The sequence below is a fragment of the Zhihengliuella salsuginis genome (genome assembly GCF_014651715.1).
Classification (GTDB): Bacteria; Actinomycetota; Actinomycetes; order Actinomycetales; family Micrococcaceae; genus Zhihengliuella; species Zhihengliuella salsuginis.
Window position 1 is genome coordinate 112,120 of record NZ_BMXK01000004.1, and the last position, 56,457, is coordinate 168,576.

General features: G+C 70.7%; 51 protein-coding genes (1 of these 51 only partly in view). 18 read left to right on the forward strand and 33 right to left on the reverse strand.

The window, feature by feature from the left end; genetic code table 11:
• The 4 genes from IE069_RS05455 to IE069_RS05470 all read right to left on the reverse strand — a co-directional run.
• Positions 1-683 carry the beginning of a BCCT family transporter gene (locus IE069_RS05455; protein WP_189349111.1) on the reverse strand. The gene continues 850 nt to the left of window position 1, outside the view, so only the first 683 of its 1,533 coding nucleotides appear in the window; it begins with the start codon at positions 681-683; its stop codon lies off the left edge, out of view.
• Between the two features lie 99 nt (positions 684-782).
• Entirely contained in the window at positions 783-1,319 is a 537-nt protein-coding gene (locus IE069_RS05460) for a dihydrofolate reductase family protein (RefSeq protein ID WP_189349112.1), read from the reverse strand.
• A gap of 88 nt (positions 1,320-1,407) precedes the next feature.
• The gene (locus IE069_RS05465; RefSeq protein ID WP_189349113.1) at positions 1,408-2,070 is read right to left on the reverse strand and encodes a YdeI/OmpD-associated family protein; all 663 of its coding nucleotides are present in this window, start codon (positions 2,068-2,070) and stop codon (positions 1,408-1,410) included.
• 87 nt (positions 2,071-2,157) lie between these two features.
• Entirely contained in the window at positions 2,158-2,811 is a 654-nt protein-coding gene (locus tag IE069_RS05470; RefSeq protein WP_189349114.1) for a hypothetical protein, read from the reverse strand.
• A gap of 97 nt (positions 2,812-2,908) precedes the next feature.
• On the opposite strand from IE069_RS05470, the gene IE069_RS05475 reads away from it, so the two are divergent.
• Positions 2,909-3,514, forward strand: coding sequence for a TetR/AcrR family transcriptional regulator (locus IE069_RS05475; RefSeq protein ID WP_189349115.1), 606 nt, complete (start codon positions 2,909-2,911; stop codon positions 3,512-3,514).
• A 113-nt stretch (positions 3,515-3,627) separates the two neighbouring features.
• On the opposite strand, the gene IE069_RS05480 is transcribed toward IE069_RS05475, so the two are convergent.
• The gene (locus tag IE069_RS05480; RefSeq protein ID WP_189349116.1) at positions 3,628-4,614 is read right to left on the reverse strand and encodes a helix-turn-helix transcriptional regulator; all 987 of its coding nucleotides are present in this window, start codon (positions 4,612-4,614) and stop codon (positions 3,628-3,630) included.
• A 111-nt stretch (positions 4,615-4,725) separates the two neighbouring features.
• Here IE069_RS05480 and IE069_RS05485 point away from each other — a divergent pair, with 111 nt between their 5' ends.
• Positions 4,726-5,136, forward strand: a complete 411-nt coding sequence (locus tag IE069_RS05485) for a VOC family protein (protein ID WP_189349117.1) — start codon at positions 4,726-4,728, stop codon at positions 5,134-5,136.
• Between the two features lie 126 nt (positions 5,137-5,262).
• On the opposite strand, the gene IE069_RS05490 is transcribed toward IE069_RS05485, so the two are convergent.
• Genes IE069_RS05490 through ychF form a run of 3 tightly spaced genes read right to left on the reverse strand, consistent with a single transcriptional unit; the run spans position 5,263 to position 7,423 of the window.
• Complete coding sequence (locus IE069_RS05490; RefSeq protein WP_189349118.1) at positions 5,263-5,703, reverse strand: HEPN domain-containing protein; 441 nt, start codon at positions 5,701-5,703, stop codon at positions 5,263-5,265.
• Positions 5,696-6,289 carry a winged helix-turn-helix transcriptional regulator gene (locus IE069_RS05495; RefSeq protein WP_189349119.1) on the reverse strand — a complete coding sequence of 198 codons (594 nt, stop codon included), beginning with the start codon at positions 6,287-6,289 and terminating at the stop codon, positions 5,696-5,698. Before IE069_RS05495 ends, IE069_RS05490 begins: the two co-directional genes overlap by 8 nt.
• 48 nt (positions 6,290-6,337) lie before the next feature.
• A complete protein-coding gene (ychF, locus tag IE069_RS05500; protein WP_189349120.1) occupies positions 6,338-7,423 on the reverse strand; it encodes a redox-regulated ATPase YchF in 1,086 nt (361 codons plus the stop codon).
• 117 nt (positions 7,424-7,540) lie between these two features.
• Between ychF and IE069_RS05505 the strand changes: the two genes are divergently transcribed.
• The 5 genes from IE069_RS05505 (at position 7,541) to IE069_RS05525 (ending at position 12,262) form a co-directional block, all read left to right on the forward strand.
• A complete protein-coding gene (locus IE069_RS05505; RefSeq protein ID WP_189349121.1) occupies positions 7,541-8,770 on the forward strand; it encodes a DNA recombination protein RmuC in 1,230 nt (409 codons plus the stop codon).
• 68 nt (positions 8,771-8,838) lie between these two features.
• Positions 8,839-9,759 (forward strand): ABC transporter ATP-binding protein, encoded by a 921-nt coding sequence (locus tag IE069_RS05510; RefSeq protein ID WP_189349122.1) that lies wholly within the window; start codon positions 8,839-8,841, stop codon positions 9,757-9,759.
• Positions 9,756-10,517 carry an ABC transporter permease gene (locus IE069_RS05515; RefSeq protein ID WP_189349123.1) on the forward strand — a complete coding sequence of 254 codons (762 nt, stop codon included), beginning with the start codon at positions 9,756-9,758 and terminating at the stop codon, positions 10,515-10,517. Before IE069_RS05510 ends, IE069_RS05515 begins: the two co-directional genes overlap by 4 nt.
• Positions 10,518-10,571: 54 nt before the next feature.
• Positions 10,572-11,651 carry a sensor histidine kinase gene (locus IE069_RS05520; RefSeq protein ID WP_189349124.1) on the forward strand — a complete coding sequence of 360 codons (1,080 nt, stop codon included), beginning with the start codon at positions 10,572-10,574 and terminating at the stop codon, positions 11,649-11,651.
• A complete protein-coding gene (locus IE069_RS05525; RefSeq protein ID WP_189349125.1) occupies positions 11,648-12,262 on the forward strand; it encodes a response regulator transcription factor in 615 nt (204 codons plus the stop codon). The genes IE069_RS05520 and IE069_RS05525 overlap by 4 nt, the downstream gene beginning before the upstream one ends.
• A gap of 9 nt (positions 12,263-12,271) precedes the next feature.
• Here the strand turns inward: IE069_RS05525 and IE069_RS05530 are convergent, their stop codons facing one another.
• Complete coding sequence (locus IE069_RS05530; RefSeq protein WP_189349126.1) at positions 12,272-13,885, reverse strand: SLC13 family permease; 1,614 nt, start codon at positions 13,883-13,885, stop codon at positions 12,272-12,274.
• A gap of 128 nt (positions 13,886-14,013) precedes the next feature.
• The gene (locus tag IE069_RS05535; protein ID WP_189349127.1) at positions 14,014-15,111 is read right to left on the reverse strand and encodes a 4-hydroxy-3-methylbut-2-enyl diphosphate reductase; all 1,098 of its coding nucleotides are present in this window, start codon (positions 15,109-15,111) and stop codon (positions 14,014-14,016) included.
• Between the two features lie 144 nt (positions 15,112-15,255).
• Between IE069_RS05535 and xseA the strand changes: the two genes are divergently transcribed.
• Together xseA and IE069_RS05545 are read left to right on the forward strand one after the other, a co-directional pair.
• A complete protein-coding gene (gene xseA, locus IE069_RS05540) occupies positions 15,256-16,566 on the forward strand; it encodes an exodeoxyribonuclease VII large subunit (protein WP_189349262.1) in 1,311 nt (436 codons plus the stop codon).
• Entirely contained in the window at positions 16,559-16,804 is a 246-nt protein-coding gene (locus tag IE069_RS05545) for an exodeoxyribonuclease VII small subunit (RefSeq protein ID WP_189349128.1), read from the forward strand. The genes xseA and IE069_RS05545 overlap by 8 nt, the downstream gene beginning before the upstream one ends.
• A 26-nt stretch (positions 16,805-16,830) precedes the next feature.
• Here the strand turns inward: IE069_RS05545 and IE069_RS05550 are convergent, their stop codons facing one another.
• The 5 genes from IE069_RS05550 to IE069_RS05570 all read right to left on the reverse strand — a co-directional run bounded on the left by IE069_RS05550 (position 16,831) and on the right by IE069_RS05570 (position 21,838).
• Positions 16,831-17,643, reverse strand: coding sequence for a PPK2 family polyphosphate kinase (locus IE069_RS05550; RefSeq protein WP_189349263.1), 813 nt, complete (start codon positions 17,641-17,643; stop codon positions 16,831-16,833).
• Between the two features lie 132 nt (positions 17,644-17,775).
• Positions 17,776-19,026 carry a pyridoxal phosphate-dependent aminotransferase gene (locus tag IE069_RS05555; protein ID WP_308425375.1) on the reverse strand — a complete coding sequence of 417 codons (1,251 nt, stop codon included), beginning with the start codon at positions 19,024-19,026 and terminating at the stop codon, positions 17,776-17,778.
• Between the two features lie 18 nt (positions 19,027-19,044).
• On the reverse strand, positions 19,045-20,070 hold the full coding sequence (locus tag IE069_RS05560) for an ABC transporter substrate-binding protein (protein WP_189349129.1): 1,026 nt from the start codon (positions 20,068-20,070) through the stop codon (positions 19,045-19,047).
• The gene (locus IE069_RS05565; RefSeq protein WP_189349130.1) at positions 20,067-20,540 is read right to left on the reverse strand and encodes an NUDIX hydrolase; all 474 of its coding nucleotides are present in this window, start codon (positions 20,538-20,540) and stop codon (positions 20,067-20,069) included. Before IE069_RS05565 ends, IE069_RS05560 begins: the two co-directional genes overlap by 4 nt.
• Positions 20,541-20,581: 41 nt before the next feature.
• The gene (locus IE069_RS05570) at positions 20,582-21,838 is read right to left on the reverse strand and encodes an MFS transporter (RefSeq protein ID WP_189349131.1); all 1,257 of its coding nucleotides are present in this window, start codon (positions 21,836-21,838) and stop codon (positions 20,582-20,584) included.
• A 134-nt stretch (positions 21,839-21,972) separates the two neighbouring features.
• Between IE069_RS05570 and IE069_RS05575 the strand changes: the two genes are divergently transcribed.
• The 4 genes from IE069_RS05575 to IE069_RS05590 are packed head-to-tail and all read left to right on the forward strand — an operon-like array spanning position 21,973 to position 26,492.
• Positions 21,973-22,458, forward strand: a complete 486-nt coding sequence (locus tag IE069_RS05575; protein WP_189349132.1) for an Lrp/AsnC family transcriptional regulator — start codon at positions 21,973-21,975, stop codon at positions 22,456-22,458.
• 56 nt (positions 22,459-22,514) lie between these two features.
• A complete protein-coding gene (locus IE069_RS05580) occupies positions 22,515-24,356 on the forward strand; it encodes a tetratricopeptide repeat protein (protein WP_189349133.1) in 1,842 nt (613 codons plus the stop codon).
• A complete protein-coding gene (locus tag IE069_RS05585) occupies positions 24,353-25,804 on the forward strand; it encodes a sensor histidine kinase (protein ID WP_189349134.1) in 1,452 nt (483 codons plus the stop codon). Before IE069_RS05580 ends, IE069_RS05585 begins: the two co-directional genes overlap by 4 nt.
• A gap of 13 nt (positions 25,805-25,817) precedes the next feature.
• Positions 25,818-26,492: a response regulator transcription factor gene (locus tag IE069_RS05590; RefSeq protein ID WP_189349135.1), complete on the forward strand. Its 675-nt coding sequence runs from the start codon at positions 25,818-25,820 to the stop codon at positions 26,490-26,492.
• On the opposite strand, the gene IE069_RS05595 is transcribed toward IE069_RS05590, so the two are convergent.
• From IE069_RS05595 to IE069_RS05610, 4 genes are all read right to left on the reverse strand, one after another.
• Positions 26,489-26,992 carry a hypothetical protein gene (locus IE069_RS05595; RefSeq protein WP_189349136.1) on the reverse strand — a complete coding sequence of 168 codons (504 nt, stop codon included), beginning with the start codon at positions 26,990-26,992 and terminating at the stop codon, positions 26,489-26,491. The genes IE069_RS05590 and IE069_RS05595 overlap by 4 nt on opposite strands.
• Before the next feature lie 115 nt (positions 26,993-27,107).
• On the reverse strand, positions 27,108-28,376 hold the full coding sequence (locus tag IE069_RS05600; protein WP_189349137.1) for an aminoglycoside phosphotransferase family protein: 1,269 nt from the start codon (positions 28,374-28,376) through the stop codon (positions 27,108-27,110).
• Between the two features lie 34 nt (positions 28,377-28,410).
• Positions 28,411-29,145, reverse strand: a complete 735-nt coding sequence (locus IE069_RS05605; protein ID WP_189349138.1) for a hypothetical protein — start codon at positions 29,143-29,145, stop codon at positions 28,411-28,413.
• Between the two features lie 233 nt (positions 29,146-29,378).
• Complete coding sequence (locus IE069_RS05610) at positions 29,379-29,993, reverse strand: GNAT family N-acetyltransferase (protein WP_189349139.1); 615 nt, start codon at positions 29,991-29,993, stop codon at positions 29,379-29,381.
• A 41-nt stretch (positions 29,994-30,034) separates the two neighbouring features.
• Here IE069_RS05610 and IE069_RS05615 point away from each other — a divergent pair, with 41 nt between their 5' ends.
• From IE069_RS05615 to IE069_RS05625, 3 genes are all read left to right on the forward strand, one after another.
• Entirely contained in the window at positions 30,035-30,658 is a 624-nt protein-coding gene (locus IE069_RS05615; protein WP_189349140.1) for a 5-formyltetrahydrofolate cyclo-ligase, read from the forward strand.
• 42 nt (positions 30,659-30,700) lie between these two features.
• Positions 30,701-30,922 (forward strand): FmdB family zinc ribbon protein, encoded by a 222-nt coding sequence (locus IE069_RS05620; RefSeq protein ID WP_189349141.1) that lies wholly within the window; start codon positions 30,701-30,703, stop codon positions 30,920-30,922.
• A 94-nt stretch (positions 30,923-31,016) separates the two neighbouring features.
• Entirely contained in the window at positions 31,017-31,748 is a 732-nt protein-coding gene (locus IE069_RS05625) for an RcpC/CpaB family pilus assembly protein (RefSeq protein ID WP_189349142.1), read from the forward strand.
• A 2-nt stretch (positions 31,749-31,750) separates the two neighbouring features.
• Here IE069_RS05625 and IE069_RS05630 read toward each other — a convergent pair whose 3' ends face one another.
• The 11 genes from IE069_RS05630 to chvE all read right to left on the reverse strand — a co-directional run bounded on the left by IE069_RS05630 (position 31,751) and on the right by chvE (position 51,304).
• Positions 31,751-35,605 carry a DUF4011 domain-containing protein gene (locus IE069_RS05630; RefSeq protein WP_229790971.1) on the reverse strand — a complete coding sequence of 1,285 codons (3,855 nt, stop codon included), beginning with the start codon at positions 35,603-35,605 and terminating at the stop codon, positions 31,751-31,753.
• A gap of 198 nt (positions 35,606-35,803) precedes the next feature.
• Positions 35,804-37,390, reverse strand: coding sequence for a glutamine-hydrolyzing GMP synthase (gene guaA, locus IE069_RS05635; protein ID WP_189349144.1), 1,587 nt, complete (start codon positions 37,388-37,390; stop codon positions 35,804-35,806).
• 50 nt (positions 37,391-37,440) lie between these two features.
• Positions 37,441-38,802: an SURF1 family cytochrome oxidase biogenesis protein gene (locus IE069_RS15725; RefSeq protein WP_189349145.1), complete on the reverse strand. Its 1,362-nt coding sequence runs from the start codon at positions 38,800-38,802 to the stop codon at positions 37,441-37,443.
• 136 nt (positions 38,803-38,938) lie between these two features.
• Complete coding sequence (locus tag IE069_RS05645; protein ID WP_189349146.1) at positions 38,939-40,708, reverse strand: glycerol-3-phosphate dehydrogenase/oxidase; 1,770 nt, start codon at positions 40,706-40,708, stop codon at positions 38,939-38,941.
• A gap of 5 nt (positions 40,709-40,713) precedes the next feature.
• Positions 40,714-41,859 (reverse strand): GuaB3 family IMP dehydrogenase-related protein, encoded by a 1,146-nt coding sequence (locus IE069_RS05650; RefSeq protein ID WP_189349147.1) that lies wholly within the window; start codon positions 41,857-41,859, stop codon positions 40,714-40,716.
• 102 nt (positions 41,860-41,961) lie between these two features.
• Positions 41,962-43,224 (reverse strand): BtrH N-terminal domain-containing protein, encoded by a 1,263-nt coding sequence (locus IE069_RS05655; protein WP_189349148.1) that lies wholly within the window; start codon positions 43,222-43,224, stop codon positions 41,962-41,964.
• A 136-nt stretch (positions 43,225-43,360) separates the two neighbouring features.
• Positions 43,361-44,866, reverse strand: a complete 1,506-nt coding sequence (gene guaB / locus IE069_RS05660) for an IMP dehydrogenase (RefSeq protein WP_189349149.1) — start codon at positions 44,864-44,866, stop codon at positions 43,361-43,363.
• A 126-nt stretch (positions 44,867-44,992) separates the two neighbouring features.
• On the reverse strand, positions 44,993-47,098 hold the full coding sequence (locus IE069_RS05665) for an acyltransferase family protein (protein ID WP_189349150.1): 2,106 nt from the start codon (positions 47,096-47,098) through the stop codon (positions 44,993-44,995).
• Between the two features lie 209 nt (positions 47,099-47,307).
• Positions 47,308-48,489 carry a multiple monosaccharide ABC transporter permease gene (gene mmsB, locus IE069_RS05670; RefSeq protein WP_189349151.1) on the reverse strand — a complete coding sequence of 394 codons (1,182 nt, stop codon included), beginning with the start codon at positions 48,487-48,489 and terminating at the stop codon, positions 47,308-47,310.
• Entirely contained in the window at positions 48,489-50,024 is a 1,536-nt protein-coding gene (mmsA, locus tag IE069_RS05675) for a multiple monosaccharide ABC transporter ATP-binding protein (protein WP_189349152.1), read from the reverse strand. Before mmsA ends, mmsB begins: the two co-directional genes overlap by 1 nt.
• Before the next feature lie 122 nt (positions 50,025-50,146).
• Positions 50,147-51,304: a multiple monosaccharide ABC transporter substrate-binding protein gene (gene chvE, locus IE069_RS05680; protein WP_189349153.1), complete on the reverse strand. Its 1,158-nt coding sequence runs from the start codon at positions 51,302-51,304 to the stop codon at positions 50,147-50,149.
• A gap of 370 nt (positions 51,305-51,674) precedes the next feature.
• On the opposite strand from chvE, the gene IE069_RS05685 reads away from it, so the two are divergent.
• Positions 51,675-51,965 carry a hypothetical protein gene (locus IE069_RS05685; protein WP_189349154.1) on the forward strand — a complete coding sequence of 97 codons (291 nt, stop codon included), beginning with the start codon at positions 51,675-51,677 and terminating at the stop codon, positions 51,963-51,965.
• Positions 51,965-52,291 (forward strand): type II toxin-antitoxin system PemK/MazF family toxin, encoded by a 327-nt coding sequence (locus IE069_RS05690; protein ID WP_189349155.1) that lies wholly within the window; start codon positions 51,965-51,967, stop codon positions 52,289-52,291. Before IE069_RS05685 ends, IE069_RS05690 begins: the two co-directional genes overlap by 1 nt.
• Positions 52,292-52,380: 89 nt before the next feature.
• Here the strand turns inward: IE069_RS05690 and araA are convergent, their stop codons facing one another.
• The 3 genes from araA to IE069_RS05705 are packed head-to-tail and all read right to left on the reverse strand — an operon-like array spanning position 52,381 to position 56,312.
• Entirely contained in the window at positions 52,381-53,901 is a 1,521-nt protein-coding gene (araA, locus tag IE069_RS05695; protein WP_229790972.1) for an L-arabinose isomerase, read from the reverse strand.
• A gap of 31 nt (positions 53,902-53,932) precedes the next feature.
• Entirely contained in the window at positions 53,933-54,649 is a 717-nt protein-coding gene (locus IE069_RS05700) for an L-ribulose-5-phosphate 4-epimerase (RefSeq protein ID WP_189349157.1), read from the reverse strand.
• A gap of 34 nt (positions 54,650-54,683) precedes the next feature.
• On the reverse strand, positions 54,684-56,312 hold the full coding sequence (locus tag IE069_RS05705) for a xylulokinase (protein ID WP_189349158.1): 1,629 nt from the start codon (positions 56,310-56,312) through the stop codon (positions 54,684-54,686).
• Positions 56,313-56,457 lie beyond the last annotated feature (145 nt).

Here is a 56,457-nt window from a genome sequence, read left to right on the forward strand (position 1 = left end):
CCGAACCGGTCGGCGAGGCCGGCGTTGAGTTCACCCGTGCCGAGCCCGAGCGAAGTTGCGACGCCGAACAGGATGGCGAGCACGGCGAAGGTGTCGATCAGACTGCCGACCCAGCCGTCGACGAGGCGCCCGAGCAGCGGGCGCAGCGCGGCGCTCACGAGCATGCTGCCGCCCCGGTTGAAGCACGCGTAGCCGATCGCGATCGCGACGACGGCGTAGATCGCCCAGGCGTGCGGGCCCCAGAACAGGTACGAGTACCGCATTCCCGCGCGGGCGGCCTCCGCAGAAGCGGGAGCGGTCTCGCCGTACGGCGGGTCGGCGAGATGGATGAGTGGCTCTGCGGTACCCCAGAACAGGAAGCTGAGCCCGACGCCGGCGCTCATGAGCATCGCGATCCAGGAGATGGCGCCGAACTCGGGTTTCGCGTCGGGGCCGCCGAGCCGTTTTCGCCCGACCGGGGCCAGCGCGAGCACGACGACGAACACGAGCAGCAGGGACACCGTCACCGGATAGACGGGGCCGAAGGTCCCGACGACGACCTCGCGGGTCGCGTCGAGGGAGTCCGTGAGCGCGCCCGGGAAGATCAGGCCGAACGCGACGAACGCGACCGACAGCATCATCGAGGCGTAGAACACCAGTCCGAGGCGTCCCCGGACTTCCGGACCTGACGCTGGCGCGTTCATGTTGCCCGAGTCTATTACCGCGACGTGCGCCTGCCCAGAGCTTCACGGGACCCGCGGCAAGCCCCCGCACCTGGCCTCAGTTGCGGTGTCGAGGAGGCGTCACGTGTTCTTCAACGGCCCGACGACGTCGTACCGGGCGACGATGAAGTCCCCGTTGCGATCGCACTCCTGCAGCGCCAGATCGAAGGCCCCGCCGAACAACCGCCTCCCCGAGCCGAGCGTGACGGGCGCGATCGAGACCAGCACCTCGTCCAGCATTCCGGCTGCCGCGAACTCGGCCGCGAGGTCGCCGCCGCCCATCACCCACACGTCGCGGTCCCCGGCCGCGGCTTCGATCGCCTTCTTGTGATCGGCAGGAGCCCCGGCGAGGAATGAGACGTGCTCGTTCGCCGGTTCCAGGTCGCGGTGGGTGAACACGAAGGTGGGCATCTCCGGCAGCCACGAGCGTTCGTGCTCCAGAATCCACTCGTAGGTGGTCGACCCCATGACCTGCGCGCCCACGCCGGCGATGAACGCTGTTGCGTTCCCTGGTCCGTCGTCGTCGATGTGCTGCTTGAAAAGCCAGGCCAGGGAGTCGTTGTCGTCGGCCAGGAAGCCGTCCAGCGTGGTGGCGGTGTAGTAGCGGTAGCGGGTCATGCGTTGCCTCCAGAATCGTTGCGGTACCCCATGATCTGGCTGAGACCGGGTAAACGGGTGAAAGTGGCGTTCCCGGCGTCCAGTGCGCTCATCGCTCCTCGGACGCGGCCGCCGCGGCGCGGGCGAGCCAGGCCGGGGTGCGCCCCGGGCGCTGGGGCGGGATGAGTTCGCCTGCCTTGCAGCACGCGACGAGCTGGTGCGCGCGTCGCTCGCGCGTGGTCTGCTGTTTCGCGGACATGATCCAGTGGCGGACGGCCTTGCGGTATCCGGGCGTCGCCTGGGCGAGGAACGCCAGTGCACCGGGCGCGGCGTCGACGATCGCCTGCAGATCGGCGGTGAGCTCGGCCTCGGGGTTCTCGTGGGAGTAGGTCCCCGACCGGGCTGCGGTGCGGCGCTCGAACGCCGCGACGCCCGCCGGGTGCATCCGACCTTCCGCCATCAGCCGCTCGACATGCGCGATGTTCACCTTCGACCACGTGCTGCCCGGTTTGCGCGGCGACCACCGCTGGCGGCGCGAGTCTGCATCGATTTTCTGCGAGACGGAGTCGATCCATCCGAAGCACAACGCCTCGGGGACCGCGTCCTTCCACGTGAGCCCGCGATCCTCGACGTGTGCGAGCTTGAGCCCCATCCACAACTCGCCCTCGGAGTCATGATGGCGCTCCAGCCAGACGCGGAACTCGGCGCCGTCGCGGAAGAAGATCGCGGGACGCTCCGCCGTGCCGCCCGGGGTGCCGGGATCGTTGGACATGCGTTCAGTCTACGAGGTCCGTGCCGACGTGTGGAGCCGGTCCGAGGCCGCCTTCCTCCTCGGTCGACGCGGCAGCACTCCACCGGGTCATCGCGGACCATCGCCGGTATCCCGCACACGACGCCCCAGCGCGATGCCGATCCAGATGAAGAACAGGCTCCACCCGGTCAGTGCCAGGTAGGCGGGGTCGCCCCGGCCGGCGATCAGCGCGGGCGTGACGACGAAGATCATGAACAGGCCGGAGAGGATCACCGACCACCGGCTGATGCCGGGCAGCAGGCGACGGCGGATGATCGCCACCCCGCCGACAACGGACGCCACGGCGAGCAGCATCGATCCTGCCCCGTAGCCGTTCTCCAGGTTGATCGCCGCAGCGGCCTCCGTCGACGTGCCCCAGAGCGTGGCCGAGATGCCCTCGCAGACCGCGACGACGAGAAAGCCCACCGCCACAGCTCCCATCGACCACGTCACGACACGACCGCCTGGCAGCCGGGCAAGTCCGACGAAACCGTAGGCCGTCAGCGCGTGCGCGACCAAGAGGACCACGGCGACCCCGACGTGGACGCCCCGTGGGAAGGGGTGGCCCCAGAGCGTGTCGGCGATCGCCGGCGGATAGGCGAAGGTGAGCAGGCCGACCGGCACCGAGAGCACTCCGCTGAGGACCAGGGAAAAGGCGGGCGCGAGCCCGGCCGGACGCGAACGACGGCCTGACGGGACGTCGAGTGGATCAGTGAGAGACATGGTCTTCTCCTTTTCACTAGAGCCTCCACTAGAGTGATACTCTAGAGCGTTCCACTAGTGGGACACTCTAGTCAACAGCCATCGTAGGATGAAACAGATGACGAGCACCCGCGACCAACGCGCGAAAGAGACCCGGCGACGCATGACGGCGGCCGCATGCAGGCTGTTCAGTGAGCGCGGGTACGCCGCGACGACGATGGACGCCGTTGCCAAGGAGGCCGGCGTCGCCGTCCAGACGACCTATTTCACCTTCCGCAACAAGGCGTCGCTGTTGCAGGCGGCGTTCGAGCACGCCGTACTCGGGCCCGACGAGGTCCCACCGCACCTGAGCGACTGGTACCGGAATGCCAGATCAGCACCGGACGTGGAGACCGCGGTCCGCATCTTCGTTGACGGCAACTTCGCAATCCTGCAACGCGCCGCACCCCTGTCCTGGGTGATGAGCGCCGACAAGGACGGGCGGGCGACCGCGGATTACAACGAGGGGCTCCGCCGCGACGGGTTCCGGGAGCACATCGAGGCCTTTGCCGCCAAGCACCCCCTGCGCGATGGCCTCTCCCCCGAGCACGCACTGGACCTGCTGCTGGTTCTCGTCGGACCGCATCAGTTCCAGCTGTTCATCGGCGACTATGGCTGGGGCCTCGACGAGTACCGCAACTGGGTGGTGGCCGTCGTCCTTCGGGAGCTCTTCGCGATCGGATGAGCCGACTGGGCGGCGGCTCGGACCCCGGAACGGACGCCCCCGGGCTCACTCATGGAGACCGGCGAACGGGCACAGCTGGAACTTCCTCACTCGAGAGGAATGGCAAAGACAGATCATCGGGCGTCGCCGGCCGCGTGAAGCATCCTCGTCGCGGTGTCCCTCACCCGGTTTCGAAGTTCCTCGGGGCGATCGATCACCACTTCGCAGTCGAGTGCCGCGATGACGGATGGCAACCAATCGAGGCTCTCAGCATGAATCTCGGTCCGATGCCAGGCCGGGGTATCGTCGCGTCCGCGGGCCACCGCGCCATCCAGTCGTTCGAGTCGAGCCACACTGCGCGGTAGCTTCGCTCGGATGCGTTCCTCGGTCTCGCGAATGCGCAGAACGACCTGCCATCGATAGTCCGCATCGACGAAGTGGTCGAGGAGACGACCTGCCGCATCGGTTTGCTGCGGGGCCACGAAGGATCCAGGCATGGACCGGGCCGTTCGAATCCGGTCCACCCGGAACGTGCGCTCCTCCTGCTTGTCCGTGTCGAATGCGATGAGATACCACCGTTCCGAGTGCGCGACCAGACCGTAGGGGTGGACCGTGCGCCGCGTCGCGACGCCTTTGCCACTGAGGTAGCGCAGGTCGAGGACGCGCGAACGGTTGACGGCTTCCGCCAGGGTCAACATCACGGCAGGGTCGGGGGCGGCTCCCCCGCTCTGGGCCGTATGCGTCATCACGCCGAGCAGCGTGTCGATCCGCTTCGCATCAGTAGCCGGCAATGCCCGTTTGATCTTGGACAAGGCGGTCTGCGCGGCAATCTCCGGTTCACGGTCTGCTGCCTGCGCACGGGAGAGTCCGAGAAAGACCGTGACCGCTTCCTCACTGCTGAACATGAGCGGGAGCACGCGCTGGCCGGGAGCGAGCTGGTACCCGCCGTAGCGCCCACGCAGGGTCTCGACGGGGACTCCCAGATCGGACAGCCGCGCCACATCTCTGCGAACCGTCCGTTCGTCGACATCGAGGCGCTCCGCCAGCTCGGCAACCGTGCGCTGCTGCGCGGACTGCAGCAGATCGAGCAGCTGCAACGCTCGCGCGGTTGTATCGGCCATGACTCCATCATGGCTCAAATACCGGGCAGTTTCTGCCCGGTATAGCCAGTAGCGTCACGTCAGTGGCCAGGTTCAAGGGCCCATTCACGTTCACACCAGAAGGAGACAACAATGCAGTTTGCAGCCACCCGCATCATCACCGACGACGTCGACGGGCTCGTCGCATTCTACGAAGCGGCCACCGGAATCACCGCTGACCGCCTTCACCCGATGTTCGCCGAGCTTCGTACACCATCCGGCATGCTGGCCATCGCGAGCACTGCCACGGTGCCGTTGCTCGGAGACAACGCGGCCGAGGCCCGCGCAAATCGCAGCATCGCCTTGGACTTCCTCGTCGACGACGTCGACGCGACCTACGACACTCTTCAAGGTGTCGTCGACGTGTTCGTCAATGAGCCGACGGATATGCCATGGGGCAACCGTTCGCTCCTCGTCAGGGATCCGGACGGCAACCTGATCAACTTCTTCACGCCTGCCACCGAGGCAGCCCAGGCCCGATTCGCGAACGAGGCCCAAGATTAAAACTTGGAGTACAGGTGCACCCGATGGCGACAGAGCAAACCTCTGGCGAAGAGGAACCGGCACGCTGCAGACAAGCTCTAATTCCACGTTGAAGCGGAGCTCCACCGAATTACGGTGCTGACGAAGTCACATTCGACGTCGCATATAAGCCGCGCAGGCGGCTGCGATCGCGCACGCTGCATCGATGGCCTCTGTGACATCCTGAGCCGTCGCCGTCGGACGATCGAGATCCGGATACTCAGTGGCGTTGCGCACCTGCCGCATCCAATCGAATTCCTCGAGCGATGGATCGCCGACGAACACCGCCGCGGCGACCCCCGTGTTCCGGTGAGCACCGCCTACCGGGCGCACGCGCAATCCCTCGATGGCGAGAACGGCTGTGAGCGCCTTCCGTGCACCGTCATACGCAGCGGTGAACGCCATCCCCTGGTCGTCCGTCTCGGCCAGCATTTTCGCGGTGGAGACGTGACGCTCCGCCGTCTGCACGACGGCGAGCGCGTGCTCAAGGTTCGGTTCAACGCGCTCCAGGCGACGATTCGCCAGCATCTGCTCGATCACGTCAGACATGCACGTCACCGGTCAACACATCGACGATCGGGCGCGATCTGATCGTGGAGATGAAAGGCGACGGCTCGTCGGATTCCCATTCGTGAGGCCCGAGCCGGGTCACGTTCACGGGTATATCGAGCCGCTCGCCCGCCTCGGTCGCGATCACCGACAGGGTCCGGCGAGGCACGGTTCCGACGACGAGCAGATCAATATCGTTCGGAAACGCCCCACTCTCCCCCGCACGGCGCGCGGCCCACGAACCATAGATGAACACGTGGGCCGCACCGTCAACGTCGTCGAAGAGCTCGCGCAGTACGGGGACGGGACCGTACGTGGCCGCAATCAGATCGCGCATGAGAGCGAACAACGGGTGCTCCTCGTTCGCGCGCACGAGTCGATTGCGCCCCTGGTGGCGATCGCGAAGCACATCACTCTCGATCAACCGGCCGACCTCGCGATGGACGACGGGCCCGCTCACGCCTGTGCGGCGCCCCACCTCAGACAGTGAGAATTCGCGGTCGGGGTGTCCCAGCAGTTCTGCAAGGATCGACCCGACCGCATCGGAACGCACGAATGGCGTCAGTTGCGGGGCGATAGTCTTCACAGAACAGAAAGATATCTTCCAGTTATAGGAAGAGTCAAGAAGTCTCGCTCAGACGTTGAAGCGGAACTCCACCACGTCGCCGTCCTTCATGACGTAGTCCTTGCCCTCGATGCGCGCCTTGCCGGCGGACTTCGCCGCCGCCGTCGAGCCGGCCTCGACGAGGTCGTCGAAGCCGATGACCTCCGCCTTGATGAAGCCGCGCTGGAAGTCGGTGTGGATGACACCCGCGGCCTGCGGGGCCGTGTCGCCGCGGTGGATCGTCCACGCGCGGGTCTCCTTCGGGCCGGCGGTCAGGTAGGTCTGCAGGCCCAGCGTGTCGAAGCCGACGCGGGCGAGCTTGCCCAGGCCGGACTCCTCGTAGCCGGCGTCCTCCAGCATCTCGGCGGCCTCTTCCTCGGTCAGCTCGGCCAGCTCGGACTCGAACTGCGCATCCAGGAAGATCGCCTCGGCCGGGGCGACGAGGGCGGAGAGCTTCGCCTGCATCTCCTCATCGGCCAGGCCGGCTTCGTCGGTGTTGAAGACGTAGATGAAGGGCTTGGTGGTCATCAGCTGCAGCGGGGCCAGCTCGTCGAGGTCGATCTTCGCGGCGGCGGCGCCGGCGAAGAGGGTCGTGCCCTCCTCGAGGACCTTCTGCGCTTCCTTGACGGTCGCGATGAAGGACGCCTCGATCTTCTTGGCGCGCAGCTCCTTGTCGAGGCGCGGCAGCTGGTTCTCGATCGTCTGCAGATCGGCCAGGATCAGCTCCGTGGCGATCGTCTCGATGTCCGAGGCCGGGTTGATCTCGCCGTCGACGTGGACCACGTCGCTGTCCTCGAACACGCGCGTGACCTGGCAGATCGCGTCGGCCTCGCGGATGTTGGCGAGGAACTTGTTGCCCAGGCCCTCACCCTCGGAGGCACCCTTGACGATGCCGGCGATGTCCACGAAGGACACGGTCGCGGGCAGGATCTTGTCCGAGGAGAAGATCCCGGCCAGGACCTTCAGACGCGGATCCGGCAGCGGGACGACACCCACGTTCGGTTCGATCGTTGCGAACGGGTAGTTCGCCGCCAGGATCTGGGCGCGGGTGAGTGCATTGAACATGGTGGACTTGCCGACGTTGGGCAGTCCGACGATTCCGATAGTAAGAGCCACGGGAGTCGAGTCTACCCGCCGTGGTCCCACATCGCAGATTCATGGTCTCCGTCCTGCCGGCGGGCGCGGCCGGCGGACCATTCCTATTCTGCGAGTGCTCCGTGCGAGAGTCGTCCCATGACTGCATTGAGCTTCGTTGTGGCCCTGTTGGCCTTCGTGATCGGCGCCGCCGCGGGCGCGGGCGCCCTCTGGTGGTGGGCCGTGCGCGGGCGCACGGTTGCGGACATCACCGCGTACGACGACGTCGCGTCCCGTCTGGGTGCCACGCAGACGGAGCTGGCGGCCGTCCGGGCCGAGCGCGACTCCCTGCAGGACCGCCTCGTCGACGAGCGCCAGCGCTCGACCGAGGACCGCACCGTGTTGCAGATGATGGCACCGCTGGCGGACCAGCTGCGCCAGGTCCAGCACCAGGTCACGACCCTGGAGCGGGACCGCGTGGAGCAGTTCGGCCAGCTCAGCCAGCAGCTCTCCGTGGCCGCCGAGCAGGACGCGGCGCTGCTGCGGACCACGTCGTCGCTCGCGGGAGCCCTGAACAACAATGCGGTGCGCGGCACGTGGGGCGAGACGCAGCTGCGCCGCGTCGTCGAATCGGCCGGGATGATCAACCGCGTCGACTTCAGCGAGCAGGTGACGTCGGGTTCGGGAGCAGCGCCCCGCCTGCGCCCGGACATGGTGGTCCACCTGCCGGCCGGCAAGTCGATAGCCGTGGACTCCAAGGTGCCGCTGGCCGCCTATCTGGAGGCCCAGTCTCTCGGCGACGCCGACTCCCCTGCCGACCGGGAGCAGCTGCAGGCCCGGCAGCGCGAACTCATGCGCGCGCACTCGAAGGCCCTGCGCAGCCACGTCGACGCCCTGGCGAAGAAGGAGTACTGGGAGGGCCTGCCCGGCAGCCCGGAACTGGTGGTCTGCTTCCTGCCGGCCGAATCGTTCCTGGCCGCCGCGTTGGAGGCGGACCCGGGCCTGCTCGACGACGCGTTCGCCAAGAACGTCGCGCTCGCCTCCCCCAGCACGCTGCTCTCGATTCTCAAGGGGCTCGCCTACGCCTGGCGGCAGGAGCTGCTGACCGAGAACGCCCGGGCGCTCTTCGACGAATCGCGCGAGCTCTACAAGCGGCTCGGCACGCTCGGCGGACACATCAACGACCTCGGCAAGTCGCTGAAGACGTCGGTCGAACGCTACAACTCGTTCATCGGCACGCTCGAGTCGCGGGTCCTGCCGTCGACGCGGCGCATCCAGGACCTGGACCCGGGACTCGCCCAGAGCGCCGCGGCCGAGTCGCCTTCCACCGTCGAGGCGACGCCCCGCGTCCTGAGCGCCGCCGAGCTGATCCCCGCCGAGCGCCCATGACAATCGTCATGGCCACTTCGTGACCGAGGGCCCGTGGCCGCCGGAGCGGACCGTCCTAGCCTGAAGGCATGGATACACAACCAGTCCTCAGGCTCGAAGGGATCCGCCGGTCCTTCCCCGACGGCGCCGGCGGACGCACCGCCGCCGTCGACGGCGTCGACCTCACGGTCTCCCCCGGCGAGGTCGTCGCCCTGCTCGGCCCGAACGGTGCCGGCAAGACGACCCTGATCGACATCGTCCTCGGCCTCGTCGCGGCCGAGGACGGATTCGTCGAGGTCCTCGGCACGACGTCCCGCCGCGCGGTCACCTCGGGCCGGATCTCGGCGCTCCTGCAGACCGGCGGTCTCCTGCCGGACCTCAGCGTGCGCGAGACCGTGAAGATGATCGCCTCCCTCCACCGGAATCCCCGGGATACCGACGAGGTGCTGGCCGCCGCCGGGGCCGCCGGATTCGCCTCGAGGAGGGTCTCCCGCTGCTCGGGCGGCGAACAGCAGCGCCTCCGGTTCGCCCTCGCCCTCTTGACCCGCCCCGAAGTCCTCATCCTCGACGAGCCGACCACCGGCATGGACGTCAACGCCCGCCACGACTTCTGGCGGAACATGAGCTCACTGGCCGACGAGGGCGCAACCATCGTCTTCGCGACGCACTACCTCGAGGAAGCCGAGCGGTTCGCGCGGCGGACAGTCCTCATGGACGCCGGCCGTGTGCTCGCCGACGGGCCGACCGCCGACATCCGGCGCCGTGCCGGCGCCGCCCGAGTGACCGTGACCTGGGCGCCGAGCGACGCCGAGCTCGCGGCACTGGACCACGTGCTCGGCGTGGAGCGCCACGGTGCCCGCATCGAACTGCGCACCGACGACGCCGACGCGCTCGCCCGCGAACTCCTCACCCGGACCGGCGCCCACGGCATCGAAGTCGCCTCCGCGAGTCTGGACGAGGCGTTCCGGTACCTGACGGCACCTTCGGACGAGAAGGAGGTGGCGGCATGAGCATCGCCACCTACGTCGTCATGGACTTCTGGCGCAACCTGAGGAACCTGGGCAACAGCTTCTTCGTGATCGTGCTGCCCACCGTCCTCTTCCTCTTCTTCGGCTCCTCGATGGAGTGGTCCACGATCCGGGTGGGCGACGGAAACATCAGCGCCTGGACCATGATCTCGATCGCCTGCTACGGGGCCGCCATGGCGGCGACGTCCCTCGCCGGCTCCGCCGCCGTCGAACTCCAGCAGGGCTGGGGCCGGCAGCTGGCGCTGACCGCCCTGCCGCACAGCGGGTTCGTGGCGGCCAAGACGATCGTCGCCCTCTGCTTCGCCGTGCTCCCGGTCCTCACCCTCAACGTCACCGGCGTCTTCACCGTCACCGACATGCCGCTCGGCACCTGGCTCGCCACTGCGGGCCTGACCGTCGTCGGGGTCCTCCCGTTCGCGCTCTACGGGCTCGCCATCGGCATGGCCTTCCGCTCCGACGCCGCCGTCGGCACCGCCACCGGGCTGCTGGTGATCTTCAGCTTCCTCGGCAACGCCTTCACGCCCCTCGACGGCTTCCTGCTCGACCTCGGGCGATTCACGCCGCTCTACGGCGTCGTCGCCCTGGCCCGCTATCCGCTCACCGGCGGCGACCAGATCTCGATGAACGGCATCGCCGGCAACGATCCGCTGTGGGCCGTCCTCGCGAACGTGGTCGCGTGGACCGCCGTCTTCGGCGCCGCCTGCCTGATGCTGCAGCGCCGCCGGACCAGGAGGCAGTAGAGAACCATGAACACACGCCACGAAGAATTCACGCCGGCTGGCAGAATGAGGGGCATGGACTCCGACGACCAGCCGAAACGCTCCCTCGCCGGGCTGTTCTATGCGGGCGTCTGGCTGGTCTTCCTCGGATTCCCGCTCTCCTCCGCGATCGTCGGGCCCTCCGGCCCGCTGTGGACGGGCGTCGCGATCGGCGCGACCGCCGCCTTCGTCGCCGTCTACCTCTGGCTGTTCTGGACGCTCTCCGCTCCGGGCGACCCGGTGGCGCACCAGGGCCGCAGAGTGGTCTGGGGCGTCGTGGCCCTGTCCGCGCTCGCGGCCCTCGCCGCTCCGGGCGCCGGGGCATGGGTCAGCGCCTACACCCCGTTCATCGCCGCGGCCCTGATCTTCAGCCTCCCGCTCGTCCCGGGCATCGCTGCGGGCACGCTGGTCTGGCTGATCCCCAGCGCGGCCGCCGCGCAGTTCTCCGGCACGCTCTGGACCCTGCTCGGCCCCGGCTTCGGCGTCGCCGTGATCGTCTTCGCCCGCCTCATGGAGCACAACGAGCGCCGGGCGCAGGAGGCCCAGCACCACCTCCGCATCGCCTCCGAGCGGGAGGAGATCGCCCGCGATGTCCACGACGTCCTGGGCCACACCCTGACCGTCCTGTCCATCAAGGCCCAGCTGGCGCGCAAGCTTCTCGACCGGGATCTCGACCGCGCCCGCACCGAACTCGACGCCATCGACGAGCTGGCCCGCGAATCCCTGACGCAGATCCGCTCCACGGTCACCCGGCTGCGGACCCCGTCGCTCGCCGACGAACTCGAGTCGGCCCGGACCGCCCTGCGCGCCGCCGGCATCACGCCCGACATCGACGCGGACCCGCAGCTGCGCGACGGATCCGACCTCTTCGCCTGGGCCGTCCGCGAAGGCGTCACCAACGCGGTGCGCCACTCGTCGGCGACCACGTGCCGCATCGAGGCCACCGCGACCCGGCTCACGATCTCCGACGACGGGGCCGGCTGCGGCGGCTCCGGTCCCGGCAACGGCCTGACCGGCCTGCGCGAGCGCGCCCGCGACGCCGGCGCGCGCCTGGACGTGCGCCCCACCCATCCGGACAGCCCGCGACCCGGAACCACCCTGGAGGTGACGCGTTGACTCGGACCATCCGGGTGCTCCTCGCCGACGACCAGGACCTGGTCCGCGGCGGGCTCGCCGCCCTGCTCGCGCTGGAAGACGACCTCGACGTCGTCGCACAGGTGGGCCGCGGGGACGAGGTCCTGGCCGCGGTCCGCGAGCATCGGCCGGACGTCGCCCTGATCGACATCGAGATGCCCGGCGCCGACGGCATCGACGTCACCCGTCAGATCACGTCGGCGCTGCTCGGGTGCCGGTGCCTGATCGTGACGACGTTCGGCCGGCCCGGCTACCTGCGGCGGGCCATGGACGCCGGGGCGTCGGGGTTCGTGGTGAAGGACACGCCCTCCGACCGGCTCGCGCAGATGGTCCGGCAGGTCGCCGCAGGCCAGCACGTGCTCGACCCCCAGCTCGCCGCCGACTCGCTCGCCGGCGGGATCGACCCGCTGACCGAACGGGAGCGCGACGTCCTGCGCGCCGCCGCGGCCGGCGGATCGATCCGGGCCATCGCCGAGACCGTGCACCTCAGCCCGGGCACAGTCCGCAACCACCTCTCGAGCGCGATCGGGAAGACCGATACGCAGAACCGGTACGAGGCGGCGCGCGCCGCACAGCAGCGCGGGTGGCTCTGAAACCCGCCGTCAGCCGAGCCGGAAGACGGCCGTCAGCAGGGTCATCGTGACGACGGTGATGAGCAGGATGCCGGCCAGGTTCAGCCAGATGCCGCCCTTGATCATCTGCCCGATCGTGACGTAGCCGGACCCGTACGCGATCGCGTTCGGGGGCGTCGCCACGGGAAGCATGAACGCGCAGGTGGCCGCCAGCGCCACCGGCACGGCCAGCAGCATCGGATCCACGCCCAGGCCGAGCGCGACGCCGCCGGCCACCGGGAGGAAGGTCGCCGCCGTCGCGGTGTTGCTCGTGAGCTCCGTCAGGAAGATGACGCCCGCGACCATGACGAGCACCAGGACGATCACGGGGACCGTTCCGAGCGCCTCCGCCTGCTCGCCGATCCAGTCGGTCAGCCCGGAGGAGCTGAACTGCGCGGACAGGGCCAGGCCGCCGCCGAAGAGCAGCAGCACGCCCCACGGGAGCTTGACGGCCGATTCCCAGTCGAGGAGGCGCACGCCGCGCTTGGCGCCGGCCGGCAGCAGGAACAGCAGCACCGAGACGGTCATCGCGATCCCCGCATCGGAGATCAGCCCGGAGGCGATCATCGGCATGAAGACCCAGGAGAGCGCGGCGAGGGCGAAGAGCGCCAGCACGAGCTTCTCCCCCGTGCTCATCGGTCCGAGCTCGCGCAGCTGGCGGCGGATCGGCTCGCGTCCGCCCGGGATCTCGTCGATCTCCGGCTTGAACAGCACCCTGGTGAGCAGGAACCAGACCAGCACCAGCATCACGGCCGCCAGCGGCAGGCCCACCAGCATCCACCGGCCGAAGCCGATCTCCACCCCGTGGGCGTCGTTCATGTAGCCCACGAGGAGCGTGTTCGGCGGCGTCCCGATGATGGTGGAGAGCGATCCCACCGAGGCGGCGTAGGCGATGCCGAGCATCAGCGCGGTGCCGAAGTTGGACTTGACCACCGCCTCCTTCACCTTCGCGTCGGTGGACCTCGCCTGCCCGCTCCCCTCCTCGCCGTCGGACGGCTCGCCGGCGCCCTCGCGCCCGCCGCCGATGTTGGTGACGAGCAGCAGCACGGAGACGCCGATGGGCAGCATCATCACGGTGGTCGCCGTGTTGGAGACCCACATGCTGAGGAACGCGGTGGCCAGCATGAAGCCGGCGATCACCATGTTGGAGCGGGTGCCCATCGCGGAGACCGTCATCAGCGCGATCCGCCGGTGGAGATTCCACCGCTGCATCGCCAGGGCGAGGATGAATCCGCCCATGAAGAGGAAGATGATGTCGTTGCCGTAGCTGGACCCGACGTCGCCGATGTCGACGCCCCCGAAGACCGGGAACACCACCAGCGGCACCAGGGCCGTCGCCGGGATGGGCAGGGCCTCCGTCATCCACCAGATGCCCATGAGGACGGCCGTGGCCGCGGTCAACCGGGCGGCGGGATCGAGATCCTGCGGCATCGAGAAATACACGGCGAATGCGGCGACGATTCCGGCGGCCAGGCCGATCCACCGCCTCTTGTTCGTCCGGGGCTCGACCGGCTCTGCCAGGAGACCGGGAGCCGTGTGCTCGCTCTCGCGGGCACTCGACTGCGCGCTCCGGTTCTCGCCGCCGGGTGTGTATGAACGGGACACGGTTGCCTCCAGTGCAGCAGGTCGGTCGGTGTGACACACCGCACACTACCCGCTGCCGCTTCGAAGGTCACCACGTCAGACGGGCTTCTCCCGACCGCCGGGATCGTTTCCCTCCCGGGGTCCGGACGTCAGGACTCCTGGTTGTTCTTGACCCGGCCGCCGGGGCCGCCCGAGGAGTCGCCGGACTCCTTGAGCTTCGCGCGCAGCTCCTTCGGCAGCGAGAAGAGGATGTCCTCCTCGGCCGTGACGATCTCCTCCTGGTCGACGTAGCCGTAGTCGGCGAGCAGCTTCAGGACGTCCTGCACCAGCACGTCCGGGACGGAGGCGCCCGAGGTCACGCCGACGGTCGCGACGCCCTCGAACCAGGCCTCGTCGACCTCGTTGGCGAAGTCCACCCGGTGGCCGGCCTTGGCCCCGTATTCGAGGGCCACCTCGACGAGGCGCACGGAGTTCGACGAGTTGGACGAACCGACGACGATGACGAGATCCGCCTGCGGGGCGATCTCCTTGATCGCGGCCTGGCGGTTGCTCGTGGCGTAGCAGATATCGTCGCTGGGCGGATCCTGCAGGTTCGGGAAGCGCTCGCGCAGGATCTGCACGGTCTCCATCGTCTCGTCGACCGAGAGGGTGGTCTGCGACAGCCAGATCAGCTTGTCCGGGTCCTTGACCTCGACCGTTCGCGCCTCCGCCGGGTTGTTCACCACGGTGGTGGCCTCCGGCGCCTCGCCGTAGGTGCCCTCGACCTCCTCGTGGCCCGTGTGCCCGATGAGGAGGATCTCGTTGCCCTGCCTCGCGAAGCGCACGGCCTCGCGGTGCACCTTGGTCACCAGCGGGCACGTCGCGTCGATGGTCTGCAGATTGCGGTCCTCGGCGGACTGGACGACGGCGGGGCTCACGCCGTGGGCCGAGAAGACGACCAGCTCGCCCTCGGGCACCTCGTCCGTCTCCTCCACGAAGACCGCTCCCCGGGCCTCGAGCTCCGAGACCACGTGGCGGTTGTGCACGATCTCCTTGCGCACGTACACGGGCGCCTCGTAGTGCTCGAGCGCTTTCTCCACGGCGATCACGGCCCGGTCGACGCCGGCGCAGTAGCCGCGCGGCGCAGCCAGCAGCACGCGCTTGGCACCCTCGACGGGGGCTGCGGCTGCCACCTCCTCCGGGGAGCGGCGCTGGCGCGGGATCTGCGGCATGGGCACGGAAACGGGGACGGTAGTGCTGGTAGGCATACCTCCATGCTACGTGGTTCGCCGTCCACATCTCTGCCGCCCAGATCACGTAACGGGGGTTGAAACTGGTAGGAATGAGTAGCAGAGACGCCGTTCGAGAGGAATCACGTGGAGCAGCCGACGCCGGCAGACGAGCCCCGGTCCATGCCCGCCACCGCGGCGGAGACCACGCCGGAGAGCCCCTGGCCGCTCAAGCACTTCGCCCAGATCCTCAAGGCGCACATCGAACGCGCGCCCGAAACCTGGATCGAGGGGCAGCTGCTGGAGGCGAACATCCGCAACGGCCACGCGTACCTGACCATGCGCGACGTCGACGTCGAGAACTCGCTCTCCGTGACCGTCTGGCGCTCGACCCTGAGCCGCCTCGACGCCACGCCCGAGGTCGGGTCCCGGGTCGTCGCCAAGGTCAAGCCGAACCTCTGGCTCAAGACGGGCCGGCTCTCGATGAACGCCTCCGACCTCCGGCCCGTCGGGCTCGGCGACCTGCTGGCCCGGCTGGAGCGGCTCCGCCAGGCACTGGGCGCCGAAGGCCTGTTCGACCCGGACCGCAAGCAGAAGCTGCCCCTGCTCCCGGCGCGCATCGGCCTGATCACCGGCCGCGACTCCGACGCGGAGAAGGACGTCGTCCGCAACGCCACGCTGCGCTGGCCGGGCGTCGTGTTCGAGGTCCGCAACACCGCCGTGCAGGGGGTCAACGCGGTCGGCGAGGTCATGACCGCCCTGGCCGAGCTGGACAGCCACCCCGAGGTCGACGTGATCGTCATCGCCCGCGGCGGCGGCGCCCTCGAGGACCTGCTGCCGTTCAGTGCCGAGGAGCTGGTGCGGGCGGTCTCGGAGGCCGCCACGCCCGTCGTCAGCGCGATCGGCCACGAGGCTGACCGCCCGATCCTCGACGACGTCGCCGACCTCCGCGCGTCGACGCCGACCGACGCCGCCAAGCGGATCGTCCCGGACGTGGCCGAGGAGAGGCAGGGCATCGACCAGGCCCGCCTGCGGCTGGACCGCGCGGTCGAACAGCTGCTCGAGCGCGAGTCCGAGCGCATCGCCGCCCTGCGCACCCGCCCCGTCCTCGCGGCGCCGGAATCCATGCTGGAGTCCCGGCGCGAGGACCTCGACCGCCTCGTCGAGCGTTCGCTGTCAGCCGCCCGTACCGCCGTCGTCCGCGGCGAGGCCGAGATCAAGCACCTGCGGGCGCAGGTCCGGTCGCTGTCCCCGCAGCAGACGCTCGACCGCGGCTACGCGATCGTCCAGGTCGGCGGCGCCGACCGGTCCGCACCGGCCGGCGACGTCGTGCGGGACGCCGCCGAGGTGCCCGTGGGCGCTGACCTCCTCGTCCGGCTCGCCCACGGCAGCCTCGACGCGTCGGTGACGGCGACCCACGAGAGCAACACCGGCCCGCATTCCGAAGAGAACTCCCAGAACCAGCCCGTCAGCCCGGAAGGACATCATGACTGAATCACCGAACACCCCCGCAGCGAACTCCGACGTCGCGCAGCTCAGCTACGAGCAGGCCCGGGAGGAGCTGATCACCGTGGTCTCGCAGCTGGAGGCCGGCGGCGCGAGCCTCGAGCAGTCGCTCGCCCTCTGGGAGCGCGGGGAGGCGCTCGCGGCCCGCTGCGAGGGATGGCTGGAAGGGGCGCGCCAGCGCCTCGAGTCGGCCCGCGAACGGGTCGAGGGCGAGAACCGGGGCTAGAGACCGCGCCGCACCGGCGCCCTCCCCTATTCGGCGCTGAGCCGGGCCTTCTGTTCGGCGACGTCGAAGGTCGCCGCCGGCCACTGCGGATCGATGTCCTGGAGGGCCTCGATCAACAGTTCCTGGACGGCGATCCGGGCGAACCACTTGCGGTCCGCCGGAACGACGAACCACGGCGCGTGGTCGGCGTCGGTCTCCTCGATCGCGATCTCGTAGGCCCGCTGGTAGTCGTCCCACATCTCGCGCCCGTCGATGTCGGCGGGGTCGAACTTCCAGTGCTTCTCCGGACGGTCCAGGCGCTCCTGCAGGCGTCCGGCCTGCTCGTCCTTCGAGATGTGGAGCATGACCTTGACGATCTTCACGCCGCGCCCGGCCAGGTCCTCCTCGAATTCGCGGATGGCCGCGTAGCGGCCCTCGACCTCCGCGGTGCTGGAGAGGCCGCGGACGCGGTGGATGAGGACGTCCTCGTAGTGCGAGCGGTCGAAGACGCCGATCATCCCCTCCCCGGGGATCTCGTTCTCGATGCGCCACAGGAAGTCGTGCTCGAGCTCCTCCTCGCTGGGTGCCTTGAACGCGTGGTGGTGGACGCCCTGGGGGTCGACGGTGCCGATGACGTGGCGGACGATGCCGCCCTTGCCGGCCGTGTCCATGCCCTGGATGATCAGGAGCACGCGGTCCGCCGCGCCGTGGCGGGAGGCGGCGAAGAGGCGCTCCTGGAGGTCGCTCAGGACCGGGTCCATGGCCGCGAGCGTCTTCACGCCGTCGGCCTTCTTGCCGTCGTATCCGGTCTTGTCCCGCGGATCGACGTCGGCGAGGCGGACCGGGCGGCGAGCGCGCATCGCCGTCGTCGGACTCTCCTCGAACTCGAGAGAGTCGTACGCCGGTTCGGCGGCGTCGACGGCCGCATAGACCGCCGCCAGCTCCTCGGCCCGCTGCTTCTTCTGCTTCGACTTGCTCCCCATGCGTGGCGCCTAGGCCCGTTCCCGGAGATCCTCGAGGAAATCGGCGATCCGGTAGATCGCGTTCTCCAGATCCCGGACGTTGGGCAGGGTCACCAGACGGAAGTGGTCCGGGGCGACCCAGTTGAAGCCGGTCCCGTGCGTCACGAGCAGCTTCTGCTGCTTGAGCAGGTCGAGGGCGAACTTCTCATCGTTCTTGATCGGATAGACCTCGGGGTCGAGCTTCGGGAACAGGTACATGGCCCCCTTGGCCTGCTGGACCGAGACGCCCGGAATGTCGTTGAGGAGCTTGTAGGCCAGGTTCCGCTGCTCGAGCAGCCGCCCGCCCGGCAGGATCAGGTCGTTGATGGACTGGTACCCGCCGAGGGCGGTCTGAATGGCGTTCTGGCCGGGCACGTTCGCGCACAGGCGCATGTTCGTCAGGAGGTTGATGCCCTCGATGAAGTCCTGCGCCTGGTGCTTGGGGCCGGAGATCGCCATCCACCCGGCGCGGAAGCCGCACACGCGGTAGGCCTTCGAGAGCCCGGAGAACGTCAGGGTCAGGACGTCGTCGGACAGGGCGGCGGTGTTGTAGTGGACCGCGTCGTCGTACAGGATCTTCTCGTAGATCTCGTCGGAGAAGACGATCAGGTTGTGCCGGCGGGCCAGCTCGAGGATGGACTCGATGACGTGCTTCGGATACACGGCGCCGGTCGGGTTGTTCGGGTTGATCAGGACGATGCCCTTGGTGCGGTCCGTGATCTTGGAGGCCATGTCCTCCAGGTCGGGCATCCACCCCTCCTCCTCGACCGTGAGGTAGTGCACCGGCCGGCCGCCGGCCAGGGAGACGGACGCGGTCCACAGCGGGTAGTCGGGCGCCGGGATGAGGACTTCGTCGCCGTTCTCGAGCAGGGCCGTCAGGCTGAGCGTGATCAGCTCGGAGACGCCGTTTCCGAGGTAGATGTCATCGACGCTGATCGTGCGGATGCCGCGCGTCTGGTAGTACTGCGAGACCGCCGTGCGCGCGGAGAGGATGCCGCGGGAATCGGAGTAGCCCTGCGCGTTCGGCAGGTTCCGGATCATGTCGACCAGGATCTCGTCCGGGGCCTCGAACCCGAAGGGGGCCGGGTTGCCGATGTTCAGCTTGAGGATGCGGTGCCCCTCGGACTCCATCCGATGGGCGTGCTCGAGCACGGGACCCCGGATGTCGTAGAGCACGTCGCGAAGCTTCGACGACTGCGTGTACCGCATGGATTCGCTGGTGGATTCTTCCCTGGCTGACATGCAACCAGCTTGCCACAGCTAGCCGCCGAACCCGTGCTCCGTTAACCATGTTGCAGCGGCCTCGCGGGCCGTCAGAGGGGCGTCCCCCATGAGCTGCGAATTCAGCGCGGCGAGCTCCTCGCCGGTCAGCTCGGCGGACACCCGGTCGAGCACCTCGCGCGCCTCCTCGCCCACCGATTCCCGGTGGACGACGGGCACCACCCGCTGTGCGGTGAAGTGGTCGGCGGAGTCCTTCACGATCACCAGCCCGTGCCGGGCGATGTTCGGGTCGGTGTTGACCATCTGCGCGACCTGCACGCGGTCGGTGATGACGGCCTGCAGCGCTTCGGCCTCGGAACCCAGCTGGGTGAACGATTCGGGCTCGCACTCGTACTCGGCGCGCAGCGCGGGCAGGCCGTCCGGATGGGTCAGCAGCGAGGGCCGGCCGCCGAAGGCGAGGTCGGCGCAGGCGTCGCCGAGGTCGTCCAGGGTCTCGACCTCGTGCTCGACGGCCCCGGCGCGTGTCATCACGAGCACGGGCTGGCGGGCCGCGTCCGACGCGGCGAGCGCCTCGATGCTGTCGGGCATGGCCTCGGAGAGCTCGTCGGACACGTCGCCGGCCGAGCGCGCCGTCGAGTCCGCGTCGTAGCGGAACAGCAGCTGCCCCGTGTACTCCGGGACGACGTCGATCCGCCCGTCGCGCAGCGTCTTCTCGTACTGCGCCCACTCCCCGATGTCCTCGCGCACCTCGGCCTCGATGCCGGCCCGGTTCAGCGCACCCGCGTACAGGGCGGCCATGATCCGCGCCTCGCGTGTGGCGTCCGGGGCGCCGACGAGCAGCGGTCCCGGCGGCGTCGGGCTGCCGGCGGACGGCGTGGCGTCCGCGGTCGAGGCGGCCGCCCCGGGGCCCGGCGGCTCCGCTCCGTTCGACGTCCCGCACGCGGTCAGGGACAGCAGCACGACGGCGGCCAGCGCCGCCGCGCGTCGCGGTGACGCCGCCAGCGGGCGGGCCGGGCGGTGGGCGGCGGCGCCGCGGGGGCCTGCGGCCGGGTTGCTCGGGTTCATGCGCTCCAGTCGGGTTCGTTGTCGTGCAGCAGTGCGAGGGCCTGGTCGACGCGGCCGACCCGGTTCAGCTCGCCGACCTCGTCCACGGGGAACCAGCCGGCGCGCGAGGTGCTGCCCCCGACCTCAAAGCGTAGCCGACCGCCCGTCACGCGGGCCGAGTACAGCACCGCGACCGTCTGCAGCGGCCGCCCCTCGCCGTGCAGCCGGCGCTCTGCGGGGATGTGCCCGGAGTCGACGCCGAGCAGGCCGGTCAGCTCGACCCGGTACCCCGTCTCCTCCTCGACCTCGCGGACGGCGCCGGCCTCGATGGACTCGCCGAGCTCCACCCCGCCGCCGGGCAGCGTCCAGCGCGGGGCGTGGTCCGGGTTGGTGGCCCGCGCGTCCCAGAGGGCGAGCAGCATCTGGCCGTCGTCGACGACCGCGCAGTACGCCGCGAGGCGGGTGTCGAAGGCGCGGGCGGGTTTCGTCATGCCGTCCAGCCTATCGTCAGTCGCCGCCCCGCGCCCGGCGGTCAGGGCCGCCGCGGACGGGCCAGGCGGCGGAGGCGCGCCCACGACACGGCGGCCAGGGCCAGGCAGCCGGCGAGGGTCGCGGCGGCGAAGAGGATGAACGTGGCGTCGAGACCCAGCCGACCCGCGACGAGGCCCAGACCGAGGACGGGGATCGCGCTTCCGGCGTAGGTGACGACGTAGATGAGGCTGATCACCTGCGCGTGCTGGGAGGCGTCGATCGCGCCGGCGGCGTCGTTGAACGCGCCGCGGAAGGCGAGCCCCTGCGCGGCGCCGGCCAGGATGCTGCCGGCGATCACGAGCTCCAGCGAGGCCAGGTGCCCGCCGAGGGCCAGCACGCCGACGCCCGCGCCCATGGCGACGAGGGCCGGGGCGATGGTCGCCGGCGTCGCGCGGCCGAGCAGCTGGCTGACGGCGGAGGCGACGAGCGTCAGCGAGGCGATCAGGCCGAGCAGCACGCGGGACTCGATGCCGAACACGTCGGCGTAGTAGCCGGGGGCCAGCGAGAGCACCATGCCGAAGACGGCGAAGCTGAGCAGGCCGGTCAGCGCGGCGACCCAGAACTGGCTGAGGGCGTTCGCGGCGAGCCGCAGCCGGCGCGGGCGCAGGGCGCCGCGGGCGTTGCCGGGGGCCGGGGCGAGGGCCGGGCGGGCGCGCAGCAGCCACAGCGGGACCAGCACGGCGATCAGGGCCGCGCTGTGGACGAGGAAGGGGGTCACGGTGGGGTTCGGCAGCTGGCTGAGGAGGCCCCCGATGATCGGCCCGGCGGCGACGCCGCCGGCGTTGAGCAGCAGGGTGAAGCGGCCCGCCCAGTCCTGGTGCCGGGGCAGCAGCTCGCGCAGGGCGGCGCTGCTCGCCCCGGTCGCGGCGGCGACGGCGGCGCCCTGGAGGACGCGCCCGAGCACCAGCACCCAGAGCGACGGCGCGAACGCGAAGACCAGTCCGCCGGTCAGGCCGACCAGGACCGCGATCACCAGCGCCGCGCGGCGGCCGATGTGATCGGACCAGTGGCCGTAGCAGACGAGCCCGACGATGAGGGCCAGCACGTAGGCGGTGAACGCGACGGTCACGCCGAACGGGCCCAGGGCCAGTTTGTCCTGCAGCAGGGGGTAGAGGGGGGTGGCGATGTTGACGCCGATGAACAGCAGCGCCATGACCGAGCCGGTGAGCACCACCCGGGTGGTCATGGAGGCGTCCCAGCCCCCGCGGAGCGAAAGGTCGTCGGATGCGCGCATCCGCAGCTCGCCGATGACCGTCATGCCCACTCCCTTTCGCCCGCGTTGACCACTACACATTCATGATGGGACCGCCTGACGTTTCTGCTGCATGACGGATGACGAGATTGAGCGTAAAGTTCAAAATTGACGCCTGATGTGAGACGAAATGGAGCAGAATGACAAACCGCCATGGTGTGCTGGACGCCTCAGACCTGCAGCTGCTGCTGAGGCTGATGAACGAGCCCCGCGCGCAGATCAACGAGCTCGCCGACTCCCTGGGCGTTGCGCGCAACACGGTCCAGAGCCGGCTGCGGCGGCTGATGCGCTCGGGGGTGCTGCGCGACGGCGGCCGCGACGTCGATCTCGCGGCCATCGGCTACGACGTCCTCGCGTTCATCACGATGGAGGTCGACCACCGCGAACTCGACTCGGTCATCGCCGCCCTCGGCAGGAGCGACCACGTCCTCGAGGTCTTCGAGACCTCCGGCCGCGGCGACGTCTGGTGCCGCATCGCCGCGCGCGACACCCACAACCTGCAGCAGGTCCTGCGCTCGATCCTGAAGCTGCGCGGCGTGATCCGCACGGAGACGTCCTTGGCCCTGAGTGAACACATCCCGTTCCGCGCGGGCCCGTTGGTGCAACGCACGGTCGCCGATGCGTAAGCTCGGAGGATGACCTGCGCCGTGCGCGCCCGCCGACGAACGCGAGAGGAGGAACCGTGTCCGCGTTGACCGACCGCCTGAACCGCATCCTCCACAGCGTCCCGGCGCACCCGCTCGGCACGCCCGAGTCCGCGGCCGGCTGCCTCGACCTCGCGTACGAGCGCGCCTACGCCGAGGACCACGCGGGCGCCATCCGCTCCATCACGGCCGGCCTCGAACTCCCGGAGTCGGACCCGTCCACGCGCCTGTCCCTCTGGGGCGCCATGGCGTCGATCCGCCACCTCAGCGGGGACGACGACGGCGCCCGCCGGGCCGCCGACGCCCGCCTGTCGCTGCTGCGCTCGGCGGGCTGGGACCACCAGGCCGACATGGAGGCCGACCTCGGGTCCCTGCTCTTCCGCGAGGCGACGGAGACCGAGATGCCGCTGCTCGAGGCCGCCCTGCTCACGCACGGCGACGCGGGCGCGCCGGAACACGTCCTCGCGGACATCAAGCTGGCCCTCGCCGTCGCACTGCACTCCTCCGGGAACGAGGCGGCGCTGGAGGCGCTGGAGTGGTGCGCGGACGTGTACCACGCGGCCGGGAGGCCGGAGTCGGAGGGCGGCGCCCTGCTGTACCTGGCCCATGCGCGTGCGACGGCCGGTGAAACGGACGTCGCCGTCGCCGTGGCCGACCGCCTGCTCGAGCTGGACCTGAACCGGGCCATGAAGGCCGCCGTCTGGATGGTCAAGGCCACGGCCAACAGCGAGCGCGGCCACGCGATCGAGGCCGAGGGCTGCGCCTTGGAGGCGCTGGACCTCTACTCGGGGGCCGGGGTGCGCAAGGGCGCCGTCTCGGCGGCGGCCGCCGTCGCCCAGCTGGCGGCGCTGTCGGCCGACCACGACGCGGCGATCCTGGCCTGGAAGATCGCCATCCAGCAGGCCGAGCGCGGCGAATTCGAGGAGACGTGGGCACTGCGCCTGGCGCTGGCGCACCAGCTGCTGGACGCCGAAGAGCACCTGCTCGCCGAGGAGGTGCTGGAGGCCCTCGTCGACCGGCTGGGCGCGTTCGGCCGGGTGACGGAGCGGGCGCGGGCGCTCGTGTCGCTCGGGCACAGCCTGCGCCACCAGGAGCGGTTCGACGAGGCGCTGGCGATGTGGCGGGAGGCCGCCGGGACGTTCGAGGAGGCAGGGCTCCCGGGCGAGGCGGCACGCACGCTCCTGGCCCTGGCCACCCTCGTCTCGCACGAGGGCGATCCCGCCGAGGCGCGCGGGCACTACCAGCGGGCCGTGGACCTCGCCCGGGACGCCGAGTCGGATCCCGCGGCGCTGCCGACGGCCCTGCACGCGCTCGGGCACGCATTGTGCGAGGAGAAGGACGTCGACGGGCTGGGCGCGCTGGACGAGGCGATCCGGCTCGCCGACGACCACGGCGCCGACTGGCATTCGGCGGACTTCCGCGACACCCACGCCCGGTGCGCGTGGATGCTCGGCGACGGGCGGCGCGCGGTGGCCGAGGCGCTGGACGCCGCGGACCGGTTCCGGACCGTGTCCGACGCGGACGCCGCAGGCAACGCGGAGCTCTTCGCCGCCCACGTGCTGACCGAGTCGAAGCGGCTCGACGAGGCCGCCGCGCTCTACCGCCTGATCAGCTCGGACCACGCCGACAGCGTCGCGCACGTCAACGCCGCGCAGCGCGGCCTGGCCGACGTCCTCGACGAGCAGGGCCTGGCCCTGCAGGCCGCCGAGGCCCGCGAGACAGCCCAGCGGGTCGTGGACGAGGCCCTGGACGGCGCCGAGGACGCCGCCCACGGCGTCCTCGCCGCGGAGGAGGCCATCGGCCGCGAGGACGACGCCGGCCCGTCCGACGGCGGGCGGCGGCGCGACGAGGACGAGCCGGAAGAGCCCCGCGAGTCATGACGAGGCGGTGGGTCGCGCAACTGCGGGGCGCCTCGGTGCGCACGCGCATCATGGTGGCCCTCGTCGCGCTGTCCGGCCTGACGCTCGCGATCGCGGGCACGGCGAACTACCTCGTCCAGCGCGGCGACCTGCACGCGCAGATCGACGATTCGCTGCAGCGCGAGGTGCGGGAGTTCCGCGCCCTCGCGCAGACGGGGCTCAACCCCGACACCGGCGAGGCCTTCACCTCGGCCGACGAACTGACCTACCTCGCCATCCAGCGCTCGTCCCCCGAGGAGAACGAGGGCGTCCTCGTCCTGCAGGACGGGGCCGTGCGGTGGAGCGCCCCCGAGCCGGTCCCGGTGCGGTTGGAGGCCGACGCCGAGCTGGTCCGGCAGTTGCTCGCGCGGCCGGAGACGGACCGCGTCGAGGTGAGCACCGTCCAGACGTCGACGGCGTCCTACCGGGCGGCGGTCGTGCCCGTCCAGCTCGCCGACGACCCCTCCCCCGCCCGCCTCGTCCTGGCCTTCGACCTCGATCAGGAGCTGGGCGAGCTCCACCGCAACGTCGGGATCTGGGCCGCGGCCGGGGCGATCGCGCTGGCCGTCAGCGCGGCCGTCTCGTTCGGACTGCTCCGGACGCTGCTCCAGCCGCTGCACGCGCTGCGCAGCACGGCCGCCGCCATCAGCGCGGACGACCTCGACGAGCGGCTCGCGGTCGACGGCAACGACGACCTCGCGGACCTGTCGGAGACGTTCAACAGCATGCTCGACCGGCTGCAGGACGCGCTCGCCTCGCAGCGCCAGCTGCTCAAGGACGTCGGGCACGAGCTGCGCACGCCGGTCGCGATCCTGCAGGGCCACCTGGAGCTGCAGGACGCCGACGATCCCGACGACGTCCGCCAGACCCAGTCGCTGGCGCTCGACGAGCTGTCGCGGATGACCCTGCTCATCGACGACCTGTCGACCCTGGCCTCCGCGGACCGCGACGACTTCGTCCAGCCGCGGCCGACGGACGTCGATGCCCTCATGGCCGACGTCCTCGACAAGGCCTCGGGCCTCGGCGACCGCGACTGGGCACTCGTCGGCTCCACGTCCGCGAAGGCCTCGCTCGACCCCTACCGGATCACGCAGGCCCTGCTGCAGCTGTGTCAGAACGCAGTGAAGTTCTCGGAGTCCGGATCCGCGGTGGTCATCGGCTCCGAGGTCGCCGCCGAGCCCGCAGCGGCGGGCGGGGAACGACGTCGTACGCTGCGCCTCTGGGTGCGCGATGCCGGGATCGGCATCGCCGAGGACGACGTCGAGTCGATCTTCGACCGCTTCTCCCGCGGACGCAACGGCAGCCGGGCCGAGGGCTCGGGGCTGGGGCTGACGATCGTGCGCGCCATCTGCGAGGGCCACGGAGGACACATCACCGTCGCTTCGACCAGGAATGTCGGAACGGTCTTTACGCTGGAGGTACCGATCTGACAAGGAGCAACGAGTGAGCCAGATTCTGATCATCGAGGACGAGCCGCGCATCAGCGCGTTCGTCTCGAAGGGACTGCGCTCGGCGGGATTCCACCCGGCCGTGGCCTCGAGCGGCAACGAGGGGCTCAGCCTCGCCATGACCGGGGATTTCGAACTCGTCCTGCTGGACGTCGGCCTGCCGGACATCGACGGCTTCGAAGTCCTCCGCCAGCTCCGCGACGGGCGCAACGACGTCCCCGTCATCATGCTCACGGCCCGCACCGGGCTCGACGACACCCTGGCGGGCCTCGGCGGCGGGGCCGACGACTACCTCGCCAAGCCGTTCCGGTTCGAGGAGCTCATCGCCCGGATCCGGCTCCGGCTGCGGCCGGCGGCGAACGGGGCCAGCGTCGCCCAGGAGCAGGAGAACACGCTCAGCCACAACGGCTTCCGGCTGGACCTGCGGGCCCGCAAGGCGGAGGTCGACGGCCGGAGCATCGACCTCTCGGCGCGCGAGTTCGCCCTTGCCGAGGCCTTCCTGCGCAACGCGGGCCAGGTCCTCAGCCGCGAGCAGCTGCTCTCGCGCGTGTGGGGGTACGACTTCGACCCCGGCTCCAACGTCGTGGACGTCTACGTGCGGTATCTGCGCAACAAGCTCGGCTCGTCCCGCATCGAGACGGTCCGCGGGGCCGGGTACCGGTTGGGCTAGTCCTCGTCGCCGTCCACGTCGTCGTCGTCGCGGTCGTCATCGTCGTGGTCGTCGCGGTCGTCGTCCGGGGCCTCGGGGGTGGCCGGCTGGACCGTGGTCTCCCGTGTCGGCTCCGCCTCCCGCGTGGCCGGGGAGGGCGCCCGGGTCGTGGCTGGTGCGGGTTCGGCCGGGGCGGGCGTGGCCTCCGGTTCGGTCTCCTCCGGTCTGGTCTCCACCGGGTCGGGGCGCGGCGAGTCCGCCGACTCACCACTCGAGCCTCCGGAGCCGCCGGAGCTGCCGGAGCCACCGGAGCCGCCGGCCTCCTCGACCGGTTCGCCGGTCGGAGCGGACGACGCCGGGGCGGGCGACGAGGCCCCGGCCGAGCCGCCGGCGGGGTCGACCTCGATGACGCCCCGCCCGAGGTCCTGCTCGGCTCCGATCATCTCGCCGGCCACGACGGCGCCGCCGCCCGCGATGATGAGTCCCATGGCCGCGGCCATGGCCCAGGCCTTCGTCTTCACGGTCTACCTCCAGCTCGTCGTGTCCCGGCCGCTCCGCCGCCGTCGTCCCAGCATGGCGGACCGGCATGAGACGCGGAGGAGACCGAGATGAGAGTCCTCTCATCTCCGCGGGCCGTCAGGACGGAACACGCGCGAGCAGCCGCTCGGCGGCCTCGAGGCGGCCCAACGCCGCCGGGACCCACTCGTCGCCCTGCCCGGGGACCCTCGCGCCGGCGACGAGCGAGACGGCCACGCCGGCCGCGCTCCCCCACAGCGCGCGCGGGTCGCACCGCTGCTCGAAGACCTTGCCGAAGTGGTCCAGGGCCTCGCCGATGTAGACGTAGCGGGGGTCGACGGCGGGGAGGACCGCCACGTGCCCGAGCAGGCAGGCGAGGTCGTCGGCGCGGCGGCCCGGCCCCACGTTGTCGACGTCGAGCAGCCCGACCAGCCGGTTCTCCTCCATGAGCAGGTTCGCCTCGTAGAAGTCGCCGTGCGTGGGCACGATGGGGCCGCGGTCGGCCGCCTCGAGCGCCGCCTGCACGCCGCGCTCGAGCTCGTCGATCCGGTAGGCGGCCTGAGGCAGGGCGGTGCGCGCGGCGCTCGCGTAGCGGTCCACGCGGTCGGCCCACGCGGGGCGGTGCGGCAGGTCGACGACGGCCGCCGGCATCCGGTCCAGGAGCCCGACCAGGACGTTCGGATCCAGGCTCCGGCCGCCGTCGTGCATGATCAGGCGCGAGAGCGACGCCCCGGAGAGCTCGGCGAAGGCGGCGACGCCGTCCTCGTGGTGGGCGAGCACCTCGGGCACGGGCAGGCCCGCGGCGGCGAGGATGCGGCTGCGCTCGACGAGCTCCCCGGCGAGGTCCGGACGCATGACCTTCAGGTAGATCGCCCGTTCGGTCAGCTCGGGCTCGTCCCGGGCGAACGAGGCCCGCAGCACGGCGCGGCGCAGCGGGCGGTAGGCGACGGTCTCGAGATGGGTGAGGCGGTCGCCGTCCCCGAACGCGGCCTCGGCGCGCTCCGGGATGGCGGCGGAGGCCAGACCGGGCAGCTTGGGGTCGCGGGGGTGGCGCCAGACCGAGACGACGAGCTCGTCGAACCCCTGCGGGGCCACCTCGTACCCGGGGATGCGCAGCTGGGTGTAGGGCGTGGCGCCGAGGTCGTCGGCGACGGGCCCGGGCAGATTCTCCGTGGTGAGGCCGACGAACCCGCTGCCGTCGCGCAGGGAGTAGAGGGCGCTGATGCCCGCCCCCGGGCGGTGCTGCAGCTGGACCTGGGTCGGCTGCAGCGTGTCGTAGCTGCTCGGATCCATCCCGAGCCCGGACGCGATGAGCCGGCCGGCGTGGTCGTTGACGAAGGCGAGCTGGCGCTCCTCAGGCCAGCGTCTCGCTGCGTCCGGGGAGCCCATGCTCACATGCCTTCGGTTCCGGCGTTCGCGACCGTCAGGCGCCGCGGCGGCGCTGGAGGACGTCGTCGAGGTTGATGCGGCCCGCGGCCTGCGCGTGCTGGATGCCCGGTGCGGCGGCGACCGGCTCGGCGGCGGCGGAGGACTTAGCCCGGGTGTCGGCCAGGATGCTCTTGACGTTCACCGGCTTCTTCTCCTCGGGGCGCTGCAGCGGGGCCGGCTCGGGCCGCGTCGCCTTGTCGGCGTCGACGTAGGTCGGCCTCGGGACGGCGACCGGCTCCCAGGTGCGGCTCTGCTCGAGGGCGCCGGTGGTGGCCACGGGACGCTGCGCGTTCTCCCTGGCGGCGACGCGGCGGGCTTCGGCCCGCAGCTCCTGGACCGTGAGCTGGCGCTCGGTCTCGCCCGATCCCGGCTGCGCGTCGAAGACGTCGGAGCTGCCGTGGACCGGCTCCTCGGCGGCGACGATGCCGGCCACGGCGGCCATGGCGTCGCTGTAGGTGCGGTTGATGCGCTCCAGGACGCGGCGGCGGCGGTCGCGCACCGCGAGCGAGCGCAGCGACACGAAGGAACCGGCGAAGACCGCCGCGGCGGCCAGCGGCCACAGCCCGGAGACGACGCCGAACGGGGCCAGCAGAACCGTGACGACGAAAGCGCCCAGCGCGGCCACGCCGACGAGGGCGAGGCCGAGGCGCCCGTAGCGCACGCGGAGTCGTCCCTGGGTCGCCTGAGTCTGGCGCTGCTGCTGGGTCTCGCGCGGTTCAGTCGAGTTCATTGGGAGTCCTCCCGGTGCTGGCCGTGCCGGCCGTGCGGGTCGGTATTGTACGTTTTCAGTGCCGCCGGATGGTGGTAGCGGCAGTGCGGACGCCGGCTGCCACCTGCGACCACACACCTGACGTTACGTCGGGATGCAGAGCTGACCTCGGATTACTCGCGGTGTGTCTGCCACGAAACTCACATCGATGTGCTTTATCTCGCACAGCCGCGGCACGCCGGGCGCCCGGGACGCTACCCGAACGCGCCGAGCCGGGCCTCGAAACCGTGCTTGACCTCGTCCTTCGTCAGCGCGAACGTCCGGTGGTCCGCCCACTGCCCGTCGATGTGCAGGAACTGCGCCCTGACCCCCTCGTCGCGGAAGCCGAGCTTCTCGACAACCCTCAGGCTGGGGGCGTTCTCGGGACGGATGTTGACCTCGATGCGGTGCAGGCCCAGTTCGTCGAAGCAGAAGTCGCCGGCCAGGGCGACGGCCCGGGGCACGATCCCCTGGCCCGCCCGCGAGCTGTCGATCCAGTAGCCGATGGAGCAGCTCTTCGCCGACCCCCAGGTGATGGTCGAGACCGTCAGCTGGCCGGCGATGACGGGCTTCGCCACCCGCGGGTCCCGCACCGCGATCACCCACGGCAGCGCCTGCGCCGAACGGGCCTGCCGGTTCAGCGAGCGCACCATCTCCCGGAAGGACGGCATGCGCCCGGCGTCCGGCTGGGTCGCCTCCCACCGGCGCAGCCAGTCGGCGTTCCGGCGGCGCGCGGCGCTCCACTCGGCGTGGTCGCCCCGCCGCAGCGGGCGCAGCACGATGTCTCCGGATTCGAGCGTGGCCGGCCACCACGGGGCAAGACGTGACATGGTCAAAAGCATATGCGCATCCGCCCCGCTACGATGACCTCATGAACGAGGATCCCCAACCGGTCGCACCGCAGGTCAAGGACGAGGTCCGCCGCGTGTGGCGGCGCAGGCGCCGCGAGCTGCCCGCCCCGGAGCGCTCGCGCCAGATGGGGGCCGTCGCCGAGGAGCTGCGCGCGTGGATCGCCGAACGCCCGCAGCCGGTCACGGTCGCCGCCTACCTCTCCTACGGCGCCGAGCCGTCGCTGGAGCCCCTGCTGGAGTCCCTGCACGACGACGGCGCCCGCCTGATCGTGCCCGTCTGCCTCCCGGAGCGGCAGCTGGGGTGGGTTCAGTGGTTCCCGGGGGTCGCGGTGGCGAGGTCCGCGGTCGCCCCCATCGACGAGCCCGTGGGGCACCGGGGCGGGGTGGAGGCGGCGGCCGCGGCCGACGTCGTGCTGGTTCCGGCGCAGGCCGTCGACCAGCGCGGGGCGCGCCTGGGGCAGGGCGGCGGCTACTACGACCGGTTCATCGCCGCGCTGCGCGGCCGCCCGGAGGCGCCTCCCCCGCTGCTCGCCGTCGTCTACGAGCACGAGCTCGCGACCGCCGGCACCGTCCCGACCGGGCCCCAGGACCAGCCGGTCGACGGGGTTGTGACGTCCCGCGGCATCGGGTGGTTCGCGCGGTGATAGAATTGGCAGTCGAACCAATCGAGTGCTAGAAGGAAGTTCATGCCTACTTACGCATACGCCTGCAAGGACTGCGGCAGCGAGTTCGACGTCTTCCAGTCGTTCAGCGAGGACTCGCTGACCACGTGCGAGGGCTGCGCGGGCACCCTGCGCAAGAAGTTCAACGTCGCCGGGGTGACGTTCAAGGGGTCGGGCTTCTACCACACCGATTCGCGCGCCGCCGCCTCCACGTCCTCGTCCTCGTCCTCCGAGGCGACAAGCTAGGACTCTCCGTCCACAGCCGCTGAATTCCAGGGCGCCGTCCACACTCCGCAGGTGGGCGGCGCTTCCGCGTTCCCCCACGGGTTCTGATGGAGGCATGCGAGAGAAGAGGAACCGGGGCCGGGACCCGGCGGCGGGCGGCTACCGGCGCGGCTGGCGGGACATCGTGGCCCGCTACCGCCGCCCCGCGGCCGTGGCGCTGACCGCGCTGGCGGTCGCCTGCGGATTGAGCGCGGTGGCACCGGAGGCGGCGCCGACCGTCGAGATCGAGGTGAGCACCCGCGACCTGCCGGCCGGTCGCCTGCTCGAGCCGGGCGACGTCGAGCGTCGCGACGTCCAGGTGGCGGCGCTGCCGCCCCGGGTCGCGCGCGGGCACGACGACGGGGCGGGGGTGGTCGGCCAGCAGCTGGCGATCGCCGCGACGGCCGGGACGCCGCTGCACGAGGGGCTGCTCGTGGGCGAGCACCTGCTGGCCGGCACCGCGCCGGGGACCGTGGCCGTGCCGCTGCAGCCGGCCGACACGGAGACGCTCTCGCTGCTCTCCCCCGGCCTGCACGTCGACGTCGTCCTCAGCGAGGGGAACGGCTACGAACGGCCCGTCGAATCACGGCGGATCGCACGGGCGGTCCCCATCCTCTGGGTGCCGTCCTCGGCGGGAGGCGGCCTGTTGGACCCGGCCGCGGGGCCGGGCGGGCCGCAGGCCACCGTCGTCGTCGCCGCGTCCGCCGAACAGGCCGGGGCCCTGGCCGGTGCGGCGAGCCGGGGGCGGCTGCAGCTCCTGCTCGTCGCGCCGGGGCGCGATGCGGCGGAAACGGAACCGGGCCGGTGAGCTCAGCCCCAGTGCGGCGGGCGCTGCTCCCGCAGCCAGCCGTCGCGGTCCTCGGAGCCGTCGCCCCAGGACTGCGGGTCGTCCTCCCCCGCCTTCTGCGGCAGGACCGGGTCGGTGAACAGGGTCGGCTTCTGGGCGCGGCGGCCGGAGGGCCGCTGGTCGCCGGATGCTGGATTCGTCATGGTGTCCTCGTCGGAGCCGGACAGGTTCAGGTAGTCGCCGAGGGCGTTGGCGATGCGGCCGGGGTCGCTGAAGACGTCGATCGTCCAGAGCGGGACGTAGCGCCATCCCATCGACTCGAGCAGCTGCGGGCGCAGGCGCGAGCGCTGCCTGACGGTCAGCTTCCGGTAGGAGTCCGTCCCGTCGGAGACGACGGCCAGCGGCGGGATCAGCGCAGCGTCGCCGTCGTCGCCCGCCGGGGCCTGGATGGCCAGGTCGAGCTCGTCACGGTACCGCTGCTTGACCGTCGCGCCGCGCTCGACGAGGCGGTTGCGCAGGTCGGCCACGAGGGGGTCCTCGAGCGGGGCGTCCTCCTGCCCCGCTTCCGGGTCCGGCAGCATCGCGCGCTCGACGACGTCCATCAGGCAGGCGGCCCCGCCCGTCACGCGGGACAGGTCGAGGTCCTCCGGCCGGACGGCCGTGACGATGGTCAGCAGCTCGCGCGACCGCGTGAGACCGGAAGCTACCAGGTGGTCGCCCTCGGGGCCGGAGAGCGCGCCGAAGTCGTGCACGGCCTTCCCGTGCGGGGTGCGGCCGTAGCCGAGCGCGAAGATGACCGCGTCGCGGACGACCGACTTCGAGCGCTCGATCGTCGAGACCTGGAACTTCTCCGCGTCCCGGGCGAAGAACTCCGCAGCCCACGGGTAGTTGGGCAGCTGGACCTGGATGGCCTCGGCGATCCGCGCGGCGTGCCGCTGGTTGGATGCGACCACGGCCAGGGACATCTGCGGGCGGCGCCGGATGTGCGAGAAGACGAGGTCGGCCACCAGCCGCACTTCGCCGACGGTGCTCTCGACGGCCTCGGCGCCCGTGCCGGGCAGGCCGGTGCCGTCGTGGACGTACTCGACGGTGAGCGCCGGTTTCGCTGCGGAGAGGGTGCGGGCCACGGGCAGCCGGTGCAGCTCCGCGTCGTAGTAGGCGGCTCCGAGGATCTCGGTCAGCGCCTCGTCGACCCCGCGGTACACGGTGGTGAGCCGGCGCCTCGGGAGCACCCGGGACAGCGCCGCGAAGGTGCCGACCGGCCGCTTCGGCACGCGCAGGGAGGCCGTCGGGTCCACGGAGACGCTGAAGCTCTTCGGGCCGCCGAGGCCCTCGTCGCCGAAGGCCACGACCTGGGGTGCACGGCTGATGGCCCCGATCGCGCTGCGCAGCGACAGGGCGTCCGCGTCCAGGAGCAGCACGGCGTCGAACTTCGTCTCCGCCGGGACCACCGACGGGATCATGAGCGGCGAACCGACCCAGACGGGGACCAGCGAGTTGATCAGGGGTGCGCCGAACCCGGCCAGGGTCTCGACGCTCGGCTGCCCGTCCTTGAGCAGCCCCTTGAGCTCGCGGCTGCCGGCGCGGTGGTCACCGAGGGCGGCCTTCCAGCGCTGCGCCAGCTTCCAGTTCAGGCGGGACGCGCCCGAGGCGATGTGCGTGTTGTCGGCGAGCCGGTACTCGGCCTCCAGCTGACGGAGCTGGTTGCCGTCGGACATGGCCAGGTAGTCGTCGCCGCTGATCATGGCCTCGAGGACGGACTGCCACCAGGCGAGCTCGAGCTCGTGCCCCACCTCGCTGGCCGGGACCTCGCGCTGGCGCAGGTCGTCCATGAGCTCGGCCAGGCCGGACTCGGTCAACTGCTCGATCAGCAGCGTCCGCTCGGGCAGCGTCGAGAGGGCCTCGTGGTCCTCGACCAGCCCCTTGACGTGCCGGACGACCTCGCCGATCTCGCGGTCCACGAGGGACCGGGAGCCCTTGCCGGTGCCCATGACGCGGTCGAGCGCCTGCAGCCTCCGGTACGTGGTGTTGTAGTCCCGGTTGATCTCCAGCAGCCCGCTGGGGACGGTCGGGTGCCGCTGGCTGGTGGCGTAGCTCTTCCACGCCTCGCGCTGCTGCTGCACCTCCTGCAGGGAGGTGTGCAGGTCGGCGATGTGCACGCCGGGGCGGATGTACTCCTTGGCGACGCGGCGCAGCCGGCTGCGCGTCACGGAACCGAGCTCGATGCCGCGCTCCTTGCGCCACGAGGACGGGGCGGTGGCCGCGATGAGGTCGTCCACGTCCCGGTCGAAGATGTCGGATTCGAACTTGTCGAGGCTCTCGCGCACGGCGACGAGCAGCTCCAGCTGCTCGCCCCACAGGGCGAACGTCGGGCCCAGCTTGATCTGCGAGTACTCGGCGCCCTTCTGCATCTTCTCGCGCAACGGGGCCAGTTCCTCGTCGAGCCGGGTGGCCAGCTCGTAGGCCTCGTCGGCCTCGCGGGTGTTCCGCAGGCGCGCTCCGAACCAGGGGCTGTCGGCCGCCTTGCGGGTGAAGGCCCCGATCTCCGCTGCGCGGCGCAGCTTGGCGCTGCTCTCGTGGCGGGTCACGATCGAGTCCAGGACGGAGCGCTTCAGGCGCACGGCGGTCGCCGGCGCCGGCAGCATCGAGGTCAGCCGGGCGAGCTCCTGCATGGCCTGGTACGGCGAGCAGCCCCAGCGCTCGCGCTCGTTGTGAAGCGACCGGACGTGGTCCAGCAGGGCGTGCCGGTGCCGCTTGAGCGTCTCGTGCAGCTTCTCGAGGCGTGGTTCGGTGGCGCGCTCGTTGCGCAGGATCGACTTGGTCAGCTGGCGGCGCAGGGTTTCCGCGTCGATCTCGGGGGCGAGACGCAGCGCCAGGCTGCCGAGGCCCAGCTGCTCGAGCCGGTCCGCGAACTCCGAGGCGGTCTGCCGGCGCTCGGCGACGACGAGGACGCGCTTGCCCTGCCCGGCCAGGAGCGCCGCGGCGTTGACGGCCGTCTGGGTCTGGCCGGTGCCGGGCGGGGCCGAAACGGCGACGGACTCGCCGGCCTCGACGAGGTCGAGGACCTCCTGCTGGCTGGCGTCGGCGTCGAGGACGAGCAGCTCGTCCGCGGGATCGCGATCGTCGCTGCTGAGCACCTTCACATCGGGTTCGGCGACCGGCCGTGCCGGGGAAGTGGAGTCGTTGCCGTGCTCGGCGAGCAGCCGCGAGACCACGGGGTGCTCCGGGTCGATGTGGTCCGGGTCGGCCGGGTCGGCGACGTCGGCGAAGGTGGAGACGAGGAGGCGGTGCTCGACCACGGCACCCGGCATGTCCGAGAGCTGGCGGCGCAGCTCGTCCATCCCCTGGCGGGGGTCGAAGCGCGCCGTCATGTAGGCGGCGCCGTAGAGCGCGTCGACGTCGATCTCGACGCCGTGCTGTTCGGAGAAGTAGCGGACGAGCGCCGGGTTGACCTGGGCGCGGCCGGAGATCTGGACGTCGTAGTCGTCCCGGTCGCGGGCGGCGAGGCTGATGCGCACGAGCATCACGGGGGCGCTGAACTGCTCCGAGCGGCCGTCGACGACCGAGCGCCAGGAGACGACTCCCGCGGCGAGGTAGCCGACGTCGATGCCGCGTTCGTCTGCGAGCTCCTGGATCTTCCCGCGCAGGGCGCGGGCCGTGCGCAGTCCGGGGAGGAACGCCTCCTGGTCGCGCAGCAGCATGGAGAGCCGGGTGCGGCGGCCGGCCATGAACTGGGCCAGGCCGGACGGGTGCGCGTGCGTGACGTCGATGCTGTTGGAGGGCGAACCTGCGAAGCGCAGCAGCGTGTCGGTGCCCGCCCCGGGCCCGAGCTCGTCCAGCCAGTCGGCGATCGCCGGCCCGCTTTCTTCAGTCCCCACCAACGGGTACCGCCTTCCATCGCTTGATTCGCCGCCGTCGCAGAGACCGACGGCCCTTCTAAACTACGTCAGAATCGTCCGGGTTCCGGCGACCGAAACACGCCGGACCCCGCCCGGGATCGCCCCCGGGACGAGAAAACCCCGTTTCCCGGACGGGCGCGAACGCCCGGGCCGGGAAACGGGGTCACCGTGGGGGCTCTACTCCCACTCGATGGTTCCCGGCGGCTTGCTCGTGACGTCGAGCGTGACCCGGTTGACCCCGTCGACCTCGTTCGTGATCCGGTTCGAGATCTTGGCGAGCAGGTCGTACGGCAGGCGCGACCAGTCCGCCGTCATGGCGTCCTCGCTGGAGACGGGGCGCAGCACGATCGGGTGCCCGTAGGTGCGGCCGTCGCCCTGGACGCCGACCGAGCGGACATCGGCCAGCAGGACGACCGGCATCTGCCAGACCTCCTGGTCGAGGCCGGCGGCCGTCAGCTCGGCGCGGGCGATCGCGTCGGCCTTGCGCAGCAGCGTGAGCCGCTCCTCGTTGACCTCGCCGATGATGCGGATGCCCAGGCCGGGGCCCGGGAACGGCTGGCGCTGGACGATCTCGTCCGGCAGGCCCAGCTGGGATCCGACGGAGCGCACCTCGTCCTTGAAGAGGGCGCGCAGCGGCTCGACGAGCTCGAACTGCAGGTCCTCCGGCAGGCCGCCGACATTGTGGTGGCTCTTGATGTTGGCAGCACCCTCGCCGCCGCCGGACTCGACGACGTCCGGGTACAGGGTCCCCTGCACCAGGAAGCTGACGGGCTCGCCCTCCTCCGCGGACTCCTTGACGATCTCGGCCTCGGCGGCCTCGAAGGCGCGGATGAACTCGCGGCCGATGATCTTGCGCTTCTCCTCGGGGTCGGTGACTCCCGAGAGCGCCGACAGGAAGCGCTCCTGCTCGTCGGCGATGTAGAGCTTGGCGCCGGTCGCGGCGACGAAGTCGGTCTCGACCTGCTCGGCCTCGCCCTCGCGCAGCAGGCCGTGGTTCACGAACACGCAGGTGAGCTGGTCGCCGATGGCGCGCTGGACGAGGGCCGCGGCCACCGCCGAGTCGACCCCGCCGGAGAGGCCGCAGATGGCGCGGCCGGAGCCGATCTGCTCGCGGATGCGCTCGACCTGCTCCTCGACGATGTTGCCGGTGGTCCAGTCCGGGGTCAGGCGGGCGCCCTTGAACAGGAAGTTCTCCAGCACGGTCTGGCCGTGGGCGGAGTGCTTGACCTCCGGGTGCCACTGCACGCCGAAGAGCCGGCGCTCCTCGTCCGCGATGGCGGCCACGGGCGCGCCCTCGGACGTGGCGAGGACGTCGAAGCCCTCCGGTGCGCCGAGCACGGAGTCGCCGTGGCTCATCCACACGTTCTGGTCCTCGGGCGTTCCGGCGAGGATCGACCGGGCGTCGCCCGTGGTCTTCACGCCGGTGGAGCCGTATTCGCGCAGGCCCGTCTGGGCGACGTCGCCGCCCATGGCGTTCGACATCGCCTGGAAGCCGTAGCAGATGCCGAGCACCGGGACGCCGGCCTCGAACAGGTCCGCCTCGACCCTGGGGGCGCCCTCGGCGTAGACGCTCGAGGGGCCGCCGGAGAGGATGATCGCCGCCGGTTTCTTGGCGAGGATCTCCCGGGTGGTCATGGTGTGCGGAACGATCTCCGAATACACATTGGCCTCGCGTACGCGGCGCGCGATGAGCTGCGCGTACTGGGCACCGTAGTCGACGACCAGAACCGTCTGATGGTCTGGAGCAGCAGGAACGTTAGTCACGGCATCCACTTTAGTCGACTCACCTCCACTTCATGTTCGCTGTTGCGCCGCTAGTAGCGCTTGACCGATGCGGGGTTGGATTCGATCTCCTGTTGCACCTCCGCGTGGATCTTCGCCTCCACGTAGAACGACAGGAATGGCACGACGCCGCCGAGGGCGATGAAGAGCAGCCGGGAGAACTTCCAGCGCATCAGCATCCAGAGGCGGAAATCACACAATAGGTAGAGGACGTACATCCAACCGTGGGCGATCTGGATGGCCAGGGTGATGTTGAACCCGCCGTCGTACCCGTCGACGGGGACGAAGCCGAGCGTGTTCGCGGTCCCGTCGAAGAGCGTTCCGCCGGCGACGAGCTCGACGCCGAAGCCGTACTTGGCGGTCATCTCCACCACGAGGAGCAGCAGGAAGACGCCGGTGATGTAGGCGGCGGCCTTGAACCAGCCGGCGGCGTTGCGGATCTGCGGGTGCGTCCCGCCGAGCCGGCGCCCGGTCAGCGAGGTCACCGATTCGGGGGCCGCGGAGGACCCGGCCTCCGGGGTCTGTCCTGACGCTGGCGTCGGGGATTCGGACACGGTCTCGCCTTCCGGTAGGGGGTTGGTCGTGCGGCTCAGGGCCTCGGCGCGCCGCTCGCTGCGGTACTCGTCCACGACGAGCCGCGTCCAGAGGAAGAACGCGAAGGCGGCGAAGACGGCCCACTCGATGCCGTAGAAGATGTTCAGCCAGTTGGTCTGCGGTTCGGACGGCTGCGGCGCCACCCAGACGGGCTCGAGGTCGTCGGCCATGGCGTCGGCCCCGGCGGCCGTCTCGGCGTCGAACGCGACGACGAATCCGCTGTAGGAGTCGACGTCCCAGATGTTGATGAGCTCGGCGATGGAGAGCGCGTCGAGGACCCCGTCGCGGTGGTCGCCGGCCCGCGGCGTCTCGGTCGGCAGCAGCCGTCCGGTCACGGTCACCTCGTTCGACGGCGGTGCGGCGGCGGGGCGTCCGTCCTCCTGCCAGCCGCGCACGACGGGGATGACGACGTCCTCCCCCGCGGCGGCGCCGGAGCCCTCCGGCGCGGTCTCGCCGGCGGGGAGCGGATCCTCCAGCGCCAGCGCGGCGACGACCCAGTGGCCCGGTTCGGCGGCGCCGTCGCCGTCGTCCTGGAGGCGGCCGGAGACCAGCAGCTGGGTGTCCGGGAGGAAGCGGCCGGTGGCCGTGACGATCTGGTCGGCGTCGCCGGCCATCATCGGCCGGTAGGGGCCGAAGTGGCTCGTGAGCTCGACGGGCTCCTCGGTCACGGAGGCCGGCGGCGGCGGGGCCGTCTTGGCGCGGCCGAACTGCCACTGGCTCAGCAGGACGAAGCCTCCGGAGAGCAGGATGGCCAGGAGCAGGGCCAGCAGCCATTTGGGCCTCAGAGCGGTTTTCAGCACCGTCCCAGCCTACTTCGATGCCTTGTAGAAGAGCGAACGGGCCGGCGCTCGGACCCGGCCCGGGCGCCCGGGGGATGGCGAACATCACGTCGGGCGGTGCCGCGAGGGGCCGCGGCGGGGCGCCCCGCGGCGGGCGTCAGTCCTCCCGGACGGGAACGATGTCGTCGACGTTCATGCGTGCGTTGTCCGCGGAGACGTCGTCCGGCTGCTCCTGGCTCTCCCGCTCGGCCTCGACGCGGGCGAGGTAGTGCCGGACCTCGCGTTCGATCTGCGCCGGGGACCAGCCCAGGATCGGCGCCATGAGCTCGGCGACGACCGGGGCCGCCGAGACGCCGCGGTCCCAGGCCTCGATCGAGATGCGGGTCCGGCGGGTCAGCACGTCGTGGATGTGGCGGGCGCCCTCGTGCGTCGTCGCGTAGACGACCTCGGCTCCCAGGTAGTCGTCGGCGCCCGGCAGCGGTTCGCCGAGGGACTTCTCCTCGCGGATCAGCTCCAGGACGTCGCGCGTGAGCGACCCGTAGCGGGAGAGCAGGTGTTCGACGCGGGCGACGTGGACCCCGGCCCAGCGCGCCAGCCGGCTCCGGCTGTTCCAGGCCGCCTTGTACCCCTCCGCCCCGAGCAGCGGGATGGTGTCGGTGCAGGACTCGGGGGCCGAGTCGTCCATGCTGCGCACGGCCTCGTCCACGGCGTCCTTCGCCATGACCCGGTAGGTCGTGTACTTGCCGCCCGCGACGACGACGAGCCCGGGGACCGGGTGGGCGACGACGTGCTCGCGCGAGAGCTTCGCCGTGGAGTCGCTCTCCCCCGCCAGCAGCGGGCGCAGGCCGGCGTAGACGCCCTCGACGTCCTCGCGCGTCAGGGGGCGCTTGAGGATCTTGTTGACGTGGTCGAGCACGTAGTCGATGTCCTTGCTCGAGGCGGCCGGGTGGGCCTTGTCGAGCGTCCATTCGGTGTCGGTCGTGCCGATGATCCAGTGGCGTCCCCACGGGATGACGAACAGCACGGACTTCTCCGTGCGCAGGATCAGCCCGACGGTCGACTGGAAGCGGTCGCGCGGCACGACGAGGTGGATCCCCTTGGACGCACGGACCTTCAGCTGCCCGCGGTCCGTGACGAGGTCCTGGGTCTCGTCGGTCCAGACGCCCGTCGCATTGATGACCTGCCGGGCGCGGGCCTCGAACCGCTCGCCGGTCTCCTGGTCCACGAGCTGGGCTCCGACCACGCGCTCGCCCTCGCGCAGGAAGTCGACGACCTTGACGCTGTTGGCGGCGTGCGCGCCGTACTTCGCGGCCGTGCGCACGACGTCGACGACGAGCCGCGCGTCGTCGACCTGGGCGTCGTAGTAGCGGATCGAGCCGACGAACGCGTCGTCCTTGAGGCTGGGGGCCGCGCGCAGGGTGCCGCGCTTGGAGAAGTGGCGGTGCAGGGGCACGCCGCGGCTGCGACCCGAGGCCATCGCGAGCCCGTCGTAGAGGGCGATGCCGGCGCCGACGAACGGCCGCTCGACGAAGCGCTTGGTCAGCGGGAACAGGAACGGGACCGGCTTCACCAGGTGCGGGGCGATGCGGTCGAGCAGGAGGCCGCGCTCCTGGAGGGCCTCGTGCACGAGCCCGAAGTCGAGCATCTCCAGGTAGCGCAGGCCGCCGTGGATGAGCTTGGAGGAGCGCGAGGACGTGCCCGAGGCCCAGTCCCGGGCCTCGACGATGCCGACGCGCAGCCCGCGCGTGACGGCGTCGAGGGCGCTGCCCGCCCCGACGATCCCGCCGCCGACGATCAGCACGTCGAGCTCGGCGCCGGGCTCACCGGTGGCCTTGAGCGCCTGGATCGACTCGGACCGGCTCGCCGGCCCCAACTGTCCGTGTCCGGATGGTCCTGCCGCTGACTGGTGTGCCCGAGCCGATGCCATGGCCTCTACTTTGCTTGATAGGGGGATACGACGACGTCCACCCGCTGGAACTCCTTCAAATCGGAGTAGCCGGTGGTCGCCATGGAACGGCGCAGCGCGCCGACGATGTTGGACGTTCCGTCCGTGTGGTGCGACGGCCCGTAGAGGATCTCCTCGAGCGGGCCGACCGTGCCGACCTTGACCCGGTCGCCCCTCGGGTTCTCCGGGTGCGACGCCTCCAGGCCCCAGTGCCATCCGGCCCCGGGCGCCTCGGTGGCGCGTGCGAGCGAGGTGCCGAGCATGACGGCGTCCGCCCCCATCGCGATGGCCTTGACGATGTTGCCGCTGCTGCCGAGGCCGCCGTCCGCGATGACGTGGACGTAGCGGCCGCCGGACTCCTCGATGTAGTCGCGGCGCGCGGCGGCGACGTCGGAGATGGCGGTGGCGAGCGGTGCGTGGATGCCGAGCGCGCCGCGGGTCGTGCCCGTGGCGCCGCCGCCGAAGCCGACCAGGACGCCCGCCGCGCCCGTGCGCATGAGGTGCAGGGCCGGGGTGTAGCCGGCCGCGCCGCCGACGACGACCGGGACGTCGAGCTCGTAGATGAACTGCTTGAGGTTCAGCGGCTCCTGGTTCTGCGAGACGTGCTCGGCGGAGACCGTGGTGCCGCGGATGACGAAGATGTCGACGCCGGCGTCGACCACCGTGCGGTAGAACTCCTGGGTGCGCTGCGGCGTCAGGGACGCGGCGACGACGACGCCGGACTCGCGGACCTCCTCGAGCCGGGCCGTGATCAGCTCGGGCTGGATCGGCGCGTTGTAGAGCTCCTGCATGCGCTGGGTGACCGCCGGGTTGAACGCCCGCGACGCCTCGGCCTCGAGCGCGGTGATCTCCGCGAGCACCTTCTCCGGCTCCTCGTAGCGGGTCCACAGGCCCTCGAGGTTGAGGACGCCGAGGCATCCCAGCCGGCCCAGCGCGATCGCCGTCGCCGGACTCATGACGGAGTCCATGGGGGCGCCGATGATCGGCGCGTCGAACTGGAACGCGTCGATCTGCCACGCCACGGAGACGTCTTTGGGGTCGCGCGTACGGCGGTTCGGGACGATGGCCACATCGTCGAGCGAATAGGCCCGTGCACCGCGCTTCCCGCGGCCAATCTCAATCTCGTTCATCACGGCCCCAGCCTATCAGCGCGCCTCCGCCCCCGAGATGTTCCGTGGCGGCGGAAGTCGCCGGTGCGCGCGGCGGCCCCCGCGCGCCGGAGCGCGGCGAAACCCCTAGTCGGCCAGCGCGGCGGCGGCGTCGCGCAGCGTCTCGGCCGCGGCCTGCTCCGCATCTGCCAGGCGCTCGACCCGGCCGGCCAGCGCGCCCAGGTACTCGGCCGTCGTGGCGAACCCGGCCTCCCGGGCGGCCTCCGGACGCAGCAGCGAAATCAGCTCGTCCCAGTCCCCGGCGAGGTCCCGGTAGGCGCCGGCCGCGCCGGCGAGGGGCGCCAGACCGTCGCGCTCGGCGGCCTCCTCGAGGAACTGCGCGTACAGCCCGCGCAGCCCGCCGGCGCCGCTGTACCGGCCGCTGTCGAAGAAGCCGGAGACCATGGCCAGGGCCGCGTCCAGGCGGTCGGGATCCGCGAACATGGCCGGCCAGTCGCGGGCGCCGGTCCCGGTGAGCTTGGCGGCCCACGTGCGCAGCCCGGAGACGCCGAAGTTCTTGGCGAAGTGGGCCGGGATGCCCTCGAGCTCGCTCTCGCCGAGCAGGCGGCCGGACGTCTCGCGCACGGCCTCGATGATCGCGGCGCGCAGCGCGTCCTCGCGCGGCGGCACGGACTCCGGGACCCACGCCTGCCAGTTCTTGTCTTTCTTGCGCCGCGAGCGGGCGGCCGAGAGCTGCCCCGGGCGCAGCAGGCGCAGCGCGCCCGAGCCGTCGTCGATCAGGTACTTCCCGTCCTCGTCCTCCCCCAGGACGGCCAGGTCGACGGACTCGGCGTCGGTGTCCGGCACGTCCGAGTCGACCCACGGCAGCACGGTCTCGGTCACGCGCACGACGACGGCGCGGCCGGCGTCCAGCGCCTCGTCCAGGTGCGCCTGGGCGGCCTTGGCGCTCGAGGTGTGGGCCTGGCGCACGGGGACGCCGACGCGGGAGACGAGGTTCTCGACGTACGGCTCGGGGTGCGCGCGGGTGACCACGGTCGCCGTCGTCCCCGACTCGTAGTCGAACGTGAAGACCATGAAGCCGATGCCGCCGGCGAGCCCGGCCAGCAGGGCCTCGGTCACCGGCCGGCCGGTGCGCGGGTCGGTGACCCCGGCCTGGGTGAGGACGCGGGACCACAGCCCGGCGTCGTACTGGAGGACGCCCTCGGGCGCCGGGTACTCCGGCAGCTCCGCGCCGTCGTCGTGCTCCTCCGCCGCGGGGGCGGACGACGACGGCCGGCCGCCGGGAGCGGGCGCCCCGGCGAGCACGGCCTTGCGTGCCTGCGTGTAGGTCTCCCCCGTGCGCGCCATGCGTTCGCGGGCGAGCTTCTTGAGCTGTTTCGGCTGGGCCACGAGGTGGTGTCCTTTTCGTTCGGGCGGTGGTTCGGCGCCCTCCGGAGGAAACCGGGCAGGGCGTTATGAATTGTACGCAACGCAAGGGCCCTCCCGGCGGAGAATTCTCCACCGGGAGGGCCCTGGTCGCCGCGGGTCAGCGCGACTTGTAGTTCGGTGCCTCCACGGTCATCATGATGTCGTGCGGGTGCGACTCCTTGAGACCGGCGGCCGTGACGCGGACGAACTTGCCCTTGGCCTTGAGCTCCGCGACGGTGTGGCCGCCGACGTAGAACATCGTCTGGCGCAGGCCGCCGACCAGCTGGTGGGCCACCGCTGAGAGCGGGCCGCGGTACGGGACCTGCCCCTCGATGCCCTCGGGGATCAGCTTCTCGTCGGTCGGGACGTCCGCCTGGAAGTAGCGGTCCTTCGAGTAGGACGTGTTCTTGCCGCGGGTCTGCATGGCGCCCATCGAGCCCATGCCGCGGTAGGTCTTGAACTGCTTGCCGTTCATGAAGACCAGGTCGCCCGGGGACTCGGCGGTGCCGGCGAGCAGCGAGCCGAGCATGACGGAGTCGGCGCCGGCCACCAGGGCCTTGCCGATGTCGCCGGAGTGCTGCAGTCCGCCGTCGGCGATGACCGGGACGCCGGCCGGGATGGCCGCCTTCGCGGCCTCGTAGATGGCGGTGACCTGCGGGACGCCGACGCCGGCGACGATGCGGGTGGTGCAGATGGAGCCCGGCCCCACGCCGACCTTGATGGCGTCGGCGCCGGCGTCGATCAGCGCCTGGGCGCCCTCGCGGGTCGCGGCTTGGCCGCCGATGACGTCGACGTGCGCGGCCTTCGGGTCCTTCTTCAGGCGGGCGATCATGTCGAGCACGCCCTGGCTGTGCCCGTTGGCCGTGTCGACGACGAGGACGTCGACGCCGGCCTCGACCATGGCCATCGCGCGGTCGTAGCCCTCGCCGAAGAAGCCGACGGCGGCGCCGACGCGCAGGCGGCCCTCGTCGTCCTTGGTGGCCTGCGGGTACTGCTCGGCCTTGTCGAAGTCCTTGACCGTGATCAGGCCCCGCAGGACGCCTTCCCCGTCGACCAGCGGCAGCTTCTCGATGCGGTGCCGGCCGAGGAGGTCCTGGACGACCTCGGGCTGCACGCCCACCTCGGCCGTGACGAGCGGCATCGGGGTCATCTTCTCGTACACCTTGGTGGTGGCGAACTCCTCGCGCGGCACGAAGCGGGTGTCGCGGTTCGTGATGATGCCGAGCAGCTTCTTCTCGTCGTCGACGACGGGCAGCCCGGAGACGCGGTAGTGGCCGCAGAGGTCGTCGAGCTCCATCAGGGTGGCGCCCGGACTGATGGTCACCGGGTCGGTGATCATGCCGGACTCGGAGCGCTTGACCTTGTCCACCTGCTTGGCCTGCTGCTCGATGGAGAGGTTGCGGTGGATGATGCCGATGCCGCCCTGGCGGGCGATCGCGATGGCCATCGGCGCCTCGGTGACGGTGTCCATGGCGGCCGAGGTCAGCGGGATGCTCAGCCGGATGCGCTTGGACAGGCGCGTGGAGGGATCGGCGTCGGACGGGATCACGTCCGTCGGGCCCGGCAGGAGGAGCACGTCGTCGTAGGTGAGCCCTTCGAGGGCGAATGGGTTGAACTCAGACACGGATGGGGGCCTTTCGCGAACCAGAGGAGGGGTGGTTACATCCTAGAACGCGAAGACGCCTGCGCGCATTCCGCGTCCCGGCTGTCGGCTGGCGCACGTCCGCGCCGGCGGCGCCCGGTCCGGGCCCTACCAGCCGACGGCGGCGCGGAAGCGCTCCTCGAAGACCGGCGCCAGCGTGTGCGCGTAGGTGCGCGTGACGTGATCCTCGTCGCGGATCGTGATGACGTTGCCGATGACCGCCTGGCAGGTGCCGTCGATGCAGAACTGGTCGGTGAGGTCGAAGAAGCTCAGCTCGCGGGGAAGCGTGCCCTCCTCGACCTGCTGGGAGAGCTCGTCGAGCGGGTTCTCGGCCGCGAGCACGTAGTCCTGGGGAAGCGAGCAGTTCTCGGTGCCCCGCATGTCGACGCACTCGGGCACGGAGTAGGTGTAGCGCGGGGTGTCGCGCAGGCCCACGACCTGGATGCCGGCCTCGGCGAAGGGCAGCACGCCCTCGACGTAGCCGGGCGCGACCTGCTCCTGATCGGCGGGCGTGAGCTCGCCGTCGGGATACTTGGCCGTCTGCGACGCCACCGTGAAGACGGCGTCCGGGTTGTGCTCGAGGACGTAGTCCGGCGCCGCCTCGATGAAATCGTTGCAGGACTCGCTGCGCCCCTCGCCGGCGGTGCCGTAACGGCAGCCGGGCTCGTGGATGAGGATCCAGGCCCAGTCGTTCTGCTCGGCGACCGGCTGCATGGCCGTCGTCCAGTGCTGGGCATGGGAGTCGCCGAGCAGGATGACGAACTTCTCCGCGGTCGCGGGGTCGCCGTACTGGCGGCAGAACTCGATTCCCTCGTCCTCGGGCTGGAACTGCCCGGTGCAGGCCCCGCCCGCGTTGGCCCACTCCTCGTCGAGCGCGGTCGACAGGGGCAGGATGGCGGCGGCCGGGTCGATGTCTGGCTCGTAGCCGGCCCATAGCGCGGCGGCGCCCGGGTTGTCGGCGGGCGTCTGGAGCGCGGCCGCCTCCTCGTACGCGTCGACCTTGTTCTGCCACCCGTTGAGCGGGATGAGCACGGCGCCGATGAGCGCGGCCACGACCAGCGACATGCGCCGGCGCCGCTGCGTCGGCCAGTGCCACTGGTGGAGGGGGGTCTCGACCATCTTGGTGGTGGCCCACGCCAGCGCGAGGGACAGGCCGATCACGGCCGAGCCGCTCAGCCAGTCCGCGCCGTCGCTGCCGCTGTTGATCAGGTAGATCACCAGGATCGGCCAGTGCCAGAGGTAGAGCGCGTAGGAGATGCCGCCGAGTCGCGCGAGCGGCTTCGTCGAGAGGAGGCGGTCGACGCCGAAGCGGCTCCCGGTCTGCCCGGCGCCGATGATGAGGCCGGCGGCCAGCGTCGGCCACAGCGCGATGAATCCGGGGAACGTGCCCTGGACGGTCAGCAGGACGCCGCACGAGAGCATCGCGGCCATGCCGGTCCAGCCCATCGCGACGCGCAGCGCCACGGGCAGCCGCTCGGCGTACGGCAGCGCCACGACGAGCAGCGAGCCCAGGGCGAACTCCCACAGGCGGGCGCCGGTGTCGAAGTAGGCCCAGGCCTGGCGCGTCGCCGTCGTGTAGACGGAGTACGCGAGGGAGAGGACGAAGATGGCCCCGAAGACCGACGCGAGGACGGGCCGGAACCCGAGGTCCGGGCGGCGGCGCTGCAGCGCCCGCCACAGGCCGGCAGCGCCCGCGAGGACGAGCGGCCAGAGGATGAAGATCTGCCCCTGGATCGACAGGGACCAGAAGTGCTGCAGGGGGCTCGCCGACGACTGGTTGGCGGCGTAGTAGTTGACCGAGTCGACGGCCAGCTGCCAGTTCTGGAAGTAGAAGAGCGAGGAGACGGTCTGGTTGGCGACCTCCTCCCAGCGGGTGCGCGGCAACAGGGAGACCGTCGCGGCGACGACCGCGAGCAGGACCACGATGGCGGCCGGCAGGAGCCCGCGCAGACGGTTCAGCCAGTACCCGACGAGCTTGAGCGGTCTGCCCGCCTCGACCTTGTAGGTGAAGGAGACAGTCAGCAGGAATGCGGAGACCAGCAGGAACACGTCGACGCCGCCGGAGACCCGGCCCAGCCAGACGTGGTAGACCACGACCATGAGCACGGCGAAGGCCCGCAACCCTTGGATCTCGGGGCGGAATGCCGGTTTCGCCACGTCGGTCGCCCGCTCGGGGGCGGTCGCGCGCGGCGGCGCAGTCGGGCCAGCGGCCATAGAGGGGAACTTCCTGCTCGGGGGCACGTTTGAAGCGAGCAGATCGGATTCGAGCCTGCTCGATCCTCCAGTTTAGCAGTGCCCGATGTGCGGATCCCGGTCCGCGGGTGCGATCGGGGCGGAGCGGGAAGCGGCACCGGGTGGCGGAACGACGACGGTGCGCCGCCTCCGGGAGGCGGCGCACCGTCGTCGTGTTGGGCGGTTTGGCCCTACCGGGCCGCGCCGGCCCGGCGCTTGTTGTAGATGTCGAACGCCACGGCGAGGAGCAGGACCAGTCCTTTGACGATCTGCTGGGTGGACTGGTCGACGCCCATGAGCTGCATGCCGTTGGACATGACCGCCATGACGAGGCCGCCGACGATCGCGCCGGTGACGCGGCCGACGCCGCCGGTGGTGGACGCGCCGCCGATGAAGCAGGCCGCGATGGCGTCGAGCTCGAACATGTTGCCCGCGCCCGGCTGCGCGCCGTTGGAGCGCGAGGAGAACACCGCGCCCGCGATGCCGGCGAGCAGGCCCATGTTGATGAAGATCCAGAAGTTGACCTTCTTGACGTTCACGCCGGAGAGGCGGGCCGCCGAGAGGTTCCCGCCGATCGCGTAGACGTGGCGGCCGAACACGGTCCGGGTGGTGACCACGTGGTAGGTGATGATGAGGCCGCCGAGGATGATCAGGACGATCGGCATGCCGCGGCTCGTCGCCAGCTGCCAGAAGAACCACATGACGACGGCGCCGACGACCGCGATCTTCGCGATCAGCAGCGCCAGACCCTCGACCTGCTGCCCGTACTTGGCGCGGCCCGAGCGGGAGCGGATCTGGCTCCAGGCGAAGCCGGCCACCGCGAAGACGCCGATGACGAGCGTGAAGAGGTCGTACCCGTAGCCGCCCAGGAGGCCGTTGAGGAAGCCGCCGGCGACCTGCTGGTACTCGGACGGGAACGGCGAGAGGGAGACGTTGGAGAGCGTCAGGTACGTCAGGCCGCGGAAGAGCAGCATGCCCGCCAGGGTGACGATGAACGCGGGGATGCCCACGATCGCGACCCAGAATCCGTGCCAGACGCCGGAGAGGATGCCGACCCCGACCGCGGCGAGCAGGCCGACCCACCAGGGCAGCCCGTTGCCGATGACGAGGACGGCCGAGACCGCACCCGTGAACGCGACGAGGGACCCGACCGAGAGGTCGATGTGCCCGGCGACGATCACCATGATCATGCCGAGCGCCAGGATCAGCACGTAGGAGTACTGCAGGACGATGTTGGTGACGTTGATCGGGCTGAGCAGCAGGCCGTCCGTCAGCACCGTGAACAGAGCGATGATGAGCACGAACGCGATATAGATGCCGCTCGTGCGCAGGTTCTTCGTGAAGAGGTCTTTGAGTTCGGATGCGACGCTCATCAGACGGCCTCCTTCTCAATGGTCATGAGCTCCATCAGCTTCTCCTGTGTTGCCTCGGAGCGCGGGAGCTGGCCGGTCATGCGGCCGTAGGCGAGTGTGTAGATGCGGTCGCAGATCCCCAGGAGCTCGGGCAGCTCGGAGGAGATCACCAGCACGGCCTTGCCGGCGTCCGCGAGCTGGTTGATGATCTGGTAGATCTCGAATTTCGCGCCGACGTCGATGCCGCGGGTCGGCTCGTCGAGGATCAGCAGCTCGGGGGCGGTGTGCAGCCACTTGCCGAGCACGACCTTCTGCTGGTTGCCGCCGGAGAGGTTCCCGGTGGTGGCCATGACGGTCGGCGACTTGATGTTCATCGACTGGCGGTAGCTCTCCGCGATGCGGATCTCCTCGTTGCCGTTGACGAAGCCGTTGGTGGAGACCTTCCCGAGTCCGGCCGCCGTCGTGTTGATGCGGATGTCCTCGATGAGGTTCAGCCCGTAGACCTTGCGGTCCTCGGACACGTAGGCGATGCCGGCCTTGATGGCCTTGCCCACGTTGGAGGTGTCGACCTTCTTCCCGTCCATGAAGACCTCGCCGCGGATGCCGCGGCCGTAGGAGTGGCCGAAGACGCTCATCGCGAGCTCGGTCCGGCCGGCGCCCATGAGGCCGGCGATGCCGACGATCTCCCCGGCGCGCACCTCGAGCGAGGCGTTGTCGACGATCACGCGGTCCGTCTGCGTCGGGTGGCGGACGGTCCAGTCCTTGACCTCGAAGACGACGTCGCCGATCTCCGGCTCGCGCTCCGGGTAGCGCTGCGAGAGGTCGCGGCCGACCATCCCGCGGATGATCCGGTCCTGGTCGGAGGCCGGATCGGACATGTCGAGCGTCTCGACGGTCTGGCCGTCGCGGATGATGGTCGTCGTATCGGCGATGTCCTCGATCTCGCCCAGCTTGTGGGAGATGATGATGCAGGTCATCCCCTGCGTGCGCAGCTCGCGCAGCAGGCCGAGCAGGTGCGCCGAGTCGTCGTCGTTCAGCGCGGCCGTCGGCTCGTCCAGGATGAGGAGCTTGACGTCCTTGCTCAGGGCCTTGGCGATCTCGATCAGCTGCTGCTTTCCGACGCCGAGCTGCCCCACCTGGGTGACGGGCTGCTCGTCGAGTCCGACCCGGGCCATCAGCTTCGCGGCCTCGGCGTTGGTGTGGTTCCACTCGATGAAGCCCGCGCGCTCCTGCTCGTTGCCGAGGAAGATGTTCTCCGCGACCGACAGGTGCGGGACCAGCGCGAGCTCCTGGTGGATGATGACGACGCCGTGGCGTTCGGAATCCTTGATCGAGGAGAATTTCATCTCCTCGCCCTCGTAGACGATCTTCCCCTCGTAGGTGCCGTGCGGGTACACGCCGGAGAGGACCTTCATCAGGGTCGATTTCCCGGCGCCGTTCTCGCCGCAGATCGCGTGGATCTCGCCGCGGGCGACGGAGAGGTTCACGTTCGACAGGGCTTTGACCCCGGGGAAGGTCTTGGTGATGTCCTGCATCTGCAGGATGGTGCTGTCCATGGGACGTCCTTGCGTGGTGCCTGGTGGTGGGGTCGGGGCGCATGGACCGGGGCCGGCCTCTCGGTCCGGCCCCGGTCTGCGCTGGGAGCGCCGCCTCCGCTGTTCCGGGGCGGCGCACCGGCCTAGTCGCCCTGGCCGGCTTCGACTTCCTCGGCCGTCCAGTAGCCCGAATCCACGAGGAGCGGCTCGATGTTCTCGGCGACGACGATGTCCGATTCGAGCAGGAAGGCCGGGACGACCTTCTTGCCGTTGTCGTAGGTCTCGGTGTCGTTCGCCTCGGGGTCCTCGCCCTTCGCGAAGGACTCGGCGGCCTCGACGGCCTGGGTGGCGAGCTTGCGGGTGTCCTTGAAGATCGTCGCGAACTGCACGCCCGTGTCGATGAGCTTCACGGAGGCGATCTCGGCGTCCTGGCCGCTGGTCACGGGCAGGCCGTCTTCGATGGTGTCGCCGTAGCCGGCGTTCTGCAGGGCCGTGATGATGCCGCGGGAGATGCCGTCGTACGGCGAGAGGACGCCGTCGAGCTGCTCCTTGCCGCCGCCGTAGTGGGCGGTCAGCAGGTCCTCCATGCGCTTCTGCGCGGTCTCCTGCGACCAGCGCAGGGTGGTGACCTGGTCCATCTCGGTCTGGCCGGAGGCCACCTCGAGGACGCCGGAGTCCAGGTACGGCTGGAGGGTGTCGATGGCGCCCTGCCAGAAGAACGCCGTGTTGTTGTCGTCCGGCGAGCCGGCGAAGAGCTCGATCGCGAACGGGCCCTCCTCGCCGGTCTCCTCGCCGTTCTCGTCGAGCACGCCGAGACCGCGCAGCAGGGAGGTCCCCTGCTGGACGCCGACCTGGTAGTTGTCGAACGTGACGTAGTGGTCGACGTTCTCGGTGCCGTTGATCAGGCGGTCGTACGCGATGATCGGGATGTCCTGGTTGGCGGCGGCCTTCAGCTGGTTCGCCAGGGCGGTGCCGTCGATCGAGGCGACGATCAGGATGTCGGCGCCCTTGGTGATCATCTGGTCGATCTGCTGCTGCTGGGTCGGGATGTCGTCGTTGGCGAACTGGAGGTCCACCTCGAAGCCGGCCTCCTCGAGCTGCGACTCGACGGCGGCGCCGTCGGCGATCCAGCGCTCGGACGTCTCGGTCGGCATGGCGACGCCGACGGTCATGTCCTCGATCGACTGGGGCTCCTCGCCCCCGCCGCCGGCGCCGGCGCCGCCGGCACCCGAGCCGCCGCAGGCCGCCAGCGCGCCGATCATGGTCGCGCCTGCGGCCATCGCCATCCAACGCGACGTCATTTTGTTCTTCTTGATCATCTAGTGCCTCCCGGCGAAAGTTCAGTGCGGGTGATCCAACCCACTAGATGTTAGCGCTCACAGGTGATCGTGGACACACGCGTTCCATTACGGTTTAGTCACGAAAGCTACTTGCTCGCAGTCTTCCAACGATGTAACCGCCGGAGTGCCGGGGCGGGCCTTCCGTGTCAACCCGCCCCGACCCCGTCCAGCCCGGGCGTGTCGTCCCAGCCGGCCGTGGGGGCACCTCACATCCCGGCGCCGTCACAACGTCATGACCCACAACAACTGGCGGCCTGGACGGAAGACCACTAGTGCACAACACCTTGCGCATCACTTGATGATGCATCAACTGATGCGTAGAATTGCATCTATGAACACTGCCGGCTCAACAGCTTCCAAACGCGTCACGATCTCCCTGACGGGCCAAGATCTCCGCGATCTCGCCGTACTCCGCGGGGCACCCGGCTACCTGAGTGAGCAGCTTCCGTCGCACCCGAGTGAGTCGTCGACGATCCGCGCACTGATGCACGAGGGGCTCCGGGTAGTGCAGGAACGTCGCGAGGCCGAGCTGTACGCGGAGATGGCCGACGAAACGCGCTCTGAGCGGAAAGCCATGCGCAGCCGAGACGATCGGCGCAGCCGAGATACGACGGTCGACTGATGCCGATCACATCCCCGCTGCAACGCGGGCGCGTTTATTTCGCTGATCTCGGTGGGGGTCGCAAGCCCTGGGTCGTCGTCTCAAACAATCAGCGAAACCGCGCATTGGAAGACGCGCTCGTCGTGCGCATCACAACGACGGACAAATATGAAGGCCTCGCCTCCGTGCAACGGCTCCCCGAGAACGAGTGCGTTGTCGGGCTCGTTCGGGCAGACACCCTCACCACCCTGTATCCCGACGAAGTCGAGGAGGACGCCGGTGGTCTCAGCCGGGTCGGCATGGAAGCAGTCGAGGCTGCGCTGCGGGGTGCTCTGGGGCTGACCTAGCACTCACCTTCACCGCTGGACGGCGGGCACGCAAGGGGCCGGCACCCTCCGTCGGGAGAGTGCCGGCCCTTCGCGCGGCCCAGTAGCCCCTACAGGCCCTGCGCCAGCCGGTAGTAGGCCTGGTTGAAGCGCACCTGGTCGGCGAAGCCGCGGCGGGTCGTGTCCTCGTCGATCACCAGCAGCTCCGTGCGGGAGATCTCGGCGAAGACCTCGAACGCCTCCACGCCGGCCGCCGTCGACATGACGGTGTGGTGCGCACCGCCGGCCGTCAGCCACGACTCGGCCGAGGTCGAGAAGTCCGGGCGCGGGCGCCAGACGGCGCGCGCCACGGGCAGGTTCGGCAACTCCTGCGGCGGCACGACGACGTCGACGACGTTCGCCGTCAGGCGGAACCGTTCGCGCATGTCGGCCAGGGAGACGACGACGGCGCCGGCGGTCTCGTCCGCGTTGAACACCATGCGCACGGGGTCCTCGCGGCCGCCGATGCCCAGCGGGTGGACCTCGATGCGCGGCTTGGAGGTGGTCAGCGACGGGCAGACCTCGAGCATGTGGGCGCCGAGGATGAGCTCGTTGCCCGGGGTCAGGTCGTAGGTGTAGTCCTCCATCAGCGAGGCGCCGCCGGGCAGGCCCGCGCCCATGACCTTCGCGGCCCGGACCAGGACGGCGGTCTTCCAGTCGCCCTCGGCGCCGAAGCCGTAGCCCTTGCCCATGAGCCGCTGCACGGCCAGGCCCGGCAGCTGCCGCAGTCCGCCGAGGTCCTCGAAGTTGGTGGTGAACGCCTTGGCGCCGGCGTCGGAGAGGAACTTCTCCATCGCGAGCTCCTGGCGGGCCGCGTAGCGCAGCGACTCGTGCCGCTCGGCGCCCGCGCGCAGCTCGGCGGCGACGTCGTACTGCGCCTCGTACTCCGCGACCAGCGCGTCGACGTCGCCCTCGGAGACCGCCTCGACGACCTCCACCAGGTCGTTGACCGCCCACGTGTTCACGGAGACGCCGAAGCGCAGCTCGGCCTCGGTCTTGTCGCCCTCGGTGACGGCGACGTTGCGCATGTTGTCGCCGAAGCGGACGAGCTTGAGCGACTGCGTGGCGGCCCAGCCGGCCGCGCCGCGCACCCAGTTGCCGATGCGGGCGGCGACGGCCGGGTTGGAGACGTGGCCGACCACGGTGGTGCGCGAGGCGCCGATCCGGGTCGCCAGGTAGGCGTACTCGCGGTCGCCGTGCGCGGCCTGGTTGAGGTTCATGAAGTCCATGTCGATGGACTCCCACGGCAGCTCGACGTTGGCCTGCGTGTGCAGGTGCAGCAGCGGCTTGGTCAGCGCGTTCAGCCCCGAGATCCACATCTTGGCCGGGCTGAAGGTGTGCATCCAGGTCACGACGCCGAGGACGGCGTCGTTCGAGTTCGCCTCCAGCATGGCGCGGCGGATGGCGTCCTTGTCCTTGAGCACGGGCTTCCAGACGATCTTGGCCGGGACGTCGCCGGAGGCGTCCAGGGCGGCGGCGACCTGCTGCGACTGCTCGGCGACCTGCGCCAGCGTCTCCTCGCCGTAGAGGTCCTGGCTGCCGGTGAAGAACCAGACCTCCTGGTCGGCGTACGGCTTCTGTGCCTGCGTCATGTTCATCCTTTCGTGAAAGTTCTGGGGCCGGCTATTTGCCGTAGACGTTCTGGTAGCGGTCGTAGAGCGAGTCGATGTGCGCCTGCTCGATCGGCGCCGGCTCCCCCAGCTGGCGGGAGATGTGCACGGTGCGGGCGACCTCCTCGCACATCACGGCGGCCTTCACGGCCGCGCGGGCGTCGGCGCCGATCGTGAACGGGCCGTGGCTCTTCATCAGCACGGCCGGGCTGCGGGACCCGCTGAGGGTCTCGACGATGCCGCGGCCGATCGAGTCGTCGCCGATGATCGCGAACGGGCCCACCGGGACGGGGCCGCCGAACTCGTCCGCCATCATCGTCAGCACGCAGGGGATCTCCTCGCCGCGCGCGGCCCAGGCGGTCGCGTACGTCGAGTGCGTGTGCACCACTCCCCCGACGTGCGGCATGTGCTGGTACGTGTAGGCGTGCGCGGCGGTGTCCGACGACGGCGACCGGTCGCCGTCGAGCAGTTCGCCGTCGAGGGTGCACACCACCATCGACTCGGGCGTCAGGTCGTCGTAGGAGACGCCCGAGGGCTTGATGACGAACAGGTCGGCGCTGCCGTCGGGGACGTCGGCGTTGCGCACGCGCTGGGAGACGTTGCCCGCCGTCCAGACGACGAGCTCGTAGCGGGGCAGCTCGGCGTGCAGGTCGGCGACGACGCGGCGCACGCGCGCCACCTCGTCGCGGACGGACTGCGGGTAGGCGTCCAGCGGATTCGCGGCGGTCATGTCGGCTCCTGGGTTCTGGGCTGGGAAGGGGTGGTCAGAGGTTCTCGGCGGCGGCGCGCTCGACGGCGAGGCCGGCTTCGTAGCGCTCGAGGAAGGCGGCGTACCCGGCCTCGTCCGCGGGGTCCGGGGCGACGACGTCGAGCTCGGTGCCCGCGAAGACGCGGGACGTGAGGTAGCCGCCGAGGCCGGTCGCGGCGCCGTCGAGCACGGCCCGGCGGTAGGCGGCGAGCACGGCGATGCCCCACGCCCCGCCCTCGCCGGCGGTGGTGCCGACGGCGACGGGCGCGCCGAGCGCGGCGGCGAGGAAGCGCTGGGCGACGCCGGCGGTCTTGAACAGGCCGCCGTGGGCGAACATGGCGTCGAGCCGCACGCCCTCGCCGTCGAGCACCTTCATGCCGAGGCTGAGCGTGCCGAACACGGCGTAGACCTGGGTGCGCATGAAGTTCGCCAGGCTGAGCGTGGAGTCCGGGGTGCGCGCGAAGAGCGGCCGGCCCTCGTCGAGACCGGTGATCGGCTCGCCGGAGAGGTAGTTGTAGGCGATCAGCCCGCCGCCGTCGGCCTCGCCCTCGAGCGCGGCGGCGAACAGCGCGCCGAACACGTCGTCGCCGGCCGCCGGCGTGCCGAGCGCCGCGGCGAACTCGCCGAACAGCCCGGCCCACGCGGCCAGTTCGCTGGCGCCGTTGTTGCAGTGGACCATGGCGACCAGGTCGCCGGACGGGGTGGTCACCATGTCGAGCTCGTGGTGGACGGCGGAGAGCGGCTGCTCGAGGACGACCATCGCGAAGATGCTGGTGCCGGCGGAGACGTTGCCGGTGCGCGGGGCGACCGAGTTGGTGGCGACCATCCCGGTGCCGGCGTCGCCCTCCGGCGGGCACAGCGGGATGCCCGGGCGCAGCGCGCCGCTCGGGTCGAGCAGCCGGGCGCCGGATTCGGTGAGGACGCCGGCGTCCGCGCCGGCGGTCAGGACCTCGGGCATCAGGTCGACGACGGCGGCCGGCGGCGCCGTCCGGCCCGCCGCGCGCCGCTCGGCGGCGAGGGAGTCGTAGGTGGCGAGCATGCCGGCGTCGTACCCGCCCGTGGCCGGGTCGATCGGGAACATGCCCGAGGCGTCGCCGACGCCGAGGACCTTGCAGCCGGTGAGCTGCCAGTGCACGTAGCCGGCGAGCGTGGTGAAGAAGTCGACGTCGGACACGTGGGCCTCGTCGTCGAGCACGGCCTGGTGGAGGTGGGCGATGGACCAGCGCAGCGGGATATTGTAGCCGAAGCGGTCGGTCAGCTCCCCGGACGCGTCGCCGGTGGTCGTGTTGCGCCACGTGCGGAAGGGGACGAGCAGCTCGTCGGCGGCGGAGAACGCCAGGTACCCGTGCATCATGGCGGAGACGCCGATCGCGTCGAAGCTGGCGGGGCGGACGCCGAAGCGGGATTCGACGTCGTCGCACAGGGCGGCGTAGGCCGCGGCCAGACCCTCCCACACGGACTCGAGCGGGTACGTCCACGTGCGGCCCTCGAACCGGTTCTCCCAGCCGTGGCTGCCGCTGGCGACGGGCGCGTGGTCCTCGCCGATCAGGCTGGCTTTGATGTTGGTCGAGCCGAGCTCGATGCCCAGCGTGGTGCGGCCGGCCGTGATGGCCTCCCGCACGGCGGCGGTGCGCTGCGAATCCATGAGCCTGAGTCCTTTCCCCGTCCTGCGGGAGCCGATCATCGGTGCTGTCCCGGCCGGCAGACGCCGCCGGGAATCCCCACGAGTTATGTTAGCGCTAACAAATAGTGGCGCGCAACACGGTCGCCTCAAAGGTCTGTCAGCGGCC

Excerpts from the sequence above, each read along its gene's own strand:
- IE069_RS05685 (WP_189349154.1), top strand. The coding sequence starts at position 51,675 with ATGAACACTGCCGGCTCAACAGCTTCCAAACGCGTCACGATCTCCCTG.
- IE069_RS05690 (WP_189349155.1), top strand. The coding sequence starts at position 51,965 with ATGCCGATCACATCCCCGCTGCAACGCGGGCGCGTTTATTTCGCTGAT.
- IE069_RS05460 (WP_189349112.1), bottom strand. The coding sequence starts at position 1,319 with ATGACCCGCTACCGCTACTACACCGCCACCACGCTGGACGGCTTCCTG.
- IE069_RS05485 (WP_189349117.1), top strand. The coding sequence starts at position 4,726 with ATGCAGTTTGCAGCCACCCGCATCATCACCGACGACGTCGACGGGCTC.
- IE069_RS05490 (WP_189349118.1), bottom strand. The coding sequence starts at position 5,703 with ATGTCTGACGTGATCGAGCAGATGCTGGCGAATCGTCGCCTGGAGCGC.
- IE069_RS05505 (WP_189349121.1), top strand. The coding sequence starts at position 7,541 with ATGACTGCATTGAGCTTCGTTGTGGCCCTGTTGGCCTTCGTGATCGGC.
- IE069_RS05585 (WP_189349134.1), top strand. The coding sequence starts at position 24,353 with ATGACGAGGCGGTGGGTCGCGCAACTGCGGGGCGCCTCGGTGCGCACG.
- mmsA (WP_189349152.1), bottom strand. The coding sequence starts at position 50,024 with ATGGACAGCACCATCCTGCAGATGCAGGACATCACCAAGACCTTCCCC.
- IE069_RS05575 (WP_189349132.1), top strand. The coding sequence starts at position 21,973 with ATGACAAACCGCCATGGTGTGCTGGACGCCTCAGACCTGCAGCTGCTG.
- IE069_RS05515 (WP_189349123.1), top strand. The coding sequence starts at position 9,756 with ATGAGCATCGCCACCTACGTCGTCATGGACTTCTGGCGCAACCTGAGG.
- IE069_RS05625 (WP_189349142.1), top strand. The coding sequence starts at position 31,017 with ATGCGAGAGAAGAGGAACCGGGGCCGGGACCCGGCGGCGGGCGGCTAC.
- IE069_RS05645 (WP_189349146.1), bottom strand. The coding sequence starts at position 40,708 with ATGGCATCGGCTCGGGCACACCAGTCAGCGGCAGGACCATCCGGACAC.
- IE069_RS05570 (WP_189349131.1), bottom strand. The coding sequence starts at position 21,838 with ATGACGGTCATCGGCGAGCTGCGGATGCGCGCATCCGACGACCTTTCG.
- IE069_RS05605 (WP_189349138.1), bottom strand. The coding sequence starts at position 29,145 with ATGAACTCGACTGAACCGCGCGAGACCCAGCAGCAGCGCCAGACTCAG.
- mmsB (WP_189349151.1), bottom strand. The coding sequence starts at position 48,489 with ATGAGCGTCGCATCCGAACTCAAAGACCTCTTCACGAAGAACCTGCGC.
- IE069_RS05555 (WP_308425375.1), bottom strand. The coding sequence starts at position 19,026 with ATGTCAGCCAGGGAAGAATCCACCAGCGAATCCATGCGGTACACGCAG.
- IE069_RS05470 (WP_189349114.1), bottom strand. The coding sequence starts at position 2,811 with ATGTCTCTCACTGATCCACTCGACGTCCCGTCAGGCCGTCGTTCGCGT.
- IE069_RS05545 (WP_189349128.1), top strand. The coding sequence starts at position 16,559 with ATGACTGAATCACCGAACACCCCCGCAGCGAACTCCGACGTCGCGCAG.
- IE069_RS05475 (WP_189349115.1), top strand. The coding sequence starts at position 2,909 with ATGACGAGCACCCGCGACCAACGCGCGAAAGAGACCCGGCGACGCATG.
- IE069_RS05465 (WP_189349113.1), bottom strand. The coding sequence starts at position 2,070 with ATGTCCAACGATCCCGGCACCCCGGGCGGCACGGCGGAGCGTCCCGCG.
- xseA (WP_189349262.1), top strand. The coding sequence starts at position 15,256 with ATGCCCGCCACCGCGGCGGAGACCACGCCGGAGAGCCCCTGGCCGCTC.
- IE069_RS05565 (WP_189349130.1), bottom strand. The coding sequence starts at position 20,540 with ATGACGAAACCCGCCCGCGCCTTCGACACCCGCCTCGCGGCGTACTGC.
- IE069_RS05560 (WP_189349129.1), bottom strand. The coding sequence starts at position 20,070 with ATGAACCCGAGCAACCCGGCCGCAGGCCCCCGCGGCGCCGCCGCCCAC.
- IE069_RS05615 (WP_189349140.1), top strand. The coding sequence starts at position 30,035 with ATGAACGAGGATCCCCAACCGGTCGCACCGCAGGTCAAGGACGAGGTC.
- IE069_RS05610 (WP_189349139.1), bottom strand. The coding sequence starts at position 29,993 with ATGTCACGTCTTGCCCCGTGGTGGCCGGCCACGCTCGAATCCGGAGAC.
- IE069_RS05705 (WP_189349158.1), bottom strand. The coding sequence starts at position 56,312 with ATGGATTCGCAGCGCACCGCCGCCGTGCGGGAGGCCATCACGGCCGGC.
- chvE (WP_189349153.1), bottom strand. The coding sequence starts at position 51,304 with ATGACGTCGCGTTGGATGGCGATGGCCGCAGGCGCGACCATGATCGGC.
- IE069_RS05520 (WP_189349124.1), top strand. The coding sequence starts at position 10,572 with ATGGACTCCGACGACCAGCCGAAACGCTCCCTCGCCGGGCTGTTCTAT.
- araA (WP_229790972.1), bottom strand. The coding sequence starts at position 53,901 with ATGACGCAGGCACAGAAGCCGTACGCCGACCAGGAGGTCTGGTTCTTC.
- IE069_RS05535 (WP_189349127.1), bottom strand. The coding sequence starts at position 15,111 with ATGCCTACCAGCACTACCGTCCCCGTTTCCGTGCCCATGCCGCAGATC.
- IE069_RS05665 (WP_189349150.1), bottom strand. The coding sequence starts at position 47,098 with ATGGCCGCTGGCCCGACTGCGCCGCCGCGCGCGACCGCCCCCGAGCGG.
- IE069_RS05510 (WP_189349122.1), top strand. The coding sequence starts at position 8,839 with ATGGATACACAACCAGTCCTCAGGCTCGAAGGGATCCGCCGGTCCTTC.
- IE069_RS05480 (WP_189349116.1), bottom strand. The coding sequence starts at position 4,614 with ATGGCCGATACAACCGCGCGAGCGTTGCAGCTGCTCGATCTGCTGCAG.
- IE069_RS05550 (WP_189349263.1), bottom strand. The coding sequence starts at position 17,643 with ATGCGCGCTCGCCGCCCGGTCCGCCTCGCCGACGTCGATCCGCGGGAC.
- IE069_RS05620 (WP_189349141.1), top strand. The coding sequence starts at position 30,701 with ATGCCTACTTACGCATACGCCTGCAAGGACTGCGGCAGCGAGTTCGAC.
- IE069_RS05700 (WP_189349157.1), bottom strand. The coding sequence starts at position 54,649 with ATGACCGCCGCGAATCCGCTGGACGCCTACCCGCAGTCCGTCCGCGAC.
- IE069_RS05600 (WP_189349137.1), bottom strand. The coding sequence starts at position 28,376 with ATGGGCTCCCCGGACGCAGCGAGACGCTGGCCTGAGGAGCGCCAGCTC.